This window comes from Bradyrhizobium sp. cf659 (assembly GCF_900113725.1).
Lineage (GTDB): Bacteria > Pseudomonadota > Alphaproteobacteria > Rhizobiales > Xanthobacteraceae > Bradyrhizobium.
The window spans coordinates 173,015-229,601 of record NZ_FOQJ01000013.1; the positions used below are offsets into that span (position 1 = coordinate 173,015).

General features: G+C 64.5%; 52 protein-coding genes (2 of these 52 cut by a window edge). 19 read left to right on the top strand and 33 right to left on the bottom strand.

Annotated elements, in window-relative coordinates:
• A protein-coding gene (locus BM118_RS35070) for a lectin (RefSeq protein ID WP_092191880.1) crosses the window boundary here: on the bottom strand, window positions 1-605 show its 5' portion. Its footprint begins 70 nt before the window's first position; only the first 605 of its 675 coding nucleotides appear in the window; its start codon is at window positions 603-605; the stop codon falls past the left edge of the window.
• A gap of 321 nt (window positions 606-926) precedes the next feature.
• On the opposite strand from BM118_RS35070, the gene BM118_RS35075 reads away from it, so the two are divergent.
• The 4 genes from BM118_RS35075 (at window position 927) to BM118_RS35090 (ending at window position 4,443) form a co-directional block, all read left to right on the top strand.
• Entirely contained in the window at window positions 927-1,928 is a 1,002-nt protein-coding gene (locus BM118_RS35075; RefSeq protein WP_177234970.1) for an NrtA/SsuA/CpmA family ABC transporter substrate-binding protein, read from the top strand.
• Window positions 1,919-2,767 carry an ABC transporter permease gene (locus BM118_RS35080; protein WP_092191884.1) on the top strand — a complete coding sequence of 283 codons (849 nt, stop codon included), beginning with the start codon at window positions 1,919-1,921 and terminating at the stop codon, window positions 2,765-2,767. Before BM118_RS35075 ends, BM118_RS35080 begins: the two co-directional genes overlap by 10 nt.
• On the top strand, window positions 2,767-3,627 hold the full coding sequence (locus BM118_RS35085) for an ABC transporter ATP-binding protein (protein WP_177234971.1): 861 nt from the start codon (window positions 2,767-2,769) through the stop codon (window positions 3,625-3,627). Before BM118_RS35080 ends, BM118_RS35085 begins: the two co-directional genes overlap by 1 nt.
• A 90-nt stretch (window positions 3,628-3,717) precedes the next feature.
• Window positions 3,718-4,443, top strand: coding sequence for a Crp/Fnr family transcriptional regulator (locus BM118_RS35090; protein WP_177234981.1), 726 nt, complete (start codon window positions 3,718-3,720; stop codon window positions 4,441-4,443).
• 10 nt (window positions 4,444-4,453) lie between these two features.
• On the opposite strand, the gene atzF is transcribed toward BM118_RS35090, so the two are convergent.
• The 9 genes from atzF to flgB form a co-directional block, all read right to left on the bottom strand.
• Window positions 4,454-5,839, bottom strand: coding sequence for an allophanate hydrolase (gene atzF / locus BM118_RS35095; protein ID WP_092191890.1), 1,386 nt, complete (start codon window positions 5,837-5,839; stop codon window positions 4,454-4,456).
• 170 nt (window positions 5,840-6,009) lie between these two features.
• Entirely contained in the window at window positions 6,010-7,005 is a 996-nt protein-coding gene (locus BM118_RS35100) for a Tim44 domain-containing protein (RefSeq protein WP_092191892.1), read from the bottom strand.
• Window positions 7,006-7,408: 403 nt separating this feature from the next.
• Window positions 7,409-9,994, bottom strand: coding sequence for a cell cycle histidine kinase CckA (gene cckA, locus BM118_RS35105; protein WP_092191894.1), 2,586 nt, complete (start codon window positions 9,992-9,994; stop codon window positions 7,409-7,411).
• Window positions 9,995-10,148: 154 nt separating this feature from the next.
• Window positions 10,149-11,228 (bottom strand): flagellar biosynthesis protein FlhB, encoded by a 1,080-nt coding sequence (gene flhB / locus BM118_RS35110; protein WP_092191896.1) that lies wholly within the window; start codon window positions 11,226-11,228, stop codon window positions 10,149-10,151.
• Between the two features lie 10 nt (window positions 11,229-11,238).
• Window positions 11,239-12,009, bottom strand: coding sequence for a flagellar biosynthetic protein FliR (gene fliR, locus BM118_RS35115; protein WP_027548528.1), 771 nt, complete (start codon window positions 12,007-12,009; stop codon window positions 11,239-11,241).
• Window positions 12,010-12,026: 17 nt separating this feature from the next.
• Window positions 12,027-12,290: a flagellar biosynthesis protein FliQ gene (gene fliQ / locus BM118_RS35120; protein WP_011088555.1), complete on the bottom strand. Its 264-nt coding sequence runs from the start codon at window positions 12,288-12,290 to the stop codon at window positions 12,027-12,029.
• A 169-nt stretch (window positions 12,291-12,459) separates the two neighbouring features.
• On the bottom strand, window positions 12,460-12,768 hold the full coding sequence (gene fliE / locus BM118_RS35125) for a flagellar hook-basal body complex protein FliE (RefSeq protein ID WP_011088556.1): 309 nt from the start codon (window positions 12,766-12,768) through the stop codon (window positions 12,460-12,462).
• Between the two features lie 16 nt (window positions 12,769-12,784).
• Window positions 12,785-13,210, bottom strand: a complete 426-nt coding sequence (flgC, locus tag BM118_RS35130) for a flagellar basal body rod protein FlgC (RefSeq protein ID WP_092191898.1) — start codon at window positions 13,208-13,210, stop codon at window positions 12,785-12,787.
• A gap of 39 nt (window positions 13,211-13,249) precedes the next feature.
• The gene (gene flgB, locus BM118_RS35135; RefSeq protein WP_092191900.1) at window positions 13,250-13,654 is read right to left on the bottom strand and encodes a flagellar basal body rod protein FlgB; all 405 of its coding nucleotides are present in this window, start codon (window positions 13,652-13,654) and stop codon (window positions 13,250-13,252) included.
• Window positions 13,655-14,005: 351 nt separating this feature from the next.
• Between flgB and BM118_RS35140 the strand changes: the two genes are divergently transcribed.
• Window positions 14,006-14,983, top strand: coding sequence for a flagellar biosynthetic protein FliO (locus BM118_RS35140; protein ID WP_092191902.1), 978 nt, complete (start codon window positions 14,006-14,008; stop codon window positions 14,981-14,983).
• The gene (gene fliP / locus BM118_RS35145) at window positions 14,980-15,732 is read left to right on the top strand and encodes a flagellar type III secretion system pore protein FliP (RefSeq protein WP_092191904.1); all 753 of its coding nucleotides are present in this window, start codon (window positions 14,980-14,982) and stop codon (window positions 15,730-15,732) included. The genes BM118_RS35140 and fliP overlap by 4 nt, the downstream gene beginning before the upstream one ends.
• Before the next feature lie 432 nt (window positions 15,733-16,164).
• Here fliP and BM118_RS35160 read toward each other — a convergent pair whose 3' ends face one another.
• The 4 genes from BM118_RS35160 to BM118_RS35175 all read right to left on the bottom strand — a co-directional run bounded on the left by BM118_RS35160 (window position 16,165) and on the right by BM118_RS35175 (window position 22,036).
• A complete protein-coding gene (locus tag BM118_RS35160; protein WP_177234982.1) occupies window positions 16,165-19,908 on the bottom strand; it encodes a tetratricopeptide repeat protein in 3,744 nt (1,247 codons plus the stop codon).
• Window positions 19,909-20,142: 234 nt separating this feature from the next.
• On the bottom strand, window positions 20,143-20,337 hold the full coding sequence (locus BM118_RS35165; protein ID WP_092191910.1) for a hypothetical protein: 195 nt from the start codon (window positions 20,335-20,337) through the stop codon (window positions 20,143-20,145).
• A gap of 114 nt (window positions 20,338-20,451) precedes the next feature.
• Window positions 20,452-21,327: a tetratricopeptide repeat protein gene (locus tag BM118_RS35170; RefSeq protein ID WP_092191912.1), complete on the bottom strand. Its 876-nt coding sequence runs from the start codon at window positions 21,325-21,327 to the stop codon at window positions 20,452-20,454.
• 52 nt (window positions 21,328-21,379) lie between these two features.
• Complete coding sequence (locus BM118_RS35175) at window positions 21,380-22,036, bottom strand: FecR family protein (RefSeq protein ID WP_092191914.1); 657 nt, start codon at window positions 22,034-22,036, stop codon at window positions 21,380-21,382.
• Window positions 22,037-22,575: 539 nt separating this feature from the next.
• On the opposite strand from BM118_RS35175, the gene BM118_RS35185 reads away from it, so the two are divergent.
• Window positions 22,576-26,271: a VCBS domain-containing protein gene (locus BM118_RS35185; RefSeq protein WP_244550310.1), complete on the top strand. Its 3,696-nt coding sequence runs from the start codon at window positions 22,576-22,578 to the stop codon at window positions 26,269-26,271.
• A gap of 23 nt (window positions 26,272-26,294) precedes the next feature.
• On the opposite strand, the gene BM118_RS40905 is transcribed toward BM118_RS35185, so the two are convergent.
• From BM118_RS40905 to fliL, 5 genes are all read right to left on the bottom strand, one after another.
• Window positions 26,295-26,495: a hypothetical protein gene (locus tag BM118_RS40905; protein WP_143099571.1), complete on the bottom strand. Its 201-nt coding sequence runs from the start codon at window positions 26,493-26,495 to the stop codon at window positions 26,295-26,297.
• Window positions 26,496-27,086: 591 nt separating this feature from the next.
• Complete coding sequence (locus BM118_RS35195; RefSeq protein WP_092191922.1) at window positions 27,087-27,848, bottom strand: MotE family protein; 762 nt, start codon at window positions 27,846-27,848, stop codon at window positions 27,087-27,089.
• A gap of 9 nt (window positions 27,849-27,857) precedes the next feature.
• The gene (locus BM118_RS35200) at window positions 27,858-28,304 is read right to left on the bottom strand and encodes a DUF6468 domain-containing protein (protein ID WP_027548519.1); all 447 of its coding nucleotides are present in this window, start codon (window positions 28,302-28,304) and stop codon (window positions 27,858-27,860) included.
• Entirely contained in the window at window positions 28,301-29,503 is a 1,203-nt protein-coding gene (gene fliM, locus BM118_RS35205) for a flagellar motor switch protein FliM (RefSeq protein WP_027548518.1), read from the bottom strand. Before fliM ends, BM118_RS35200 begins: the two co-directional genes overlap by 4 nt.
• A gap of 29 nt (window positions 29,504-29,532) precedes the next feature.
• Window positions 29,533-30,033: a flagellar basal body-associated protein FliL gene (gene fliL / locus BM118_RS35210; RefSeq protein WP_027548517.1), complete on the bottom strand. Its 501-nt coding sequence runs from the start codon at window positions 30,031-30,033 to the stop codon at window positions 29,533-29,535.
• Between the two features lie 385 nt (window positions 30,034-30,418).
• On the opposite strand from fliL, the gene flgF reads away from it, so the two are divergent.
• The 5 genes from flgF (at window position 30,419) to BM118_RS35235 (ending at window position 35,433) form a co-directional block, all read left to right on the top strand.
• The gene (gene flgF, locus BM118_RS35215; protein WP_092191924.1) at window positions 30,419-31,180 is read left to right on the top strand and encodes a flagellar basal-body rod protein FlgF; all 762 of its coding nucleotides are present in this window, start codon (window positions 30,419-30,421) and stop codon (window positions 31,178-31,180) included.
• 16 nt (window positions 31,181-31,196) lie between these two features.
• Window positions 31,197-31,985, top strand: a complete 789-nt coding sequence (flgG, locus tag BM118_RS35220) for a flagellar basal-body rod protein FlgG (protein ID WP_018642817.1) — start codon at window positions 31,197-31,199, stop codon at window positions 31,983-31,985.
• Window positions 31,986-31,995: 10 nt separating this feature from the next.
• Window positions 31,996-33,135, top strand: coding sequence for a flagellar basal body P-ring formation chaperone FlgA (gene flgA / locus BM118_RS35225; RefSeq protein WP_177234972.1), 1,140 nt, complete (start codon window positions 31,996-31,998; stop codon window positions 33,133-33,135).
• 3 nt (window positions 33,136-33,138) lie between these two features.
• Window positions 33,139-33,903, top strand: coding sequence for a flagellar basal body L-ring protein FlgH (gene flgH, locus BM118_RS35230; RefSeq protein ID WP_092191926.1), 765 nt, complete (start codon window positions 33,139-33,141; stop codon window positions 33,901-33,903).
• A 351-nt stretch (window positions 33,904-34,254) separates the two neighbouring features.
• Window positions 34,255-35,433, top strand: a complete 1,179-nt coding sequence (locus tag BM118_RS35235) for a hypothetical protein (protein ID WP_143099572.1) — start codon at window positions 34,255-34,257, stop codon at window positions 35,431-35,433.
• A gap of 59 nt (window positions 35,434-35,492) precedes the next feature.
• On the opposite strand, the gene BM118_RS35240 is transcribed toward BM118_RS35235, so the two are convergent.
• The 4 genes from BM118_RS35240 to BM118_RS35260 all read right to left on the bottom strand — a co-directional run bounded on the left by BM118_RS35240 (window position 35,493) and on the right by BM118_RS35260 (window position 38,881).
• Entirely contained in the window at window positions 35,493-35,819 is a 327-nt protein-coding gene (locus BM118_RS35240) for a helix-turn-helix domain-containing transcriptional regulator (protein ID WP_092191995.1), read from the bottom strand.
• 4 nt (window positions 35,820-35,823) lie between these two features.
• Window positions 35,824-36,147 carry a type II toxin-antitoxin system RelE/ParE family toxin gene (locus BM118_RS35245; RefSeq protein WP_177234983.1) on the bottom strand — a complete coding sequence of 108 codons (324 nt, stop codon included), beginning with the start codon at window positions 36,145-36,147 and terminating at the stop codon, window positions 35,824-35,826.
• Window positions 36,148-36,988: 841 nt separating this feature from the next.
• Complete coding sequence (locus BM118_RS35255) at window positions 36,989-37,768, bottom strand: 2-keto-4-pentenoate hydratase (RefSeq protein ID WP_092191932.1); 780 nt, start codon at window positions 37,766-37,768, stop codon at window positions 36,989-36,991.
• Between the two features lie 84 nt (window positions 37,769-37,852).
• On the bottom strand, window positions 37,853-38,881 hold the full coding sequence (locus BM118_RS35260; protein ID WP_092191934.1) for an SDR family oxidoreductase: 1,029 nt from the start codon (window positions 38,879-38,881) through the stop codon (window positions 37,853-37,855).
• Window positions 38,882-38,974: 93 nt separating this feature from the next.
• Here BM118_RS35260 and BM118_RS35265 point away from each other — a divergent pair, with 93 nt between their 5' ends.
• Window positions 38,975-39,373 carry a winged helix-turn-helix transcriptional regulator gene (locus BM118_RS35265; RefSeq protein WP_177234973.1) on the top strand — a complete coding sequence of 133 codons (399 nt, stop codon included), beginning with the start codon at window positions 38,975-38,977 and terminating at the stop codon, window positions 39,371-39,373.
• 282 nt (window positions 39,374-39,655) lie between these two features.
• On the opposite strand, the gene dksA is transcribed toward BM118_RS35265, so the two are convergent.
• Window positions 39,656-40,021: an RNA polymerase-binding protein DksA gene (gene dksA / locus BM118_RS35270; protein WP_008554760.1), complete on the bottom strand. Its 366-nt coding sequence runs from the start codon at window positions 40,019-40,021 to the stop codon at window positions 39,656-39,658.
• Between the two features lie 215 nt (window positions 40,022-40,236).
• Window positions 40,237-40,848 carry an NAD(P)-dependent oxidoreductase gene (locus tag BM118_RS35275; protein WP_092191936.1) on the bottom strand — a complete coding sequence of 204 codons (612 nt, stop codon included), beginning with the start codon at window positions 40,846-40,848 and terminating at the stop codon, window positions 40,237-40,239.
• Between the two features lie 149 nt (window positions 40,849-40,997).
• Between BM118_RS35275 and BM118_RS35280 the strand changes: the two genes are divergently transcribed.
• The gene (locus BM118_RS35280; protein WP_092191938.1) at window positions 40,998-41,369 is read left to right on the top strand and encodes a winged helix-turn-helix transcriptional regulator; all 372 of its coding nucleotides are present in this window, start codon (window positions 40,998-41,000) and stop codon (window positions 41,367-41,369) included.
• A 199-nt stretch (window positions 41,370-41,568) separates the two neighbouring features.
• On the opposite strand, the gene BM118_RS35285 is transcribed toward BM118_RS35280, so the two are convergent.
• Window positions 41,569-41,982 (bottom strand): flagellar assembly protein FliX, encoded by a 414-nt coding sequence (locus BM118_RS35285; protein WP_092191940.1) that lies wholly within the window; start codon window positions 41,980-41,982, stop codon window positions 41,569-41,571.
• A gap of 269 nt (window positions 41,983-42,251) precedes the next feature.
• Between BM118_RS35285 and BM118_RS35290 the strand changes: the two genes are divergently transcribed.
• The 4 genes from BM118_RS35290 to BM118_RS35305 all read left to right on the top strand — a co-directional run bounded on the left by BM118_RS35290 (window position 42,252) and on the right by BM118_RS35305 (window position 44,773).
• Complete coding sequence (locus BM118_RS35290; RefSeq protein ID WP_028173283.1) at window positions 42,252-43,376, top strand: flagellar basal body P-ring protein FlgI; 1,125 nt, start codon at window positions 42,252-42,254, stop codon at window positions 43,374-43,376.
• Window positions 43,376-43,744, top strand: a complete 369-nt coding sequence (gene flgJ / locus BM118_RS35295) for a flagellar assembly peptidoglycan hydrolase FlgJ (RefSeq protein ID WP_177234974.1) — start codon at window positions 43,376-43,378, stop codon at window positions 43,742-43,744. Before BM118_RS35290 ends, flgJ begins: the two co-directional genes overlap by 1 nt.
• An 11-nt stretch (window positions 43,745-43,755) precedes the next feature.
• Window positions 43,756-44,253, top strand: a complete 498-nt coding sequence (locus BM118_RS35300) for a hypothetical protein (protein WP_092191944.1) — start codon at window positions 43,756-43,758, stop codon at window positions 44,251-44,253.
• Window positions 44,254-44,413: 160 nt separating this feature from the next.
• A complete protein-coding gene (locus BM118_RS35305; protein ID WP_092191946.1) occupies window positions 44,414-44,773 on the top strand; it encodes a hypothetical protein in 360 nt (119 codons plus the stop codon).
• Between the two features lie 3 nt (window positions 44,774-44,776).
• On the opposite strand, the gene BM118_RS35310 is transcribed toward BM118_RS35305, so the two are convergent.
• The 5 genes from BM118_RS35310 to BM118_RS35330 all read right to left on the bottom strand — a co-directional run bounded on the left by BM118_RS35310 (window position 44,777) and on the right by BM118_RS35330 (window position 53,048).
• Window positions 44,777-44,977: a hypothetical protein gene (locus BM118_RS35310; RefSeq protein WP_092191948.1), complete on the bottom strand. Its 201-nt coding sequence runs from the start codon at window positions 44,975-44,977 to the stop codon at window positions 44,777-44,779.
• A 12-nt stretch (window positions 44,978-44,989) separates the two neighbouring features.
• Window positions 44,990-45,358 carry a flagellar biosynthesis regulator FlaF gene (gene flaF / locus BM118_RS35315; RefSeq protein ID WP_008554779.1) on the bottom strand — a complete coding sequence of 123 codons (369 nt, stop codon included), beginning with the start codon at window positions 45,356-45,358 and terminating at the stop codon, window positions 44,990-44,992.
• 293 nt (window positions 45,359-45,651) lie between these two features.
• On the bottom strand, window positions 45,652-47,934 hold the full coding sequence (locus BM118_RS35320) for a DUF1522 domain-containing protein (RefSeq protein WP_092191950.1): 2,283 nt from the start codon (window positions 47,932-47,934) through the stop codon (window positions 45,652-45,654).
• A gap of 219 nt (window positions 47,935-48,153) precedes the next feature.
• A complete protein-coding gene (locus BM118_RS35325) occupies window positions 48,154-50,442 on the bottom strand; it encodes a DUF1522 domain-containing protein (protein ID WP_092191952.1) in 2,289 nt (762 codons plus the stop codon).
• A gap of 326 nt (window positions 50,443-50,768) precedes the next feature.
• A complete protein-coding gene (locus BM118_RS35330) occupies window positions 50,769-53,048 on the bottom strand; it encodes a DUF1522 domain-containing protein (protein WP_092191954.1) in 2,280 nt (759 codons plus the stop codon).
• A 320-nt stretch (window positions 53,049-53,368) separates the two neighbouring features.
• Here BM118_RS35330 and flbT point away from each other — a divergent pair, with 320 nt between their 5' ends.
• Window positions 53,369-53,809, top strand: coding sequence for a flagellar biosynthesis repressor FlbT (gene flbT, locus BM118_RS35335; RefSeq protein WP_011088588.1), 441 nt, complete (start codon window positions 53,369-53,371; stop codon window positions 53,807-53,809).
• Window positions 53,810-53,900: 91 nt separating this feature from the next.
• Here the strand turns inward: flbT and BM118_RS35340 are convergent, their stop codons facing one another.
• Together BM118_RS35340 and BM118_RS35345 are read right to left on the bottom strand one after the other, a co-directional pair.
• Window positions 53,901-55,400 carry a pyridoxal phosphate-dependent decarboxylase family protein gene (locus BM118_RS35340; protein ID WP_092191956.1) on the bottom strand — a complete coding sequence of 500 codons (1,500 nt, stop codon included), beginning with the start codon at window positions 55,398-55,400 and terminating at the stop codon, window positions 53,901-53,903.
• A protein-coding gene (locus tag BM118_RS35345) for an ATP-grasp domain-containing protein (protein WP_177234975.1) crosses the window boundary here: on the bottom strand, window positions 55,397-56,587 show its 3' portion. The gene runs 63 nt beyond the window's last position; the window shows 1,191 of its 1,254 coding nt (coding positions 64-1,254); its start codon lies beyond the right edge, outside the window; its stop codon occupies window positions 55,397-55,399. The genes BM118_RS35340 and BM118_RS35345 overlap by 4 nt, the downstream gene beginning before the upstream one ends.

Consider the following 56,587-nt stretch of genomic DNA (forward strand, 5'->3'; position numbering starts at 1 on the left):
CCATCGGGACCGCGCGAGGGATGCGAGCTGTTCCACGATTTCGACGGCTCGTCGTCGCGCAGGCCCCGCCGGTCGGCATGGCCGACCACCGCAGTACCTTGTGTGCTCGACGACCAGTTCTTGCAGGTCTTGTCGTCGCCGGCGGCAAATGCGGTGCCGTCGGGTTGCGTCCCCGTGAGGATGTCGTGGCGGTTCGGCGTATCGCCGGCTCCGTTGTTGACCTCGCCCTTCTCGCTGAGCGCCGTCTGCTTGGTCAGGTTGTTGGTGGGGCCATGCAGATCCGCAACGTCCTTGGCGATGACCGCGCCCTTCGCATTCTGCCACGGCCCCTTGCCGATGCGGTCGCGCGCGTTGACGGCCGGCTTGCCGTCGGCGGCCTGGGTCGAGAGATAGGCGCGCCAAGTTTTGGCGCCGGCGCCGGCCGATTGCGCGAGCTTCTGGCAGTGGGCGTCGGCACCGTCGAGACCGCCAAGATCGGCTCCCTTGCCCGGCCCGCTCGAAGTCACAAAAAAGGTCATGTCGGCTGACTGCGCCCGCACCGACGGACTTGCGAAGACCGCGAGCGCAGCGCCTGCTGGCACGATGACCCTGGCAAGAATGCTCATCCTATCCTCCCGATTGGTCCTGCGATTGCTCCCCACTGGCCCGCCGCTGATCTGCTGACATGAACCCGTCACAGCGGACATTATTCCGGCGGCCACCCGCCGCACGCGCGTCACCTCGAGCGGCGGCGCGGGACCGTCGCCCCGAGGGCCGTGTCGATTAATTGCTTCCCGGGACCGTAGCGCCGGGTGAGCATACCAATACGGGACGATCCTCAAGCGATTGCCCAGGGGAGGACGCGGGAGGCCGTTGCGGAGCCGTTCAGGGCGGCATCCGCGATCACATCGGGGCTGCCGCCGGGCGCGGCGCGAGGGGAGATCGTCATGCACTGGAACACCGTCCGCCCAATTGCGGCAATTGCCGGCTATGCCGCGCTTTGCTGCCTTGCCATCGGTCCGGGCTGCGCCTCGGCCGCGGAATTGCTCAAAGCCCGGCTTGCGCAAAACCTCGGACCGATTTCCGGCCTTGCGATCGTCGCCAAATCGAAGGGGATTTTCGAAAAGAACGGACTGGACATCACGGTCTCGAACTTCACGTCCGGCAAGCAGTGCCTGGACACCGTGATCGGGGGCGGCGCCGACATCGCGACGACGGCAGAAGCGCCGGTCACAGCTTCAGCGATGGCAAACCAGCCCATCGCCTTCGTCGCCGGCATGGAATATTCCGACCTCAAGACGGTCGTCGCGGCCAAGGCCGGCGTCAAGACCAAGGCAGACCTGCGCGGCAAGCGAATCGGATTCACGGCCGGCACCGGCAGTGAGGTCTACACGGCGACCTTGCTGAAGTCGGCGGGATTGACTGCCAAGGATGTCACCCTCGTCAATCTGCGGCCGCAGGAAATGCTGCCGGCACTTGCAGCAGGCAGCATCGACGCGATCGACACTTGGGAACCCCACATCGCCAACGCGAAGAAGGCCCTGGGCGAAGCCGTCGCCGAGCTCGATACAACGGGCACTTACTCGGAAACGTTCAACATCGTCGTCATGAGGACCTATCTGGATGCCAACCCTGCGGTGGTCGAGAAGTTCATCGCCGCACTGATCGACGCCGAGGTCTGGATGAAGGCACACCAGGATGAAGCGATCACGGTCGTGGCGGACGCGGTCGGCATGAAGCGGGACGACCTCGCTCCCATCTGGGCCGATTATGTCTACCGGGTGCGTCTCGACGACCGGCTGATCGAGATTCTCAAGACCCACTCCGCATGGCGCCTCGAGAGCGGCAACCATCCTCCGGGAGCGGCGATGCCCGACTTCAGCAAGGTCGTCGTCGCCGAGCCGCTGAAGAAGGTCGACCCCGCACGCGTCACCCTCTCGTGGAAATAGGCACCCGCACAGCCATGCAGGATGGCACTTCAGCACGACCGGAGATTGCTCTCCGCACCGGCGGTCGCGGTCGGCGGCCGGATTCAGCCCGTCTTCGCCGCCTCAATATTCTGGTCGGGGCGCTTTCGCTTCCCCTGTTCGTCGGCCTCTGGGAGCTGGTCTCCCGTTCCGGGGCCGTCAACATGGTGCTGTTTCCGCCGCCGACGGTGGTTGCTGCGGCGGTCCTTGAGTGGATACGAAGCGGACAGTTCCTTGGCGATCTGCTGGCCAGCCTCTTTCGCGTCACCACGGGGTTCATCATAGGCGGCGTGCTCGGCATCCTGCTCGGTATCCTCACCGGCCAATTCCCTGTTATTTCGAGCTTGCTGTCCCCGCTATTCCATATCCTCCGGCCAATTCCGCCGATTGCTTTCGTGCCGATCGTCATCCTCTGGTTCGGCCTGTCGGAGGCGGGAAAGCTGTTCCTCGTCGTATGGGGCGTGTTCTTCACGGTTTGGCTTTCGACCCACATCGGCGTGCAGAAGGTCGACCGTGGCCTGATTCGGGCGGCGTTGATGCTCGGCACGCCCCGGCGGCAGATGCTCCAGGAGATCGTGCTGCTGGGCGCGCTTCCCTACATCGTGGTCGGGTTGCGCACCGCCGTCAGCATCTCCTTTTACACGCTTGTCGCGGCCGAACTCGCGGGCACTTTCGCCGGCATCGTCTACAGGATCGAGATTGCGCAGCAGAATTTGCAAACGGGCCAGGTCATGGGCGGGCTCGCAGCGCTCGGGTTGATTTCGTTCATTGCCGACCGGCTGTTTTCGGCCCTTGCGGAACGTACTGTCTGGTGGCGTTGATGTCGGGACCTCGATCGATCACGAAACTGGCTCTGGCAAGTTCGTCTGCCTCCGTCGAATCGGCGCGGAAACAACCGGCCATTCAAGTCTCAAACCTGAGCATCGTTTTTGACGCCAACCGCGGGCAGACCATCGCGGTGGATCGCGTTTCCTTTGACGTGGCACCTGGCGAGTTCGTTTGCATCGCCGGGCCGTCTGGCTGTGGCAAGTCGACGTTGCTCAATACCATCGCCGGATTGGAAGTGCCGTTTGAAGGCGACATCCTGATAGAAGGCTCGCGTATCTACAGCCCGCGACCCGATGTCGGCATGGTGTTCCAGCAGCCGCATCTTTTCCCCTGGAAGTCTGTCCGCAGGAACATCGCCCACGGCCCCAGGATGCTTGGGAAGTCCACGACGGAAGCGAATGCCATCGCCGACGATCTGATCGCGATGGTCGGTCTCAAGCGTTTCGCCGACGCCTATCCGAACACGCTGTCCGGCGGCATGCAACAGCGCGTGGCGATCGCGCGAGCGTTGGCCAATCAGCCCCGCGTGCTGCTGATGGACGAGCCCTTCGGGGCCCTCGACGCGCAGACCCGGGCGGTGATGCAGGACAATCTGCTGGAGCTGCGCGACCGGATCAAGGCGACGATCGTGTTCGTCACCCATGACATCGATGAAGCCATCGTGCTGGCTGACCGCGTTCTCATCATGAGCGCGGGACCCGGCCGCATCCTGCGCGAAGTCGCGGTCAAGCTGCCGCGCCCGAGGTCGAGTTCTGTCATGGTCGAGCCAACCTATCTTTCCCTCAAGAAGGATTGTCTCGACGTCATCCGCGCTGAAGGGCTGCGCGCGTTCAATCAATCGGACGCAAGCTGATCGCCCAGAACTCGGAAATCGAGAGGCGGCCCGCAGTGCGCTGGCATGGTTCTTGAATAATCGATGCCGGGTCTCACAGTGGAGCCGGCGATGCACAGAGCGAATAGCGCGATAGCGGCAGGCGTGATGCTGGCTGAGTCGGACAATCTCGTGAGGCCGCTGCCCGGCTTGCTGGACGGTCTCAACCGGGCTGATTGCAATCGGTTGCGTGCGATCGGACGCGAGAAGGCCCTGGAAGCCGGCCAACTGGTTTGGTCTCAGGGCGACACACAGGCCGGGATCTACCTGATCAGCGAGGGGCGCATACGCAGCTACTATGCGGCGCCGTCGGGGCGCGAGGTCACGCTCGCCTACTGGTTTCCCGGCAACTTCGTCGGCGGCCCCGATATATTCGGAACGGGCCCGCACATGTGGTCATCGGTTGCGGCCGAACGCAGCCTGTTGACGTTCATGCCCGGACTGGCGCTGCGGCGGCTTGCGCTGGAATCGCCGGCGATCGCCGTCGCCTTGCTGGATGCCCTGGCATTCAAGGCGCGATGCTATTCGGCGATGGCCCAGATGCTCGGGACGCGCTCGGTGACCGAGCGGCTGCATAGCCTGTTGATCTTTCTGTCGCACGTCTACGGCGTGAAGCGCGGCTCCGAGATCGTCGTCGGCATGCCGTTTACCCACGGTGATCTCGCCAATCTCATTGGATCCACCCGCCAATGGGTGACAGTGCAACTCGCGCGGCTCCAGGACGAAGGCGTGATCCGGTACGACAGATCCGTGATTTCGATCCTGGATCTTTCGACGCTCGGACAGCAGGCGGAATAATATCCGCCCTTCAGCCGCCAGACTTCAATTCGAACGCCGCTTGGCCTGCAGTGGCCTCGAACCGCCGCGCCAGTCCGATCAGCGCGCGATCATGCCAGGCCGGCGCCAGCAGGGTCACGCCCATCGGCATGCCGTTCGGCAATGTCGCGTTGGGAACCGCCACGCCGCAGAGATCGAGCAGATTGGCAAAGTACGAGTAGTAGCCGAGGCGATTGTTGAGGGTGATCGGATCGCGATCCATCTCCTCCAGTGTGAACGGCCGCGGTGCGGTCGGGACCACCAGCGCATCGATACAAGCAAAGATCGCCTCGGCGTCGCGGCGAAGTCGGTGCAACCGGTGAATGGCACCAAACGTGTCGATCGCTGAATAGCCGGCGGCTGAGCCCAGCACGGTCCTCGTGACATCAAGCAGGGAGCCGGAATCGATGTCCATAAGCGAAGCGATGGCCGAGTGCCGCTCCGCGACCCAGGGTCCGCTGAACATCAACTCCCCGGCCTGGCGGAACGGGGCGAAGTCCACCTCGATCGCCGTCCCTCCGATCTGCGTGAAACGCTCGCAGGCGCGCTCATAGAGCTCGCCGCATTCCGGCATGCCGAAGCATTCGAGATCGGCGGACGCGATGCGGCCGAACCGGAACGATGGCGCCGTCCCTGTGGTGAAGGAAAAGGCCCTGGGCAAGCGGCTGTAGGGATCTTCGAAATCGAACCCTTCGATGATGTCGATGATCGCCTCGCCGTCGCTGACGGTATTGCAGAACACCGAAACGCAATCGATCGTCGGGCAATTCGGCACCAGCCCGCGCGATGACACCAGCCCCACGGTCGGCTTGATTCCGACGATGTTGTTGAAGCCGGCAGGTATGCGGCCGGACCCGCCGGTATCCGTGCCGAGCGCGAACGCGACGTGCCCGGCCGCCACGGCGACCGCGGACCCGGAACTGGAGCCGCCCGAAATATAGCGCGCATCGGCAACCGACGCGCAGGGGCCATAGGGGGAACGCGCGCCGGACAGGCCTGTGGCGAACTGATCGAGATTGGTCTTTCCGAGGCAAATTGCGCCGGCCGCGGTGAGGCGTTCGACGCTGTGCGCGGAATGCCAGGGCGTGTAGCTGAACGCCGGGCATGCGGCCGTGGTCGGCATTCCCTCGACATCGATATTGTCCTTCACACCGAAGGGAATGCCGAGCAGCGGAAGATTTTCGCCGGTCCGCGCACGTGCCACCAGCTTGCGGCATGCTTCGAGCGCCTCCTCCCGCGGGCGGAGATAGATCCAGCAATTGCGGTCGCGCTCGGCCTCGATCCGGTCATACGCCGATTCGATCGCCTCCAGCGCCGAGGACGAATTCCTGACGATGGTTTCGTGATTGGTCCTGCAGCGCGCGACAGACTGAGTCACCGAATATCTCCTTCTCCAACCGGCAGGCGCGAAATTGCGGGAGCTCTGCATGGGCAACAAGCAATTAAGTGCTTCGCCCAAATGGTCGGCCGTATCAGGAGATACGCGGCTCAAAGAAAAAGGGCGCCGTGCGAGAGGCACGACGCCCTTATTGTTCAATTCGCCTGCGATCAGTTGGTCTGCTGGATCGCCGACAATTCCCAGCCGCTGCCCGGCCGGCGTGCGAAAGTCCAGACTTCAGTGACTTCGCCCGGCTGCTCGCTGCCGGCGACGAGCGCGCCGGTGTTGCGGTCGACCGTTTTGTCGGTGAGGGCGAAGCGCAGCGCCACCGTCGCGTAGTCCGTCTCGCCTTCGCGCCAGGCTTCCGCCAGGTCGCCCTGCAACAGTTTCACGTTGGAAGTCTTGTTGACGACGTTGCGCGCGCGATTCTCGCCAAGGTCCTTCTCGAAATAGGAGACCATCTCCGGCGTCGCGAGCGTGTGCAGCTTTGCCACGTCCTCGTTCGACCAAGCGGACTGGATCTCGCCGAGCAGGCGCTCGAACGCCTCGTAGTCATCAGGCTTGATTTCGAGCGGCGCGTTGTTGGCGCCGAAGCCGAAGCCACCACCGCCGAGACCGCTGCGATAGTTCGTCTGCGGTCCCGGACCGGCACCAGCATCAGCATTGGCGTAAGCCGCCTGCGGCGTGTGGCGGCGCTGCCACCAGGACATCGCCAGCCGAACCACGAGCACCACGAGCGCGATCTGAATGATCAGGCCAATGATCGACGACAGGCCGCCGAGGCCGCCGAACAGGCCGCCGCCGAACAGCATGCCCAGCAGGCCTGCGCCGAGGAAGCCGGCCGCAAGGCCGCCCATGAAGCCGCCGGCACGGCCGAACAGGCCGCCGCGCGCGGGCGCGGCCGCAGCCGAATTCATGCCTGCGCCCGGCTGGGTGTAGGTGCGATTGAACTGCGAGGCCGAGCCCGGCGCGGTCGTGGTTGACGGCGGTGCCGAATAGGTTCGCGAGCCGCGCGAACCCGACGACATGCCGCCACCGACGCGCGCGTCGGCGGACGAGATCGCCAGCGCTGTCGGCAGCGCAAGCGCCAGCACGACGGCGATCGTCTTGAAGAGACTGCGGGATCGTTGCGAGAAATTCATGTTCGTTTCCCAAATCCCCGGCATGGGGACGTGGCCCTAAGATGGGCAGCCGGCGCGAAAAGTGAAGCCGGTTTCGGAACTTGTAGCTGCGGCCCTCAGTCGCGGGGATGTGGCAAAAGCCCATATTTGGCGGGGGTTTGGCCCGGCGCGCGCGGGGCCCTGGTCGCCGGGTACCGGCAGCTTTCAGGGCTAGGACACCGCTTTTTCCTCGTCATTGAACCCTTGCGTCAAAGCAATCCAGTCTGGTTCCGCGGAGACAGTCTGGATTGCTTCGCGGAGCCTGTCATCGGGCCGCGCTTTGCGCGGACCCGTTGGCTCGCAATGATGGTATTGGGACAATTGCGCGATGCCTCCTCAATGTCGTCCTGGCGTTCGCCAGGACGACAGCGGAGATTGCCGCGCGGTGTGTGCACCCCACGCGCAGCCCTCACCCCTGCTTCGTCATCGTCTCCTTCACCGCCGCCACGAGCTGGCTGAGCGTGAACGGCTTTGGCAGGAAGTCGAACTGCTGGCCTTCGGGCAGGCTCTTCTCGAACGCGTCCTCGGCGTAGCCGGAGACGAAGATGAACTTGATGTCGGGGTTCTTCTCGCGCATCGCCTTCAGCAGCGTCGGGCCGTCCATCTCCGGCATCACCACGTCGGAGACGACGAGATCGATCGCGCCGCTCTGCTCCTCCAGCATCTCCATGGCCTCGACGCCGTTCTCGGCCTCGACCACGGTGTAGCCGCGCGAGCGCAGGCCACGCGCGTTGAGCGCGCGCAGGCCCTCTTCGTCCTCGACCAGCAGGATGGTGCCCTGTCCGGTCAGATCAGTGCGCGGCTTCGCTTCCGCCGCCGCGGGCGCGGCTTCCTTCGCCGCGCCATTGGCCGTGCTGACCACTGCCGCGGGCTGCTCGACCTGCACCTCCGGCTCGGCGTGATGGCGCGGCAGGAAGATGTGGAACGAAGTGCCCTGCCCCGGCTCGGAATCGACGTAGATGAAGCCGCCGGTCTGCTTGACGATGCCGTAGACGGTGGAGAGGCCGAGGCCGGTGCCCTTGCCGACTTCCTTGGTCGAGAAGAACGGCTCGAAGATCTTGTCGCGGATGTCGGCGGGGATGCCTGTGCCGGTGTCGGCGACCTCGATGCGTACATAGTCCGCTGCCGGCATGCCCTTGTAGGCGAGCTTGCCCGCATCCTCGGTGGCGACGTTGGCGGTGCGGATGATCAGCTTGCCGCCATCGGGCATGGCGTCGCGCGCGTTCACCGCGAGATTGACGATCACCTGCTCGAACTGGGAGACGTCGACCTTCACCGGCCAGAGGTCGCGGCCGTGGATCAGGTCGAGCTTGACCTTCTCGCCGATCAGCCGGCGCAGCAGCATGGTGAGGTCGGAAAGCGCATCGCCGAGATCGAGCACCTGCGGCCGCAGCGTCTGCCGCCGCGAGAACGCGAGCAACTGCCGCACCAGCGTCGCGGCACGCGTCGCGTTCTGCTTGATCTGCATGATGTCCTGGAACGACGGGTCGGTCGGCTTGTGCGCGTTCAGCAGGAAGTCGTTCGCCATCATGATGGCGGAGAGCACGTTGTTGAAGTCGTGGGCGATGCCGCCGGCGAGCTGGCCGACCGTCTCCATCTTCTGCGACTGGTTGATCTGGTTCTCCAGCGCGCGCCGCTCGGTGGTCTCGAGCATGTGCACGATGGCGGCTTCCGCGTCGTTCTCGGCCGCATCGACCGGCGTGACGAAGAACTGGCCCCAGCGCTCCTTGGTTCCTTCCAGCGCCACCTCGACCGGCGCGATGTCGGCCTTGCCTTCGGCGGCCTGGTTGATGGCCGTGATCACCAGGTGGCGGTCACGTGAATTGATGGCGCGGAAGATCGACTTGCTGGCGCTGTCGAGACCGAGGCCCTGCGCGAGCTTGGCATAGCGCGCGTTTGCGCGCACGACGTTGCCGCCGCGGTCGACGGTGGCGATCGCCATCGGCGTGTGGTCGAAGAAGCGCATGAAACGCACTTCGGCGGCGCGGTCCGGATCGCTGCGCTCGTCGCGGGCGCGGCTGATGACGAGCGTGCGCGACGGCCCCGGCGCGCCGTCGGCGCCGAAGGCAAGCTTGTGATAGAGCCGCACCGGCATGGTCTTGCCGGTGCGCATGCGCAGGTCGATGTCGAAAACCTCGGTCTTCACCTCGCCCGGCACCGCCACGATCGAGCTGAGCAGCGAGGCGCCGTCGCCGGAGACGATGTCGGCGAGCTTCAGCCCGCCCGAGCCGATCTCTGCGAGGTCGTAGTCGAGCCAGTTCGCCAGCGTCGCGTTGACGTAAGCGAGCTCGCCGGCCGGATTGACCGAGAAGAAGCCGCAAGGCGCGTGATCGAGATATTCGATCGCATGCTGGAGTTCCTGGAACACGTCCTCCTGGCGCTCGCGGTCGCGGGTGATGTCGGCAATCGACCACACCGCGTATTTCGCCTCGCGCTTTCCGGTGCCGAGCGGGCGCACCCGCATGCGCAGCCAGCGGCCCTGGCTGCCGTCATGGCCGGAGATGCGCACCTCTTCCTGCTGCCGCTTGCCTTCCCGGGCGGCTTTCAGCAGCCGGAACACGGCTTCGGAGACGTCGGGATTGCCGATGAAGACGCGCTCGACGGGGCGCACGTCCTGCGGGCCGGTGGCACCGGTCAGGGTCAGATAGGCCGCATTGGAATAGACCACATGGCCGCGCGGATCGGTGACCGCCAGGCCGTCGAAGGCGTGATCGGCGATCCGTCCCATCACGGGGTCGTCGAGACTGCGGTCGACGAAGCGGATGATGCCGGCGGCGAAGGCGAACAGGTTGAACAGGCCGACCATCGCCAGCACGGCGAGGATGCCGAGGATATAAGGCTGCGCCTGCGCGCGGCCGAGCGTCATCAGCCCGACGGCGACCGCGACCAGGCCGGCGGCCACCAGCAGCACCAGCGCAATGCTGCCCGAGCGCGGCGAAGGCTCGTGCGCCGCAACGGGCTCGCGTGTGAGGTCGTGGTCGGTCTCAGCAGTCATCTCGAGCTGGCGCAGCCTGTCGGCAGAGAATCAACGCGCTGCGGCGCGCGTGGGGTCCTCCCTGCCTGAATCGGACCCGCAGGCGCAAGGGCAGCAAGGGCGAAAGGTACGCTGATTCCCAGATTACGGCCATTTCCGGTACTTTTCGGGTATTTTATCCCCGCCCGGCGCCGAATCCGCGCTTCAGCCGCATGACGTAGCCGATGACCTCGGCGACCGCGTGGTAGTGCTCGGTCGGGATTTCCTGGTCGATGTCGACGGTGGCGTAGAGCGCGCGGGCCAGCGGCACGTTCTCGACGATGGGGATGTCGTGTGCGCGCGCGATCTCCCTGATCTTGAAGGCGAGATTGTCGACGCCCTTGGCGACGCAGATCGGCGCCTGCATGCCGCGCTCGTAGGACAGCGCCACCGAATAGTGGGTCGGGTTGGTGATGATCACGGAGGCCTTGGGAACCGCCGCCATCATGCGCTTCTTGGCGCGCTGCTGCCGCAGCTGCCTGATCTTGCCCTTGATGTGCGGGTCGCCTTCGGACTGCTTGAACTCTTCCTTGATCTCCTGGAGCGACATCTTCTGCCGTTGGAACCAGCTTCGATACTGGAAGAAGTAGTCGCCTATGGCGATGATCGCGAGCGCCGCGACCACCGCGCCGAGCAGATGAATGGTCAAGCTGGTGGTGGCGCCGAGCATGGCGGCCGGATCGAGCCTGACCATCGCCTCCATGCGATGCCGTTCCGGCCACAGGATCGTGGCCATGACCGCGCCGAGCACGATCAGCTTGCCGAGGCCCTTCAGGAAGTTCGCGGCCGCCTGCTTGCCGAAGATGCGCTTGAAACCGGCCGCGGGCGAGAGCTTGCTGAATTTGGGCTTGAGGGATTCGGCCGACCAGACCAGGCGGTGCTGGAGCATGTTGCCGGCGATGGCTGCCAGCACCAGCATCAGCAAGGGCACGCCGACCGCGGCGAGCACGGCGAATTCGATCTGCTGCATCAGCGCGAGCAGAGCCCTGCCGTCGGTCTTGATCATCCAGGAATTGGCGAGCAGGTTGCGCATCGGCGTCACCAGCCCGCTGCCCACCGAGCCCGAGAAGGTCGAGACCACGAGCGTGCCGCCCGCGATCATGAACCAGGTGTTGATCTCCTGGCTCTTGGCGACGTCGCCGCGTTCGAGCGCCTCGTCGAGGCGTTTTTGCGTCGGGTCTTCTGTTTGACTCTCTGGATCGTTGTCTTCCGCCATCGATCCCCCGTTACCTGAGCGGCATCATCTGGTGCATGACACCGATGAAGTAATCCAGAAATGTGCCCATCATCGCCGTGAGCACCACGGCGAGCACCAGGAAGCCCACGAAGATCGACAGCGGCACGCCGACGAAATAGACCTGCATCTGCGGCATCAGCCGCGCCAGCACCCCTAACCCGATATTGAAGACGAGGCCGAACACCAGGAACGGTCCGGAGAGCTGCAGGCCGAGGCGGAACGCGGCGGCGAAGGCGCGCGTCGCCAGCGAGGCGACATCGCCGCTCGACACGGTCTCGCCCGGCGAGAAGATCGCATAGCTGTCGTTCAGCGCCGCGATCACCAAATGATGGCTGTCGGTGGCGAACAGCAGCGTCACCCCGAGCATGGTCAGGAAGTTGCCGACCAGCACGCCCTGCTGTCCCTGCGTCGGATCGACCGAGGTGACGAAGCCGAGCCCCATCTGCTGCGCGATCACGGAACCCGCGACCTGGAGCGCCGACAGCGTCACGCGCGCCGTTGCCCCCAGCACGATGCCGATCGCGATTTCATGCAGCATCAGCACCAGAAGCGGCGCCAGCGAGCCCATGTCGACCTGATAGGCGCTGCGATGCAGCGGCAGGATGATCAGCGTGAGCAGCAGCGCGATCGACAGCTTTATCCGCGTCGGGATGTTGGTCTCGCCCAGGCCCGGCAGCAGCATCACCATCGCGCCGACCCGGGCGAAGACGAGCATGAAGGCCGCCGCAAGCGCCGGCAGCAGCGAGACGTCGATGCGCATAATCTACGCATCTTGCCTCAGCCGCCGATGATTCGCGACGATATCCGCAGCATGTGGGCATGGAGCGAGTCGGCCATGAACGGCAGCGCCAACAGCATCGTGGCGAAGATGGCCAGAATCTTCGGCACGTAGATCAGCGTCTGCTCCTGGATCTGCGTCAGCGCCTGGAACAGCGACACGATCACGCCGACCACGAGGCCGACCACCATCAGGGGCGACGACACGATCACGATCGTCCAGATCGCATCGCGCGCGACGTCGAGGGTCTCGGGCCCGGTCATTTGCAGAATTCCTTATTCAAGCTTCATCCCCGCCACCGCGACGAGGAACCGATGCCCTCTCCCCCCGTCTTTGCGAGCGTAGCGAAGCAATCCAGACTGCCGCGGCGGAAAGATTCTGGATTGCTTCGCTTCGCTCGCAATGACGATCGGGAGCGAGCGGGGCCGAAAATCAGATCGGCATCTTCATGATGTCTTCATACGCCGAGATCACGCGGTCGCGGACCGAGACCAGCGTGGAGACGGCAACGTCGGTGTCGGCGACCGCCGTCACCACGTCCATCACGTTGGCCTTGCCGGCGGCCATCGCCACGGTCTGCGCGTCGGACTTGCGGCCGGACTCCATGACGCTGCCGACGGCGTCTTTCAGGAGCGATGCGAAGGACTGCCCGCTGGCTTCGCTGCCCTTGCCGGCGCCGCTGTTCTCCAGCACGCGGGCGAGGTTGGCATAGGCGTTGGCTGCGATTGTCGGTGATGCCATGGCTCAAATGTCCTGTTCAGCTCTTGAGGATGTCGAGCGTGCGCTGGATCATCCGGCGCGTCGCACTGATGATGTTGAGATTGGCCTCGTAGGACCGCTGCGCATCGCGCATGTCGGTCATCTCGACCACCGAGTTCACGTTGGGATATTTGACGTTGCCGGTGGCATCCGCCGCCGGATTGTTCGGCTCGTATTTGACGCGGAAGTTGGACTGGTCGGGCTTGATCCTGCCGAGGGTGACGACCTGCGCGTCGAGCGTGCGGTCGAGCGCGGAGGAGAAGGTCGGCACCTTGCGCCGGTAGGGATCGCCGCCTGACGTCTGCGACGTCGAATCCGCGTTCGCGATGTTCTCCGAGATCACCCGCATGCGCCCGGCCTGCGCGCGCAGGCCGGAGGTCGCGATCGCCATCGAGCGGGCAAAGTCGCTGCTGTCATTCGCCATGATGCGCCTCCTCTAGCTCTTCCGTTCCGGGATCATGCTCTAGCCCTTGCCGATCGCGGTCTTGAGCAGATGCAGGCTCTTCGAATAGAGCGAGGTCGCCGCCGCGTAGTCCATCTGGTTGCTGGCGGCCTTCATCATCTCCTCTTCGAGATTGACGGCGTTGCCCGCAGGGCGTGTCTCGAAGCCCGCGTTCTTGTTCTGGTCGAAACCGGAGGCCGCGCCGGACGGCGTCATGTGGGAGCCGCTGGTGCGCGTCAGCGCCAGCGGGCCCATCGCGCCCGTGACCGCGCCTGATTTGTCGAGCTTGGGCTCGACCAGGTCGCGCGGCCGGAATTTGGGGGTGTCGGAATTGGAGACGTTCTCGGACAGGACGCGCTGGCGTTCCTGATGCCACTGCATCTTGGTGCGGAGCGCCGACAGCACCGGGAGGTCGTTGATGGACATCGTCGCGGCTCCTTCCGCCTCCTCCGGATCCAGGGTCCGAAGCTAGGCAGAATTTGCCGCCTGTATGGTTAACAGGTGGTTAAGGATGCCACAGATGCATGTCCCGCGCCGGGACAGGAATTCGTTCCCCCGTGATTCTACGCCTCCAAAAGTGGCGTTAACCCAACCGTTTGGCGGCACATGCACAGGCCAAGAAGTCGTTTTGGATCGGGCGATTCATAGGTTATTAAGAGTTGGGGACGGCAAAACTTGCCGTGGGACATTAAGAGATCGCAGTTTGGGGCATCGTAGGCCGGTGGTTGGCGCGTCTGACCATGGGCACGAGAAGAGCGCCATTTCTCGGGGACAAGTATGCAAGGCAGCCCTATCACCTTCATCATCGCGTTCATCGTCGTTCTGGCGTTGATCGGCGTTGCTGCATGGCTGGTTCGCCGATTCGCCAGCAGCCGGCTCGGCGCCAACACCCAGCGCGGCCGGATGCCCCGGCTCGCCGTGATCGATGCTGCCGCCGTCGACGGCCGGCGCCGCCTGGTGCTGGTCCGGCGCGACAATGTCGAGCATCTCCTGATGATCGGCGGCCCGACCGACATCGTCGTCGAGCCCAACATCGTGCGCGCCGCGCCCGGCCGCGACCAGCTTCCGCAGCGTCCCAACGCCGCCGAACCGCCGCGCCTCGCCCCGATGCCCGATGCCGGCGGCTGGGCCGACGAGACGCCGCGGCCCGAAATGCTCGATCACCCCGAGCCGCAGATGCCCGAGCCGCCGCCGCGGCCCGCGCGCCCGTCCTTCGCCGACGAAGTGCGCCGGCCCGCGCCCGCACTGGCCGAACGCCGCAGCGAGCCGCCGCTGGCCGGCTTCCCGCCCGAACCGATCGCGCCGCGTCCCGAGCGCGAGCCGCGGCCTGAGCCGCTGCCGCTGCCGCCGCGCGTTGCCCGCAGCGAGCCGCCGCTGATGCCGCGTCCGCCGCGCCAGAGCGAGCCGGCGAAGGTGCCGCCGGTGCGCGCCGAGCGCGCGGCGCCGCCGCCTCCGCCCGTGCCGCAGGCTCCGCCCGTTCCGCCGCCGGCCCCCGCTCCTGCTGCGCCCTCGAGCGCCGAGCAGAATCTGGCCGAAATGGCGCAGCGGTTAGAGGCTGCGCTGCGCCGCCCGGCCGGCGAGACGGTCGCGCCTCCGGTTGCGCCGGAGCCGCCGGCCGCTCCCCCGCGCGCGGCACGCAGCGAGCCGCCGGCACCCCCGGCCCCGCCGCCGAAGCCTGCCCCGGAAAAGACCAGCTTTGAGAATCTCGAAGACGAGATGGCCTCGCTGCTCGGCCGTCCGAAGCCGTCTTCGTGAGGCTGCCGGCCCTCCCGCGTAGAGTTCTTTTTCTTTCTGTCCTGTTCAGTGCGGCTTCGCTCGCAGGCCTTGCGCATGCGCAGGACATCAGCATCAATCTCGGCGGTCAGGGTGGCGGCGTCACCGAGCGGGCGATCCAGCTCATCGCGCTGCTCACGGTGCTGTCGATCGCGCCGTCGATCCTGATCATGATGACGTCGTTCACGCGCATCGTGGTCGTGCTGTCGCTCCTGCGCACCGCGATGGGCACGGCGACCGCGCCGCCGAACTCGGTGATCATCGCGCTCGCGATGTTCCTCACCTTCTTCGTGATGGGGCCGGTGCTGCAAAAATCCTACGACGAGGGCATCCGCCCGCTCGTCGCCAACCAGATCGGCGTCGAGGATGCGCTTCAGCGCGCCTCGGTCCCGTTGCGCGGCTTCATGCAGAAGAACGTGCGCGAGAAGGACCTCAAGCTGTTCCTGGATCTCTCCGGCGAGCCGGCACCGGCCACCCCCGACGAGCTCGCGCTCCGTATCCTCGTGCCCGCCTTCATGATCTCCGAGCTGAAGCGCGCCTTCGAGATCGGCTTTCTGCTGTTCCTGCCCTTCCTGATCATCGACCTCGTCGTCGCCTCCGTGCTGATGTCGATGGGCATGATGATGCTGCCGCCGGCAACCATATCGCTGCCGTTCAAGCTGATCTTCTTCGTCCTGGTCGACGGCTGGTCGCTGGTGGCGGGGAGTTTGGTGCAGAGCTACGGGGGATGAGGCCGGCTTGGGGGCGATGTCAGCGCATCCTCTCCGTTCCCAATGACGCCTCCGCTCCATCCCCGTCATTGCGAGGAGCCCTTGCGACGAAGCAATCCAGACTGTCCCCGCGGAAAGATTCTGGATTGCTTCGCTGCGCTCGCAATGACGGCGGATGTGGTAACAGCTCGCTCAACTTGCAGGCCGCAACAGGCGATCGCTCCACAAATCGCCACTCCATCCCCGTCATTGCGAGGAGCTCTTGCGACGAAGCAATCTAGACTGTCTCCGCGGAGAGACTCTGGATTGCTTCGCGGAGCCTGTCATCGGGCCGCGCTTTGCGCGGGACCGCCCTACCCCTTCATGTCATACTGCTTGCTGAGGTGATCGCCGATCTGCACCAGCATGGCGACGCTTTCGGGGAAGCCGGACCTGTCCCGCGTCGCGAGATTCCTACCGCGTCATCTTGATCTGCCGCACGGCGGGGATCTTCGGCAGCGAGCCGGTGTGGTCGGTCTCTTCCTTGGCCTGCGGCCCGGATGGCGCGCGGGCGGTGGCGTCAGGGAAGCGCTGCTTCATCTCGCGCAGGAAGCCGTCGAGCGTGTCGACGCTCGCAGCCAGCTTGGCGATCTCGGCGAATTCGGCACTGGAGGCCGCGGCCGGCTTGCTCGCGATGTTGAAGGCGAGACGGTCGGCGCTCTCGCTCATCAGCGGCGCGTACTTCTCGCGGAAGCGCGACAGGCCGATCGAATCGTCGGCGAGCGCGTAGCCGACGGCGGCGCGGATGATGTCGCTCTTCTCCACCGCATTGAGCGGCTTGAAGTCGCGGAAGCGCTCGCCGTAATAGAGCTCGATCTGCTCGGCCGACTCGCGCCAGCGCCGCGCCGCCCAGAAGATGTCGGAGCGCAGGCGGAGCACCTCGCGCCCGGAGACGTTGGAGACGATGTCGAGCGCGAGATCGTGACGGCCGACGTCGCTCTGCGCCCGGGCCTCGAGCAGCAGGCGCTGCTGCCTGAGCTCGCCGGAGAGATCGCTGATGCGGCTCGCGCGCAGCGCCGTGATCGCCATGTCCGGCCTGCGGTTGGCCAGATAGATCATGGAAAGACGCGCCGCGACCTGGGCACGCGCGGCGCCTTCGAGGCGGTGGTCGACCTGGTATTGCAGGAGCTCGGCGGCCTGGTCGAGCAGGTCGATCGAGGCGAGACGGTCGGCGAGACGGCGGATCAGCTCGTCGCCGCGGCGGCCGATCGGCGTCAGCTCGCGGAACTCGTAGAACATCCCGAGCGCCTCGACCGGCGGCAGCTCGTCACCCTTGGGCCCCAGGAAGATCTGCGTGAACAGGTCGGAGGCGAGATCCTGCGCCTGGCGCGAGGCCTCCGCATTCGGCTGCAGCTTCGTCGCGGTGCGCGCCGCCGTGAGCGCGTCCCGGTAGCGCCCGTTCTCGGCATAGATCTGCGACAGCATCTGGAGCGTCTTGACCTCGATCGCGTCGCCGCGCCAGGTCATCGACAGCGTCTCGAGCTCGCGCAGCGCGTCTTCCTTGCTGATCTCGTCGCGCTTCTGCCGCAACGCGACCTCGAGCTGCTTGGCCTCGGCCGCGGCCGGCCGGTCGCTCGAGCCGACCGCGAACTTGTAGTCGTCGAGCGCATCCTTGTCGTGACCGAGCGCCTCGGCCAGCCTGCCGCGCAGCACGGCGAAGCCGGGCGCAGCCTCGGGCGATACGCCGACGATCTCGAGCTCGCTGCGCCGCTTGGAGGCGCCGGCATAGTCCTTCACTTCGAGCGAGGCGCGCATCGCGTCCATCGTCACGATGCGCTGGATGTCGAGCGGCAGCGAGGCGATCGCGAATTCGACGTTCTTGAACTTCTCGCGCGCGTCCGCCCATTTGCCCTGGCGCGCATAGGCGAGCGCCTTCCAGAGCTGGGAGTCGTGGCTGTTGCCGATCACTGGATTGGCGAGGTCCTTCAGGCCCTGCGCCGGCCGGCCGATCAGGATGCTCGCGATCGCGTGCATGATCAGCGCGCCGCTCTCCTCCTTGTTGAGCGGATCGCTCAGCATCAGTTCGGTCACGGCCTTGGCCTCGTGATACATCGCGCGCGACATGTAGAACTGCGCGAGGTCGAGCCGCGGCAGCGAGCGCAGCGCCGGCTCGACGGCCGAGATCGCCATGATCAGGGCGCTCTGGCGCGTCATGAAGTTTTCCGACTGTCCCTTGCGCCAGCCTTCGGGGCTGAAGATCGGGCGTACCGCGGTCGGGGCGCGCTCGGCGGAGATGTCGACCGGCGACAGCGTCAGCCCGCCCTTCTTGCCGAGAATGACCTTGTCGGATCCGACCTCGACGCCGACCTCGTCGGAGTTCGGCCGGATCGCGATGCCGTGGGCGGATTCCAGCAGCGAGAGATCGACGAGGTCCTGACGCTTGATGAAGCCGCGCACCGGCCGCTGCGCCGTGACGACATAGAGCATGTCGCCGGCATCGGGATCGGTGAACTTGTGCAGCAGTCCCGGATTGGCGAAGGGAATAGCGATGTTGGCGAGCGCGGGATCGGTGATGTTGCGCGACATCATCAGCGGCAGCGGCGTCGCCTGGATCTTGTCGGCGAGCGTCAGCAGCCAGTTGGTCTCCTTGCCGACCTCCTCGCTCGTCAGCGAGTAGACCAACGGCCGGGTGAGACGGATGCGCACCGCCTGCCCCTTGTCGAGGGGGATGCGGCCGACCTCGCCGATCATCGCGCCGCCCTTGGCGCGGATCGCCTCGACGTCGATCGGCTTCGGCGTGTCGAACACCAGCCAGATGGTGTCGCCGCGGCGGAACGCCGCCGCAGGCGTTGCGACCTGAAGCGGGAACGTCACCCGCAAGCCGTCGCTGTCGCGGCGCGCATCGACGCTCGGTGCGGCCGGCTGCGGCGCGGCCGGCGCCTCGGCGGGCGCAGCTTTGGCTGCTTCCCTGACCGGCTCCTTCGCCGCTTCCTTCACGACCTCCTTGGGCGCCTCATCCATTGCGGGCTTGGCAGGCGCGGCCGGAGCCTCGGCAACAGGCGCGGTGGGCTTCGAGACTTCCTTGGACGTTTCTTTGGGCGCTTCCGCAGATTCGGTCGCGGGAGGCTGCGCCGGTTTCGGCGCTTCGGCGGCGGGCATCGCGGCAGGCGCTTCCGGCTTCGCCTCGGGCTTGATATCGATCCTGGCGTCGCGCGCGATCGTCTCGGAGGTCGGCGGCACGATCTCGCGATGAGCGTCCTTCTTCTCGGCCGCCGGCTTTTCCGCAGCCGGTGCCGGTCCAAGGCCCTGGCTGGCGGGCTTGACCTGCGCGATCGCGGCCTCGGGCGTCGCGGCCGTCTTGCCCTTGTCCGGCTGGAAGGAGACGTCGACGACGTAGTTCTTCTCGTCGCGGAAGGAGTGCACGTCGGAATCGCCGATCAGCGCGATCTCGACATTGGTCTGGTCGATGTCGGCCTTCTGCTTGATCGAGGCGACGTTCGGCGGCGCGGCGACGACCGCGTCCGCGAGGTCGAAACTGAGGTTGGCGTTGAAGGCGAGCGTGAGCTTCTGCTCGTTGAGCACGGAGGACACGCCGACGCCGTCGGGCATCTCGAACACGAAGCGCACGAAGGTCGGCTGCACCGAGGCGCGCACACGGATCTGCGGACGCTTCTTGGTCTCGGCCGCGGCGCGCTGCGCACGCAGCGCCCGTTCGGCGACGCGCGCGCGCTCGGCGAGCTCCTTGACCACATCCATGGGCAGGCTCGGCGGCGGCCCCTTCCAGCCTTCCGGCAACAGGTCGATGAAGGTGCGCTCGCCGGCATTCATGGTGTTGACGGTGACGCGTCGCGCCAGCGACAGGCGGATGGCGCCGCCGTCGGGATCGCGGCGGGCGGAGTTGACGTAGTCGGGCGCGCCCTCCGGAACCCGGTCGACGGGAACGTCGACGGGCCGGTCGAAGCGGATGATGAGAATTGAGCCGGCCGTCGTCACCTCGGAGGGAACATCCTCGCCGAGCTTGATCACCAGACGGGCGAAGCCGCCGCCGGTCGAAAAACTGGCCTCGCCCCGGATCGGGTCCGCCCGCGCCGGGCTTGCGGCGATCAGGCCGACCAGGAGGACGGTTGCCAGCGCAGGTGCCTTGCGGACATGGCGCGACAGCCCCCACGCCAGGGCGCGGGCTCGCGACACAAATCCAGCGGCAGCCTTCTGCGCCATTGGCGGCACTTCTTCCGGTTCGACGACCCATACCGGCACATGGCGCCGGCCCATGTCGTCGAATGTAGGTTTTGCCAATTAAGGACTTGTTAATGCTGTAATGACGAATTGATCCCGCGCAGTGCGTCGCGACGCCTTGCGTGCGGGCTGAGGCGTGCGCGCTCTGAATTTGGAGAGCAAGTGGTTAAGGAGACGTTAACGCCCCGTCGTCACCCGCGCCGGGCGGGACTGCAATCACGCCCCGCGATCGGCCCGCAGGGAATTCGCCTCGCCTCGCGCTGCGCGAATTGATTGCAAGCTCAATCGCTCTTCCGAGATGCGACTCTCGATGTATGCACGCTCGAGATCCGTCAGCCGCGTATTCAACAACCGCTGATAGCGGCGAATGCTGTCATCGTGAGCTTGAATGATCGCGAACCTTACCTCCATCTTCACCTCCCGCTCGTCAGCCTCACCAGGCCGCACACGGCCGCGGCGTGCACCGCAGCTGCCATCTCAACAAATTCCTCTGCGATGATCGACGAGCCAGAGCCAGTCGTGAACTCAGTCGTGACCGACGCCATAATGCGCGAACTCGTCGCCGATATTGCCCTGAATTGTCTTTGCAGCCGAAATGTCAGAATCTCCGCCAATCGCGTCGCCTTGCTTCAGCTTGGCAAGCCCGCGGCCAAAAAGCGCGCTCGCCAATTCCGGGGCGGCTCGCAAGGCAGAATTGTAGTCGGCGATCGCCGCACCGAACTCACCCATCTTCAGGTGAATCAGCCCGCGCGAATCGTACACGGCAGCGCTGGTCGATCCGGATTGAAGCGCTCTGTCGCAGTCCTCCAGCGCGGCCTGCCAGGCACCGAGAAGCGCCCGGGTCCAACATCGTCCGCTCCATGCGGCCTGCGAATCGGGTTGAAGACGAACGGCCTCGTCGTAATCATGCGCCGCGCGCTGGTGGTCATTTTTCTTCAGGTAGGCTCCGGCGCGGTTGACGAAGGCAGCACCATAGTCAGGATCGAGCTTGATCGCATCATCAAAGGCTTCGATCGCGCGCTCATATTCGCCTTTCCTCAAGTGAGCTACACCGCGGTTGTTGAAGGCCTTTGCGTATGTCGGCTTGAGCGCGATCGACTGATCGAAATCGCGGATGGCTTTGTCGTAATCGCCCTTTGCGGTGTAGGCATTGCCGCGATTGTTATAAGCGATAGCCAGAGCTGCCGTCGTACCCTGACGCGCCTCTATGAAAGCCGTGCAGGCAGCGATCCGGGCATCAAGCGAGATGGTACCCACCCCGTTGCAGGGTTCAATATGACTGAGATAGCTGTTGTTCACCTTGGAATTCTGGTTGGAATTCTGGGCTGCGACTGGCAAGCCAACCAACAGCAGAACGCCAATCGCCACTCCGCTTTTGACGACGGACGATCTTGGTTCCATGTCAGGCCCCGTCTTCTGAGATCTGGCGATTGCGCGGAGACTAGAACCAGCGTCAGCACCCGCGGCAGATGTTCAGATTGAGCTTGTGCTCGGCCCTTTGCTCGGGTCGCGGTGCCCCCGTTACGCCGGACTTCTTCGAATATTTGTTCTTGCCCTCTTCGATAAGAGTGGAAAACCTGGTTGTTCCGTCGTCCGAGATTTCGACATGAGGTGTGGTGCCTCGAACGCCCATCGTGGCGACCGGCGTTTCGATCTTCATGTCACCGGTCTTCGCAACTTGGCCGGCAACAAAAACGAACGTCCCCTTGGTCAGGTTGAAGGTCGTCGAATTGGACTTCCCGCCGGGTTCGTAGACATATTCGTCCAACGTCATGCGGGCGTTGCTCGACAAGTTGAACGAAGTCCCATCCACGAAGTTGATGCCGACCCGACTGTCGGCACCGGTTCGAACCACATCGCCCAAATAGACCGGATCGCCAACCTTCGTCGGGATGGATTCGCCCGGGACGTTTGCCTGGACAATGACGGCTCCCGCATGCTCGATGATGACCGAGCCATCGGCTGCCACAACTTTCCCGATCGGCTTTGACGACGAGTCCAGAACGGCTCGCCGCGGAGAATCGCTCTGCGCCTGGACTGGGGCGGGTGACGAGCAGGCGAGCGCAAGGACGATACCTGCCACGAGAACAGTCGCTGCATGAGTGCCCATGGCTCATCCCTTTTTTGAAGATCTTGTTTTGAGCATCCGAACGGCTCCGACGGCGTCGGCGGCGTCGGCGAGACCATCGCGCATCATGCCAGACCAGCGGCAACAAGCCACGACAGCCAAGCTGGATATTCCGGGGTAATCCGAATGGCTGATCGCCGTGCCCGAAAGAGCCACTATCCGTGTCAGGCAATTTCAACCAGCTTTTCGCCCGTGCCGTCGGGCGAAACGACAGCAATTCTGCCGTGACTGGCCTGGGCGGAATTCTCGGAAACCACGACCTTCAGCGGGCCTGGCTGAGGTTGCCGGCGCAAAATTGCTCCCGATCGCGTGACGCGGCAAGCCAGCGAAGATACGGCGACGTCTGAGGTCGACCGCTTGTCAATCGAGGTCGAACAATGTCCGTCACGCCCGCTGGAAGGCCCGGGGACGAGTGCGAAGCCGCTGCGGTCAGGCATCACCGTGCGAAGGCGGCCACGAGTGGCTCTCTTGATGGACCCGTTGCGCAGACTCGCGAGCGGGCCTCTGCCGGCCGCTTCGGGATGCTGTCGCTCACGGCATTGTTCTACTCGATGATCAAACAGGTCAAGGCCGCAGACCCGAACGTAACGTTCCTGGATGACGACGCCATCACTTACAAGGACCTCGCGCACGGAGCATTCGAGCTTGTGACCAAGGAGCCGATTCCGCGGCACATCATCGTCGAGGATCCCGGCGAGACAATCGTCCTCAAAAAGGTAGGGTCCACGATCAGTGTGAACCAGGTCACGAACACTCTTGCTCGCATGGAGGAGTTGCAGGCCGCACAACAGGACGCGCTCGCCAATCTTCAAGGACCCCACGGCTCAGGCACGCCTCCCTTCGTCAAATCCCAGCCGCTGCAGCCGATCAACTTCATTCCGCCCGACGCACCCGCGCCGCAAGATTTGCTGCGGCCTTTGGTTTTCACCCCTGAGCCTCTGATCGTACTACCACCGCCGACGCTGATCACCGGAGCCGGGCCGGCCGAACTCGATACCGTGGTGTTTGACACATTCACTGCGACGAGCGGAACGTTCGCCGCGAGCAGCACCAACAGCGGCACGCTGACCTTCGGCGTCGTCGGGGCGAGCGCCGGCAACACGGTCCTGAACGGAGTGACATACGATCTGTCGAAGGCAGGCCCCTACGGGACGCTCTACGTCAACAGCACGAGCGGCGCCTATACGTTCGTGCCCGACAGCGCCGCAATCAACGCGCTGACGGCGCCCACGACCGAGGGCTTCGTTGTGACTGTTTCCGACGGAAACACCTCTGCCAGTCAGACCTTCACGATCACCCTTAACGGCGTCAACGACGCCGCATTCATCTCCGGAACCACGACCGGCTCGGTTGTCGAGGCTGGCGGCACCGCCAACGGAACACCCGGCACGCCGATTGTGAGCGGCACGCTCACCGACACCGACGTCGACAATCCGCCCAATACCTTCACGGCAGTGAGCTCGCCAAGAGCGAGCGCCGGCGGTTACGGCACCTTCACGATGACGACGGCCGGCGTGTGGACCTACACCCTGGACGACACCAACGCCGCGGTGCAGGCGCTCAATGCGGGCGATACGCTGATCGACAACTTTACGGTGGCCGCCATAGACGGCACCCCCCAAGTGGTGACGATCACCATCCATGGGGCCAGCGACGCAGCCATTATCTCCGGCTCGACGACCGGCTCGGTGATCGAGGCCGGCGGCGTTGCCAATGCAAGCCCCGGAACGGCCACTGCAAGCGGCACGCTCACCGACACCGACGTCGACACGACCTCAAATGCCTTCACGGCGGTCGGCCCAACGGCAAGCGTAGGCGGCTACGGCACCTTCACAATGACGGCAGCCGGCGTGTGGACCTATACGCTCGACAATACCAACGGTGCGGTGCAGGCACTCAATGCCGGCGAGGCGCTGACCGACACGTTCACAGTGACCACTCTGGACGGCACCGCCCAAGTGGTCACGATCACCATCCACGGCACCAACGACGCCGCCATTGTTTCCGGCACCACGACCGGTTCGGTGACCGAGGCAGGCGGCGTCGCCAATGCGGCGCCCGGCACGCCGGCCGCGACGGGCACACTCGTCGCTGCCGACGTCGACAATACGTCCAACATCTTCACGGCGGTAAGTTCGCCAAAGACAAGCGCGAACGGCTACGGCACCTTCACGATGACCGCCGCCGGCGTGTGGGCCTACACCCTCGACAACGCCAACGCCGCGGTGCAGGCGCTCAATGTCGGCGACACGCTCGCCGACAGTTTCACCGTAACTGCCATCGACGGCACCCCGCAACTGGTGACGATCGCCATCCACGGCACCAACGACGCCGCCATCATTTCCGGCACCACGACCGGCTCAGTGATCGAGGCAGGCACTGCTGCGCCCGGCATTCCCATCGCGACCGGCACACTCACCGACACCGACGTCGACAATACGCCGAACACTTTCACGACCGTCGCCTCACCAACTGCGAGCGACGGCGGGTACGGCACCTTCACCATGACGGCAGCCGGCGTATGGACCTACACACTCGACAACAACAATAGCGTGGTTCAGGCGCTGGACCCGGGCGATGCGTTAACCGACACTTTCACGGTGACTGCGATCGACGGCACGACGCAATCCGTGACCGTCACCATCCATGGTGCCAGCGACGCAGACCCCAACGATTTTGATAACCTCGCCACGGGATCCGTCGTCATATCCGATCCCCCCAACGTGTTTGGAACGCCGGGGAGCGAAACTATCGCGGGCGGCGGCAATGAGGGTCAGATTATCTACGCAGGAGCGGGCAGTGATACCGTCAACGGCACTGGCAAAGCCGACATTCTCTATAGCGGCTCCGGCAATGACACGATCAAGGGCAACGACGGGGATGACGTGATTTACGGTGGTTCGGGCAACGACACCATCAATGGCAACAACGGCAGCGACACCATCACCGGTGGATTTGGTGCGGACCAACTCACGGGCAGCAATGGGAGCGACCGGTTTGTCTATCTGTTCGCGGCCGATTCCAACGCCGGCCAGTTCGACACCATTACCGATTTCGCGTCGGGGTCCGACAAGATCGACTTGACGGCTCTCGGCGGGCTTGGCTTCGTTCTCCTGGCCTTGAGCTCATCAAGCACGACTGTCCCGGCTCATACGATCGCCTGGCTCTATGACAGCGCGGCCAATGAGACGATCGTGTATGTCAACCCGAGCGACCAGACCCTGCACATTGGCGATTCCAGCCTGATCGAAATTCATTTGCAGGGCATTGCGACCATCGACGCGTCGGATTTCATCCTGACGCCGCAGGCGGCGGCTGTGCTGGCGGCTGACAGCGGGCCGCTCGATCTCAGCGCAACGACACAAGGCGATGCCACCGCCGTGACGATCACCAGCTCGTCCGACGCCACACTCAGCGACGGCACGCTCCTCGCTGACTGGAACGCGACCGACCGATCAACCGACCAGGCCTACAGCGTCCTGGCCAGTTCGGACCAGTTTGAATGGACCGAACAGCCGAGCTTCGCCAGCTCAGACGGGGTGCAGCCGCACGCGACCGAGATGACCAGCAGTGACGCGGTAACGCCCTCACCGACCGGGCCGTCCACGATCTTGCACGATGTGGCCACACCGACGGCGACCAGCTTCGTCTTCGATCATCTAACGGCGCCCGACAGCTCCGATACGACGATCGGAAACAATGACGTGATCGCCGGAAGTGCCCCGATGACTGACCTTGCTTTCGCGGCGCTCCACGATCCGGCCGAACAGCTCGCCCGGCGCGGGCATACGCTGGAGAGCGGCGACGAGCACCACAGCGCATCGGCTCCGGAAAGCGCCCACAATGCTGCTCATGACCACGGCGGCCCCAGTCACTCGCCTTCAAGCGAGGCAGCCGGACAGCACGACGCGCCCGGGCACGGCCCGGTCGGTGTCGATCCGCCCTCTACCGGTCATGCGGCCCCTGGCTCGGCATCTGCCGGTTCGCACCCGTTCGGCGACTCCTTTTACTTCAAGGATGGCGCTTCGCATGGCCAGGGTTTGGAGTTCGGCGCAGAATTGGACGATCCCCCGGACCCGTCCGGTCATCACGAGCACGCTGGGAAAGTCCACGAATCCGCGGCGGCGTCAATGCCTGAACTGTCCCCGCCGCATATTGATCCGGATCACGGGGCAGGCACAACCGGCGCTCATGTGCTGCACGATCTGATCGTGTGACGCCCCGCAAGGCGACTGTGTCTTCAGTGTTGTTTTCCCGCACAATCCGGCGCGGAGGAATTCTCTCGCTCGAGACCCGCGTCATCATCAGCGTCGCCATCTTCCCCTTGCGGCGGCAATGCATGCTGATGGTCTAGTGCGGATGTCCAGGCGAACGTCATCGCCGCGGTGAGCAGCCGATTGACGGCTTCGATTGCGCGTCCTGCTGCGGACGAGTAGTTCATGGCTTCCCTCCCCGCTGCGGATTTACGAATGGCGGAAGCCTAGGACGAACTCCTCGGCGCCACTGTACTCCACTTCACATTTGTACGCGTCAACTCATCGCAGCCTCAGAAGATGCCGCTTGCTTCGGCTGCATCCGCAACGCGAGCCGTGCTTGGTTGCCGGACACGCGCGCACAACCTCAGAGGTGTTGCGGTCCTTCAACGACTCTGAATCAGATGCGTCACGGCGATGCGAATTCGATTGGTCAGCCTTTGGGGGGCAATCAATGAGCGGAGAAGCCAACTGCATTGTATGTAGCCGGGCAAGAGCAGTCGTAGCCGTCTTTCCAATCGCGCGGGGCTATGCACTGAAGGTATACGAGTGCGCCTGCTGCCACAGCACCCTGCATCTCGTGACCCGAATGACGAAGGCTGCGCTGATCAAGCAGCACTGCGAGACCCTCCTTCCCGTCGAGAAACCGTTGAGCTCGGCAGGTCGCAGGGTTCAGCAGCGGATCGCAAGCTAGCCGCGCAAGGCATCTGGCCGCGTGCCGACCGGGCGAGCGCGCAACTGCGCGCAGGTTGTCGCAGCGCGCCGCGGCTCTCGCGCGCTCAATTCGGCTTCTGCGTCGGCTTGCCGTCGATCTTGGGCAGGTCGCCGGCGGAAGCCGATTGATCGCCGCCGCCATTGGCGCGGCGGGCCATCTCGACGGTCAGCCGCTCGGCGGCCTCCGGCGACATCAGTCCCATGATGTCCGACATCTTTCGCGGCGCGATGGCCGAGGCGATCTCGATCAGCACGCCCATCTCGAGCCGGTCGAATACCCGCGCGGCGTCCTTCGGCTTCATGCCTTCATACATGGTGACGAGGCCCTTCATGCGCTGGGCTTCGGCGGCCTTCTGCTCGGCCTGGGTCGTGGAGATGCGGGATTCCACCGCCTTCATCTCCTCGACCTTGTTCTCGATGCGCTTCTCGGCCGATTTCAGCAGGCTCTCGCGGATGTCGATCTCGCGCTGGCGGGCCTCGATCTCCTGGCGGCGCGACTGCAACCGCTCCAGGATCGCGCGCTCGGAGGCCGAGACCTGCGGCTGGGCCTCTTCCACCTTCACCACGGTGCCTTCGGGCTTGGTCTCGGGCGCGGCCGGCTTCGGCGCCTCCTTCGGCGCGCCGTGGGTCGAGCCGGTGATGTCGGGGTCTTCCCGTCCGGTCGGAAAGTTCAGGTTCTCCTGCGCCCAGGACTTCTTGGCCTGTTTCGGCTGGTAGTCGAAGACATAGCCGCCATTGATCGCGAGGCCCGCGACCTTGAGCGTGGCGAGACCTGCGACCGCAACCAGGACGACCGGAATGACGCGGATGTTACGAAAGGATTTCATACCCTCACTTCATGCGGCAAGGCCGTTGGACCGTCGGCGCTCGGAGAAGGCTTCCGCCGCAGCCGCCACCGCCTTCGCCGACGAGGGCTTGGCCGCGGGCACGGCAACCGTTTCCGGATTGGTCACGGGGCGCGCGGCGATCGCGATCTTGGACAGGCGCCGCACCACGTTGTCGGCTTCGCCCAGCTGCTTGTAGAGCTGGTCCGACATCTGGGTCGCCGCCGCGAGCTGGCTGCCGAGGTTCTCGTTGACGTCGCGCACGGCGAGCTTCAGCCCGCCGATCGCGCGCTCGGCGATCTCGGTCGCGGTGATCAGCTCGGCGATGACCGCCTTCAGCGAATGCTCGTCCGCCTTCAGCCGCGTCAGCCGCTTGTTCAGCAGGATGCAGTAGCCGATCGTGAGCATCAGCAAGATAGCCACCAGCGTCTCGATCGCCATTCCAAGGGAGTGGTTCATGGGGCCTCCATCATCTTGTTGTGCTCGTCCACCTTCTCGAACATCGCAAGTGTCGTACTTGGCTTGCGCAAGGGTTTCGTCACCCTGATAGCGACGCGGTCGCCGACCCGGCCCATGCGTCCTTCGGTGATTGTGACGTCGCCGCAGCGCACGGTGACGTTGGCATCCGCGCGCATGTCCAGCGGCAGCGTGTCGCCGACCTTCAGCCGCATCAGCTGCTTGAGCGGAATGTCGGCCTCGTAGAGCACGGCATCGACGGCGATCTCGGCCTGGCCGATCTCGGTGGCGAAATGGCCTTCCCAGACCGGGTCGCGGCCGAACTTTTCGCCCATGAACATCTGGAGCAGGACGCCCCGGATCGGTTCGATGGTCGCGTAAGGCAGCAGGAGCTCGATATTGCCGCCGCGGTCTTCCATGTCGATGCGCAGGCGCACCAGGATGGCGGCGTTGGCGGGACGGCTGATGGCGGCGAAACGCGGGTTGGTCTCGAGCCGGTCGATCGTGAAGGTCACCGGCGACAGCGGCCGGAACGCCTGCTCGGCGTCGGCCAGCACCACCTCGACCAGCCGCTTGACCAGCTCGGTCTCGATCGTGGTGTAGGGCCGGCCCTCGATGCGGAGCTGGCTGGTGCCGCGGCGGCCGCCGAGCAGCACGTCGATCATCGAATAGATCAGGTTGGAATCGACCGTCGCCATGCCGAAATTGTCCCACTCCTCGGCCTTGAACACCGAGAGCACGGCCGGCAGCGGGATCGAGTTCATGTAGTCGCCGAAGCGCACCGAGGTGATGCGGTCGAGCGAGACTTCGACGTTGTCCGAGGTGAAATTGCGCAGGGATGTCGTCAGGAGCCGCACCAGGCGGTCGAAGACGATTTCGAGCATCGGCAGACGCTCGTAGGAGACCATCGCCGAATCGATGATCGCGCGAATGCCGGAATGATCGTCGAGCGTGACGTCGCCGACGGTGAAGCCGAGGAGGTTGTCGATCTCCTCCTGCGACAGCACCCGCTCGCCGGAGTTCTTGCCGGTGCCGAGGTCGCGGCTGCCGTCCTCGACCATGGCCGCCCATTGCAGGGCCATGGTCTCGGAGAGTTCGTTTTCGGCAGCGGCCTTCGCGGCCTCTGCGGGATCCTCGGAATCGAGCGAAGCCTCCCATTGGGCGGCAATCGCATCCTGGTCCATCTGCTCGTTGCCGGCCATGACGCTAGCCCATTACCTTCCCTGCGCCGTCACTGGATCACGACTTCCTTGAACAGCACCGCGCTGACCTGGACCGGCGCGACCGCCGCGTTGACGCGCTTGGTCAGCTCTTCCTTGAGGCGGAAGATGCCGGCGGAGCCGTTGAGGTCGGAGGAGCGCAGCTCGCGCACATAGGTCTGGAAGATGTCGGTGACGCGCGGCATCGCCGGCTTGATCGCCTCGATCTGCTTCTCTTCCTTCAGCTCCAGCACGATCTTCAGCTTCAGATATTGCACGCGCTCGCCCGGAGCACCGGCGAGGTTGACCATCATGTCGGGCACCTCGACGAAGGCCGGCGGCTTCGGCGGGGGCGCTGCCTCGGCATGATGCTCGTCGTCGCCGTGCCGGAAGAAGAAGAACCAGGTCGCCGCACCGCCACCGAGGACGGCGAGCAGGCCGACGGCCATGATGATGAGCTTGAGCTTGTTCTTCGGGGGAGCGGCTTCCGCGCCTTCGGCGGCTGCGCCGCCTTCCGCTTCATTCTCTGCCATGGTCGCCGGGCTCGCTCATCTCTCATAGGAATCGAAAGAGCAAAGCCCCCTGGCAGACAATGACGCGATACAAATGCCCCAGCGCAATGCGCTCCTCTTGCACGCAAACGCTACGGTAATAATGGTTAACGGAATCTTTCGATTGGGCCTCCACTAGGAAAAATCTGCCGGGCAAACATGGCTAACAGAACCTTTCTGCCGCCCTCCCGCGCCCTCGAAAAATCGACAAGATATTGATATTTAACAATTTTCGACGTTGGCACGGCTTTCGCTGAGAGAGGACCGAGACCGAACGGTTTGGGAGAACCTGACGGTCTCGTTCACGGGGTCCGCCAACGCGCTTGGGAGAGCGAGGAGGCAGATCTCACTCAGGGGAGATCTTCCGATGCAGAACGCGCTTCTGATCGGCTTGTCACGGCAGATGACGTTGGAACGGCAGATGGATGTCATCGCCAACAACGTCGCCAATGCCAACACCAACGGCTTCAAGGCCGACCATTCGCTGTTCGAGGAGTTTCTCAACTCGAACGCGCGTGAGGACAATTTCGTCGGTTCCGACCGCCGGGTCTCCTATGTGCAGGACCGCGGCACCTTCCGCGACGTCGGCCAGGGGCCGATGGAGGCGACCAACAACCCGCTCGACATGGCGATCGACGGCAACGCCTTCTTCGCGGTGCAGGCCAACGGCGCCGAGCGCTACACCCGCGACGGCAAGTTCGCGCTCAGCAGCACCGGCCAGCTCGTCACCTCCGACGGCAACCTCGTGCTCGGCACCGGCGGCCCGATCACCTTCCAGCCGACCGACCACGACATCAATATCGCCCCCGACGGCACCGTCACGGTGCTCGAGGGCACGGCCAAGACCGACTCGATCCGCGGCAAGATCCGCATGACCTCGTTCGACGATCCGGCCCGGCTGACCAAGCTCGGCGCCAACCTCTACAGCGCCGGCTCCGCGACCCAGCAGGCCGACACCAAGTCCACCGTGCGCCAGGGCTACATCGAGAAGTCGAACGTGAACTCGGTCGGCGAGATGAGCCGCATGGTCGAAGTCATGCGCAGCTACACGGCCATCGCCAACCTGCTCCAGCAGCAGAGCGACCTCCACAAATCGGCGATCGAGAAGCTCGCCGACGTTCCGGCCTGATTAGGGGACCACTGACATGCAAGCGCTCCACACCGCTGCGACCGGAATGGCGGCCCAGGAACTCAACGTCCAGGTCATCTCCAACAACATCGCGAACCTGCGCACCACCGGCTTCAAGAAGCAGACCGCGGCGTTCCAGGACCTGATCTACGAGCACGTCCGCCGCGTCGGCGCGCAGGCCTCGGACCAGGGCACCATCCTGCCCGTCGGCGTCGACATCGGCGGCGGCGTCAAGACCGTCGGCACGCCGCGCAGCATGACGCAGGGCACGCTGTCGCAGACCGGCAACGATCTCGACCTCGCGATGTCGGGTGAAGGCTTCTTCAAGATCCTGATGCCCGACGGCACCTACCAGTACACCCGCGACGGCACCTTCCAGATGGACAATCAGGGCCGCGTCGTCACCGCGCAGGGCAACCCGGTGCAGCCGACCATCACCATCCCGAACAACGCCTCCGGCATCTCCGTCAGCGAGCAGGGCCAGGTCTCGGTGACGCTGCCGGGCTCGTCGACCTCCTCGATCATCGGCCAGATCGGCGTGACCCGGTTCATCAACAAGGCCGGTTTGCAGCCCGTCGGAAGCAACCAGTTCACCGAAACGCCCTCCTCCGGCCCGCCGCAGGACGGCACCGCGAATGCCGAAGGCTACGGCAAGATCACGCAGGGCAGCCTGGAGCAGGCCAATGTCGACGTCGTCTCGGAGATGAGCGACCTGATCGCCGCCCAGCGCGCCTACGAGATGAACGCCAAGGTCATCAGCGCCGCCGACCAGATGATGCAATCGACCACGGCGCTGTTCCGCTGAGGTAATGACGATGATCCGCACCACCCTCGCCACGATCTCCGCTCTCCTGCTGCTGGCGCTGCCGGCGCAGGCCGCCGACGACGTCATCGCGGCGCCGACGCTGCGCGCGAGCGTCACCGTGACCTCCGACGTGGTGCGGGTCGGCGATCTCATCGACAATGCCGGCTCGGCCGCGCTGATTCCGGTCTATCGCTCGCCCGATCTCGGCACCACCGGCGCGCTGCCGGTCGCGCAAGTCCTGTCGGTGTTGCGCGCAAAGCAGGTGATCGGCGTGATGACCGGCGACATCAGGGAAGTCCAGGTCACCCGCCTCGCCCGCACCCTCGCCAACAAGGACCTCGAAAACGCGGTGGCCTCGGCGCTCGAGCGCCGCTTCGGCCTTGGCGATGCCGCCAACATCACGGTCACCTTCGACCGCGGCGTCGCCGACATGCGGCTGGACGCCTCCAACACCGGCGCGCTGCAGCCGGTCGCAACCCGCTACGACGCCCGCAGCGGCCGTTTCGACATCGCCTTCGAGATCAACAACGACAACAACCCGGCGCCGACCAAGCTGCGCTTCACCGGCACCGCGATCGAGACGGTGGAAGTGGCCGTGCTGACGCGCGACATCGACCGCGCCGATCTCCTGAAATCCTCCGACGTCACGCTGGAGCGCCGGCCCAAGGCCGAGGTCACCGGCGAGGCCGCCTCGCGCGACCGCACCATCGGCATGCAGCTGCGCCGGCCGATGCGGGCGGGCGCGCCGATCCGGGTCGCCGACATCGTCAAGCCCGACTTCGTGCAGCGCGACCAGAACGTCACCATCATCTACCAGGTGCCCGGCCTCTACCTCACCACCCGCGGCAAGGCGATCGAGAACGGCGCCGAGGGCGACACCGTCAGCGTGCTCAACCTGCAATCCAAGCGCACGCTGACCGGCGTCGTCACCGGCCGCGGCCAGATCACGGTCCAGGGCGCGAGCCAGTCCGCGCCGATGCCGCCCGCGGTCGAGCAGACCTCCTCGCTCAAGCGCGACGAAGCACCCGCACCCGTCGACACTGCAGCTCTCGTCCGGAACCTGGTCCAGGCCCCCGAGTCGCCGGCCCAGATCGCCCAAGCCCAGATCCCGCAAGCCCGCATCTCGCAAGCTCCAGCCAAGTCAGAGTAAGTCATGTCCACGTTCAGTTCGGCTTTCCGTCCTCGTCGCATCGCGATTTCTGCCCTGCTACTGGCAATTGGCGCGCTGGCAAGCGGCTGCTCCTCGATCGACCGCCTGTCGCAGATCGGCGAGCAACCGAAATTGTCCGCGATCGACAATCCGACGACGCAGCCCGGCTACAAGCCGGTGCAGATGCCGATGCCGAAGCCGGAAGTCGCCTCCTACAATCCGAACTCGCTGTGGCGCAGCGGCAGCCGCGCCTTCTTCAAGGACCAGCGCGCCCACCAGATCGGCGATCTCCTCACCGTGACCGTGAACATCACCGACAAGGCCAACATCGCCAACGAGACCCAGCGCAGCCGCACCAATTCGGAAGACTCCGGCATTACCGACTTCATCGGGTCCAAGACCATCACCCAGGCCAACAAGATCCTGCCCGGCCGCATCCTGACCGCCGACTCCACCGCCTCCAGCGACGGCAAGGGCTCGGTCAACCGCACGGAAGCGTTGCAGACCAACGTCGCCGCGGTGGTCACGCAAGTGCTGCCGAACGGCAACCTCGTGGTCGAAGGCAAGCAGGAAATCCGCGTCAACTACGAGATCCGCGAGCTCGTGGTCGCCGGCATCGTCCGCCCCGAAGACATCCAGAGCGACAACACCATCGATTCCACCAAGATCGCGCAGGCCCGCATCGCTTATGGCGGCCGCGGCCAGATCATGGACGTGCAGCAGCCGCGCTACGGCCAGCAGGTCATGGACGTGCTGCTGCCCTTCTAAGTCTCTCCCGAGCTCCCACATCGTGTTCGCGAACCTAGGCGCGAACGACGATGTACTACGCGGCCTCCGGTAGCTCCCCTGCCGGAGGCCGCATGTATTTTGGCGCAAGATTGCGAGCCGCCGCCTAGGCACTCAGTTGGCGCACTCAAACGTCGCCCTAGCTTCCGTCATTGCGAGCGGGGCGAAGCAATACAGACGGCCACCGCGAATCCATTACCGATGATTCCATCATCACGGCGGTCGAATGAAATTGGCAGCGCGGCAGTGGAGATACACCAAGCTTCAAGATGCTGCACAAGAATGATATCTCCATCGGGTTCCGGAATTGCCTAGCCACGGAGTCTTGATAGCTTGGCCTCGTCGTCTGGTTTTATTATCTTCATGCCATGGCTGACCATTCCTGCCCAGATGCGGGTAGGCCGATTTCGATTCAGCCCCATTCGTCTGGCTGATGTCGGCGCGATAATTGATCCCTCTATGGTCTCGACGGTTCAAAACGCTCTAAGATGTTACGTACAAAAAAACGGGCACCCCATCCAAAGCTGCACCATCCTCTTGCGGGTGAGCGATCGTGAACCGTGGAACATTCCGCGATCACATTGGGATTATGCCAGTGAAGCAGCCAAGACGCTTGCAATTGCTTGCCTTTCGGAACAGCGCTTCCTTGAAGGGCATTTTAGTCCTCACCTTAACGCAACGATGTTTCACATAATTGGTCAGGGCGTTTCTGTCGGGTCCGACCAGATCGCTCCCTTTTTCGCTCGTCGCGGCGGCGGCCTGCAAATTGGGGGGATGCGCTTTAAAGACATCGTATTTCAGCGGCCTCCTCAGATCGAGGGCACCGATTGCAGTTTGATTAATGCTGCCCTGATCAAGTCCATCGGAAAGGCTCGCCGCCTCAAGCTTCCAGTGGCCGACGCCATCGATTCATCTCTTGAGTTGTTTCTTCTCGGACACTCGGAGACACCCGAGCTAGATTGGGACCGGTGCGTGATGCTTTCGGCTATGGCCTTTGAAAGACTGCTAACACCTACGCAAAGCTCAGCTCAGGCAATGGCAGCCACTTTCGCGTCGCATTGGTCGCCATTCGTAAGCGTGAAAATCTCCGATGCGAAGCGTGTGAAACCCGATGCAAAATACGCAACTGAGCAAGCAGATTGGCCGCTGCACCGAAAATGGATCAAGGAATTGTATGAGGCACGAAGTGCTACCGCTCACAGAGGAGTTCAAATCGCCTTCAGTCGGAACTGGCTCGCGTGGCAGCACCTGATTGTGGCCGCTTTTGCATACCCGCTAACGATCAAATTGATGCTATCCGAAAACAATCTTTATACACTGAGCGATCACGAACTCGGCGCGTGCGACGCCTTGGATGATTTGCTCGACAGCAGTTGGGGCAAGGGGTGGAGAAAGCCTCCTGAATGGTCCGAGATACTATCGAAATCCGAAGCGTATAGGGCCATTCGCGCGATCATTGACCGCGCCATCGTCAAATCTCCGTCCGGGCAGCGAAGAAAAATTAAAAAGTAGCTTGCAACAGATTCATCGCCGTTCGCGCGTTCGAGATCCCATGGTTCGCTTCGCGCTCGTCACGCCGCATCCGCGACTGCGCGTATCTCGAGATGCACACCGGTCTCCTTCTGAAGCGCGTGGATCACGGCCATCAGGTTACCCATTGTTGGATTCCCACCCGGCCCGAACATCCGCATCAGGCTCTTCTGCGGACGGTCCAGCACCTCACCGAGCCGCTCGAAGCCAATGGTCGCATTGATATAGGTCCGAAGCGCTGTGCGGCCGTAGTCGACGTCCCCCTGCAACAGGCCCTGCATCGCCTCCAGGAACAATGCCTCGCGAAAGGCGGGATCGCGCTCTGCCCGCGCGCGAATGGTCTCTTGAAAACTATGGGTCAATGGCATCGGCTCATCCCTCATTGCGCTTTCGCGCCTTGTAGTCACGCCACCGGCGAAGCGCGACGCTGATATCGCTCTGCTGCCTCTGTTTGGTGCCGCCACCCAGCAGGATCACGAGCACGCTGCCGTCCCACCCGAAATAGACCCGGTAGCCGGGGCCGCGATTGATCTTCAGTTCGGCCGCGCCCTCGCCGATGGATTTCACGTTCGAGGTATTTCCATCGGCAAGCCGTCCAATGGCAACGGAGACAGTTGCGGCCGCCCGCGCATCGAGCCCGTCATGCCATTCCCGAAACGGGCTACGACCGTCGATGCTGTATTCCGCGATTTCGATCCTTGGTACCATATTCGTTACCAATTTTCCATTTCAGAATTTTCGGATTTTAGAAATTCTTGTTGACACGATCCGCCCCCATCATTATGTTCCCTTTTTGTTCTATCCCACAAGAGGGCGTGTCGCGATCGTCACGAAACGCGGGATGGAATGCGGTGGCCGCGACGGCGTCGGCGCGCGAGGTTGGCTGCAGGGCGGGAAACCGTGAGCAGCAGCACGCGCGATACGACACGGCGCTGACAGCGTCTTACGCTTGGTCTCGACGGTGAGCGCACGCCAACCGTCGAGGATGCGGGCGAAGATGTGCGCGGACGGAGAAGTCGTGTGGTCCTGACGCCCGGGGTCTGTGCGTCAAGTCTTGCGGTGATGTGAGCTGCCCGACCGGGCGCGCGCATCAGCCATCCGCATGGCGACGGGGGCAATAGTGCATCGCTCCCCGGGGAGAGCACGAAGGACACCGTTAAAACCATTCGCGCAGGGAAGGCCGGGATGTCCCGGCGTCACCTGTGGTCCACCCGTGCGCGTTTGATCCGCACACGGGATTGCGGGTGCCAGCCGGCGCCCGGCCTTCCCTGCGCCTTCTTGATCTTCAGGAGGGCGGACGATTGCAGAACTCGGGCGGAAGATGCCGCGAGGATGCGAGGGCGTGTCTGCGATTGCGGTGCAGGTTGAAGGAGAAAAGCTATTGCCCACACTCCGTCATTGCGAGCGCAGCGAAGCAATCCAGAAATGCGTCCGCGGAAAGAATCTGGATTGCTTCGTCGCATCAGCGCAAAATTGCTTCGCAATTTTGTCGCGAACTCCTCGCAATGACGGAGAATGTTGGAGCGCTATGCGCCCCTCACGTAAACTTCGCCTCCACCACGCCCAGCCCGTCCAGCTCCATCCGCACCTTGTCGCCGGCCTTCAGCCACAGCGTCTTCACCAGGCTTCCCGTCAGCACGAGCTGTCCCGCATGCAAACTCTTGCCGTCGGCGGCGAGATGGTTGGCGAGCCAGGCGAGCGCGTTGTGGGGATGGCCGAGCACGTCGGCACCGGTGCCGTGGCCGACCTCCTCGCCGTTGACGATGGCGCGACCCTTGACCGCGTTCAGGTCCGGCACCGACGAGCGTGGAACCGACGGCCCCAGCACGCAGCCGGCGGCGAAGAAATCGTCGGCGATCAGCGTCGGCGCGCCCATCGTCTCCCACTTCACGTAGCGGTCGTCGACGATCTCGATCGCGGGATGATAGGCCTCGACGGCTTCGCCGACCCATTCGGCCGTGAACGGCGCCTCGCCGGCGGCAAGGTCACGCTGCAGCCGCACCGCGATCTCGCATTCGACGCCGACACGGACATATTTGGAGGCCGCGAGCTTCACCCCGCTGTTGTGCACGCCCTTCTGGAACACGCCGCCGCCGCAGGGATGCGGGATGCCGATATAGTCCTGCATCACCTGGCTGGTGCAGCCGATCTTGTAGCCGACGAGCGGCCCGAGATGCGGCAGCAGGAGATCGTGCAGCGCGCGCTGGACCTGGTAACCCTCGGCCTCGTCGGCAGGTGGAACCTCGAGCGCTGCAAGCGGCGCATGGTTGCGGCGCGCCAGTGCGATCGCCTTTGCGGCTTCGAGAATGTTGTCCATCGGCGCCGCCTCCCACGCTACGCAATCGAGGAGAACACTTCAGCACCCCCGCTCCGGCCTGACAAGCGCGGGCGGCCGGCGGCTTCACGCCTTGACGAGGCCAAGCCGGATCAGGCTCTCGGCCGTCGCGAGGATCGCCGCATCATTCGAACGCGCCTGCCAGCCGAGCAGCGACCGCGCCTTGGCGCTGGTGGAATGCCGCACCTTTCCGAGCATCGGCACGACCGCACGCAGCAGCGGAATCCGGTTTGCAGCCAGGCGCACCAGCCAGTCCGGCGCCTGGAGCCGCGGAACCCGGCGCGCCCTCGGTCCGAGTTCCCGCCGCAGCACCCTGGCGATGTCCAGGATCGACATCGCCTCGCCGGAGACCGCGATGAAACGCTCGCCTTTCGCCTCCGGCGCCGTCATCGCCCGCAAATGCAGGTCGGCCACGTCGCGCACGTCGACCACGCCGAAATAGACCCGCGGCACCGCCGGCATGGCGCCGTCGAGCAGCGATTTGACGATCTCGATCGACCCGGAGAAGTCCGGCCCGAGCACGGGACCGAAAATGGCGGCGGGGTTCACGACCGAGAGCTCGAGCCCGCCGCCTTCGCGCGCGACGAAATCCCAGGCCGCCCGCTCGGCCAGCGTCTTGGATTTGATGTAGGGCTGCACGTCGGCGCCTTCGAGATTGGTCCAGTCGGTCTCGTCGAACGGTTTTTCCCGCGGCTTGTGGCCATACCCGATCGCACCCAGCGACGAGGTGATCACCACGCGCCTCACGCCGGCCTCGCGCGCGGCCCGGAGCACCCGAAGGGTGCCGTCGCGGGCCGGGATGATCATCTCATTCTCATCCTTGGGAACACTGGTCGAGAGCGGCGAGGCAACATGGAGAACGTAGTCGCAGCCCGCGACGGCCTCACGCCACCCCTCGTCCCGAACGAGGTCGGCGGTGAAGAAGGACAGGCTCTCCGGCGACGCGGCCCCGCCCTCGCGCAGCATGGCCAGCACGTCGGCCTGGCGGTCCGGCCGGCGCACCGTGGTCCGCACCATGTGGCCGGCGGCCAGAAGTTGCAGGATGACGTGGATGCCGACGAAGCCCGACCCGCCAGTGACCAGAACAGTGCTCATTGCCAAATTCCCCTCGTTGCACCGGCCGGCGAATTGGTTCCGCCGCCCTGCTCAAGGCGGCATCTGGTCACTATCTCCCGGGGAGCAAGTAGAATGGATTTCGAGACCCGTATGGAAAACCTGACCAGCGTTTGCGACGGCGACTGCGATTGCAGCCCCGACCCTGCCCTGCTCGCCGACTTCAAGCGGGCCATCCATGCCCTCGGCGGCAAGTGGAAGCTGGAGATCCTGTTCGCGCTGATGAACGGCGCGGTTCGGTTCGGCGCGTTGCGGCGATCGATCGGCGGCATCACCCAGCACATGCTGACCATGCAACTGCGCGAGCTCGAGCAGGACGGCCTGGTGTCGCGGACCGTCTTCGCGGAGAAACCCCTAAGGGTCGAGTACGAGCTGACGGATGCGGCCTACGGCCTGTTGCCGGCGTTTAAGGAAATATTGAGCTGGTCCAGGCTTTATGGGGATGCGCGCCTCGTGGCGTCGCAGCAGGCCTGATTGCAGCGATGCTTGATGCAGCTGGATCGGTGTCTCAGCATTCGAGTCGATCGCGTTGATGCGACTCGCAAAATCTCCCGCACCTGAAGTGAAGGCTGTTTCTCATCCGAACTCACGTGAGCTCGGAGGAATCGACTCTAGCCCCTTGATCACGATTCACTTTTCGCGATTGCGCTCGCGCGTCGAAGCGCGCGGCGGCAAGCGACGGACAATATGCTGACCACGGCGCGAAATGGCGCCTTGCGTCCAAAAACAAAGAGCCGCATCGCTGCGGCTCTGACTCTATTCGTCGCGATAGACCTTCTCGCGTTTCTCGTGGCGCTCCTGCGCTTCCACCGAGAGCGTCGCGATCGGCCGGGCCTCGAGCCGCTTCAACGAGATCGGCTCCCCGGTGTCCTCGCAATAGCCATAGGTGTTGTCCTCGATACGCTGGAGCGCGGCGTCGATCTTGGCGATCAACTTGCGCTGGCGGTCGCGGGCGCGGAGTTCGATGGCGCGGTCGGTTTCGGACGATGCCCGATCGGCGAGATCGGGGTGGTTCACGTTCTCCTCCTGCAGGGCTTGCAGGGTGAGCTTGGACTCTTTGAGGATCTCATCCTTCCAGGCAAGGAGCTTCAACCGGAAGTACTCCTTCTGCCGGTCGTTCATGAAAGGCTCTTTTTCGGTCGGTCGGTAGTTTTTCAACTTTTCCAAGGGCGGCCTATCTGTCTAAGCAACGACTCGCAAACGGAACGGGGTCCGTTGAGCGGGGCGTTATATAGCGGCCTCCTGTGACAGACAATATTTCCCTGCTCGCCCAGCCGGCGCGCCCAAGCCCTTGCACAGGAAGGTTTATCCGCAAGAGCCCGGGGGCGGCCGAAAGCCTAGTAACCGACCGTGAAACGCTGCCTCAAATGGGCCGGCCGCTCGATCTCGTCAGCCAGCGCAATGGCGTAGTCGGCGAAGCTGATCCAGCTCTTGCCGTTCGCATCTGCGAGAAGCTGATCGGTCCCGAGCCGGAACTTGGCGGTGCGCTCCCCCTCGACGAACAGCGCCGACGGCGAGATGAAGGTCCAGTTCAGGTCCTTTTCCTGGCGCAGCAGATCGAGAAAGGCAGAGCCTGCCTCGGCCTCGGCCTTGTACTGGGCCGGAAAACCGGGGGTTGTGACCAGCTTTACGCCAGGAGCAACCTCCAGGCTGCCAGCCCCGCCGACGACGAGATAACGGCCCACCTTGGAGTCCTTGGCTGCCCCGATCAGCTTGAGCGCATCGCTCGCCAGGAAGTGCACGGAACTCACGGCGACGTCGTGCCCGGCCCACAGCTTGGCGAGGCCCGGCTGGTCGAGCACATCTCCCTTGGTGGGGGTGACGTTCGGCAGGGCCGCGATCTTCTCGGGGTTCCGGGCGATGGCCGTGACGCTATGGCCGCGGCGGGACAGTTCCTTGGTGATCTCCGACCCGGCCCGGCCCGAGGCGCCGGCGACTGCGATTTTCATGGAAGGCTCCTTTGCTTCTCTGGTAACTAACGGTGACTAGATATCGCAAAGAATGCTGGTGTTAAGAGAGCACTTTGTGCTTACCTGCTTACGCCGGAGTAACCGGCAAGCGAGCCGGCAAGCGACTTCAATGGATCGAGGACCCGACGATGAAGCCTGACGTCTATGCAGCGAACTGCCCCACGCGCCAGATCCTCGATCGCGTCGGCGACAAATGGGCGGTGCTGATCCTCCTGCTGCTGCGCGGGGAGCCGATGCGCTTCAATCAGTTGCGCCGCACGATCGAAGGCATTTCGCAGAAGATGCTGAGCCAGGTTCTCAAATCGCTCGAACGCGACGGCCTGATCAAGCGCCGCGCCATCGCGACCGTACCGGTGACGGTGGAATATTCGATCACGCAGCTCGGGCTGACACTCGCCGCCGCCGTCGATCCGCTGCGCGATTGGGCCGAGGAGAATCTGAAGGACGTGCTCGCCGCCCAGCGCCGCTACGACGCGCAGAAGCAGGAGGAAGCGGCCTGAGATGCAAACCGAGCAAACAGACGACCCGTCATCCTGATGTGCGAGCAGCGCGGTGCGCAGCACCGTGCAGTGAGCCTCGCAGGATGTACGGCCGAGACGCTTGAGCCGGGCCGTCGCCCTGCGAGACTTGCCCTGCGTTGCGGGGCGCGCACCTCCAGCGACAACGGCTTCGCCGTTGCGCGGGGGTGACGGATAACGATCAGGCCTGTCCGGCCTTGGCGAGCTCGACCTCGACGCGCAGCTCGATCTCGGACAGCACGGAATCGAGACCGGGATCGCCCGAGGACGATTTCAGGTTCGCCGCAGCATCGCGCAGCCGCATCACGGTGGACGCGTCGAGATTGCCGGACAGCAGCCCCATCTTGAGATCGTCGAGCACGTCGAGCGCGGTCTTGCCGCGGGCGACCGAGCGCTTGCGGCGCTCGACCGGATCCTCCTCGATGCCTTGCAACGCGAGCAGCGCATCGATGTTGGCGGCCGCTTTCGGCGCCGCAGCGGCCCGCGTCTCCTGCGCCGACGAGGTGTCGGGCAAGACGAAGGTGCCGGAGCCCGTCCGCCTGGCCTGGCTGGCCGGCGTTCCAAGCGTGGTGCCGTTCGGTCCGTAGATGCGCATCGCAGCAATCCGGGTGATCGATGCCTCACCTTCGCTGTTTTATGGTTAACGGCGCGTAAACAGCCCGGCAAAATCTGCCGACAGGCGGCAGTTTCGCTCCTCAGGGACAACGCCCGCCGACACCGGTCGAAACAGATTTATTGAACCTATTCAGTGACCTACCCCCACTGCCCCGCGTTGGCACAGCCCTCGCAAGGAAAGCGTCGGACCAGCTCGTCATGGGAGTGTCGAGGATGGTCCGGGATTTGAGGAGCCTCGGGGAGCAGAGGATGCCAGGCGTTCGTTGGGTGAGGATTGTTGGGGTGGCCTGCGCCGCGCTGTCAGCGCTGGCGCTGTCGGTCACGTCCGCAAGCGCGACCTCGCGCATCAAGGACCTCGCCAATATCGAAGGCGTGCGGCAGAACCAGCTCATCGGCTACGGCCTCGTCGTCGGCCTCAACGGCACCGGCGACACGCTCAACAACATCCCCTTCACCAAGCAGTCGCTGCAAGCGATGCTCGAGCGCATGGGCGTCAACATCCGCGGCGCCACCATCCGCACCGGCAACGTCGCCGCCGTGATGGTGACGGGCAATCTGCCGGCCTTCGCCACCCAGGGCACGCGCATGGACGTCACCGTCTCCGCGCTCGGCGACGCCAAGAACCTCCAGGGCGGCACCCTGCTCGTCACGCCCCTCCTCGGCGCCGACGGCAACGTCTATGCGGTCGCGCAGGGCTCGCTCGCCATCTCCGGCTTCCAGGCCGAGGGCGAAGCGGCGAAGATCGTGCGCGGCGTTCCCACGGTGGGGCGCATCGCCAACGGCGCCATCATCGAGCGCGAGATCGAGTTCGCGCTCAACCGGCTGCCGAACGTGCGGCTCGCGCTGCGCAACGCCGACTTCACCACCGCCAAGCGCATCGCGGCGGCCGTCAACGACTATCTCGGCGTCAAGACCGCCGAGCCGATCGATCCCTCCACGGTGCAGCTTTCGATCCCGCCGGAGTTCAAGGGCAACGTCGTCGCCTTCCTCACCGAGATCGAGCAGCTCCAGGTCGATCCCGATCTCGCCGCCAAGATCGTCATCGACGAGCGCAGCGGCATCATCGTGATGGGCCGCGACGTTCGCGTCGCCACCGTCGCGGTGGCGCAAGGCAACCTCACCGTCACAATCTCCGAAAGCCCGCAGGTGAGCCAACCCAATCCGCTGTCCCGAGGGCGGACCGTGGTCGCGCCGCGCAGCAGCGTCAGCGTCACCGAGGACGGCAGGAAGCTGGCCCTCGTCAAGGACGGCGTCTCGCTCCAGCAGCTCGTCGACGGCCTCAACGGCCTCGGCATCGGCCCCCGCGACATGATCAGCATCCTCCAGGCGATCAAGGCCGCCGGCGCGATCGAAGCCGACATCGAGGTGATGTGATGCAGACGAGCATGATCAACACCCCGCGCGCCGCCACCTCCTCGGCCTTCTCGGTGGAGAGCCGCAACGGCCGGCCCGATTTCGAGCTCGCCGCCGCGCTGCAGAAGGTCCCGCCGCAGCAGCAGGCCAAGGCGCAGAAGACCGCCACCGATTTCGAGGCGATGTTCCTCAACAGCATGTTCTCGCAGATGACCTCGGGCCTGAAGGGCGAAGGCCCGTTCGGCGACACACCGGGCACCGGCGTATGGCGCTCGATGCTGACCGAGCAGTATTCCAAGAACTTCGCCAAGGCCGGCGGCGTCGGCGTCGCCACCGAGGTCTACCGCACTCTCATCATGCAGCAGGCGAAAACCGTCCGCACGGCATAAGGTCAAACGAGATGAACCAGTTCACCGCCTCACGTCGGCCGATGCAAGCGCAGCGCCCGAACACGGCGCCCGGCAGCGCCGAGGCGCGCAAGCTCGCTGAAGACCTGATGGATGCGATGAACGCCCTGCTCGGCCTGATCGAGCGCGAGACCGAGCTCGTGCGCGCCGGCAACGTCCGCGAGGCGATGACCCTCGAGAGCAGGAAGCAGGAGCTGTCGCGCAACTATGTCGGCGCCGTCAGCCAGTTGAAGGCCAACCAGGCCCAGCTCGCGAAATCGGCGCCCGAGCTGCTCTCGACGCTGCATCGGCATCACGATGCGTTCCGCGCGATGCTCCAGGTCAATCTCACCGTGCTGGCGACCGCGCACGCGGTCTCCGAGAGCGTGGTGCGCGGCGTCAACGCCGAGATCCAGAAGCGCAACGTGCCGAACACCTATACGGCCGCGGGACGCCGCGCCACTCCGGGCCCGCGCCACATCACCCCGCTCACGGTCAGCCGCTCGCTCTGAGCGCGCGCAGAAAACAAGCGACAATTTTACGAAAAAACGCGCGGCGATATCGTCGCGCGATTAGGCACGTTTCCTTACCGGGTCTTCAATCCTGGTGTTCCATGGTTGCGCATTGAGAGGGGTTGGGATTTGACTCGGACGAGGCAACCAGGAGGCTGCCATGAGTACAGATTTCAGCATCAGGCCGGTGGGGATACCGGCCCCCGCGCAGATCATAACGACGTCGAATGCGGCGGCGAACGAGGCCGTGCAGACCGATTTGCCGGTGAGCCAGACGGTCGCCGCGGGCGATACGAGCGCGCCCGTGCGCAATGATTTGCCGAACAACGAGAACATCTCGCGGCAGGTCGTGTTCGACCAGGCTGCCGCATCCTTCGTGTTCCAGGTCGTCAACGACAGGACCGACGCCGTGGTCAATCAGTTCCCCGACGAAGCGATGCTGCGCCGGCGAGCTTATTTCCATGCAGAGGATCTGAAGTCCAAACCCTCGCGTCCGCTCAATACGGATGTCAGCGCCTGACGATCAGGCGTCGAGCGTGGCAACCGCTGTATCGAGATAGGTCGCGCCGGTCGCAGGATCGGTGACGACGTTCTTGATCTGGGCCTTGCGCGCGTCAGTCAGCGTGAACTTGGTATTCCCGAAGCGGAACGAGCCCGTCCTCCGACGTGCTGGAAGAACGTTCGACTTATGCGCGGTCGACACAATGCTCACGATGTCGGCCACGACGCGCCTCCATCACGGCCGTCCGGACAGACCGGCAGCGATATTGCGATTGATCTCGATCAGCGGGCGGAAGTGATCGAACTGCGGGCTCATCTGCAGCGCCGCGGTCTGGCTCAGCACGAACACACTGATGTTGGCGATCTTCTGGCGGACGTCGATCGGCTGCGGATTGTTGTCGCGCATCGCCTCGCTCAGGAAGATCGTCCAGAGCTTGCGGTTGAACATCAGCGCCTGCATGGTCTGCTCGCTGAGCGGATCAGCGTTGTTCACCGCATCCTGGAGCTTGTTGGCGGCCTTGAGCAAGGTCTGCGCCTCGATGTCGCGAGGAGAAGCAGTGGTCGTCGCAACACGCGCGTAAGCCGAGGCAGCGGAATTCGACATCAATCACACCCTGGAGGTTACCTAGCCCGTTGAACGCGCTTAAGGATTTCTTTCCCAACCCTAGGCAGCACCGCTTAAGATTTGCTTACGTGTGCGCTTGGAAGCACTCCGGATAATTACGGGTCGCGGAGTTCTTCGTCAGTGCAACGCTAGATGCACGCACACACGCTGTAAACTTGCTTCGCGTGATGGGCATCAATCTCAGCTAATCCTGCCTTAGCGATCTCCGTAAAAAGAACGGCGGAGCGTTAGCCCCGCCGCGATATTTCAAGTAGCGATCTTGCGCTGCGAAACTAGCGGAGCAGCTGGAGCACGCTCTGCTGCGACTGGTTGGCCAGCGACAGCGCGGACACCGCGATCGACTGGCGGGTCGACAGCGCCTGGCTGTTGGCCGCTTCCTCGTTGGTGTCGGCCAGCGTGAGGTTCGACGAGCCGGTCTGCAGCACGTTGATCAGGTTCTTGGAGAAGTCCTGGCGCACCTGCACGATCGAGAGGTTCGAACCGAGCGCCGAACCTTCCGAGCGCAGCGTGCTCGAGGCCGCGTTCAGGCTGGTCAGCACCTTGTTGGTGGCGCCGTTGTCGATGAAGTCGACGCCGTTGACGAGATTGCTGAGGCCGAGGCCGGCCGCATTGAACACCACGCCGTTGATGCCGAGCGTGGAGCTGCCGGTCTCGTTGAAGACGAGCTTCAGCGTGTCGCCGTTGAGCAGGTTGACGCCGTTGAAGGAGGAATCCTGCGACGTCGTGTCGATCTGCGCCAGAATGTTGTTGAACTGGTTGACCAGGTTCGAGCGCGCCGTCTGCGCGACGGGATCCTGCACCGGCGGCTGCGCGGTGGTGAAGGCCAGAACACCGGTGATCGTGCCGCCGACCGTGCCGCCCGCGGTCGTCGAACCGAGCGTCGAGGACGCGTATTCATTGACGGTGGTCACCGTCAGCACGCCATTGGCGTCGATCGTCGCCGTCAGGTGGTTCGCCTGAAGCTGTGCGTTGAGCTGGTCCAGCGTCTTGACGGTGCCGTTGGTGCCGTCACCGAAGGTGACGTTCACCGGCGTTCCGCCGTTGAAGGAAGTGAAGGTCAGCGTCTTGCCGCTGACCCCGCCGACACCGGAGGTGCGCGCCGCGGTGAAGGCGGTCGCTGTTCCCGTGTTGCCGCTGAGTCCGAACGCGCCGAGCGCGTTGCCGGTGCCGGTGATCGAGAGATCGGCGTTGACGCCGGTGGAGAGTGCAAGCTGGCCGCTGCTGTTGACCGACGACGGGATCTGACCCGACGTGGTCGAGAGGGTCGCAGCACCGTTGAAGATGCTGGCCGTCTTCACGCCGGTTGCCAGGTCGATCGAGTTGAGCAGGTCGGTGAGCGTCGCGCTCTGGATATAGACAGTCGAGTTACCGTTGCCGTCGGTGACGACGTTGCCGCTGACGCCGCCCGACGTCACGCTCGCCGCCGATTGCGGCGTCTGGGCGTTCTTGAACGTGATGGTGTGGCCATCGATGTTCAGCGTCGAGCCGTCCTGCACCAGCGTGCCGAGCGAGCCTGCGGTCGTCGACCGGTTCGCGTTGACGGTGGCGAGGCCTGCGCCGGTTGACGAGGTCAGGCCGAGAGCCTTGAGGAAGTCGGCCTTGCCCGTCACGCTCAGATCGGCGCCGGTCGAGCTCTTCAGCGTGATTGCGCCCGCCGTGATGGAGGATGGCGTCTGGACCGTACCGACGGTCGCACCGCTCGTCGCGATGGTCGCCGCGCCTGCACTGATTGTCGCGGTCTTGACGCCGCTGGCGAGATCGATCGCGCTGAGGACGTCGTTGACTGTCGCCCCGGGCGCAGTCGCCGTTCCCTCATAGACGATCGAATTGCCGTTGCCGTCGGTGGCGATGTGTCCGCTGGCGTTGAGGCCCCAGCCGGTCGGTTGCGTGGTCGGAGCGATGCCGGTGCGGAAGGTGATCGTCTTGCCGTTCACCGTGATGGTGTCGCCATCCGCGGGCGGCGTGCCGAAGGTGGTGGATGCGGTGGTGCCGAGCAGCGTGGCGGTGCCGGACAGTGCAGTGGTGCCGTCGAGGGCGGTCACCGCGGTACCGGCCAAGGTGCCGGCGTTCGAGCCCAGCGAGGCGCCGAGTGCGGCGGTCCCGGTGACCGGGGTCACGCCACCGGCTGCGCCGGTATAGAGCACGTTGCTGTTGGCGGTCGCGCTTGCGTAGGAGGTCGTGCCGCGCAGGTCCGCGGGCGTCGCACCGGGAATCGTGGTGGAGACGTTCGACTTGGTGGAGTAACCGACCGTGGTCTGCAGCGCCTGGTTGGCGATCGACTTCGCGCTGTCGATCAGCTTCTGCAGCGAGGTGATGCCGGTGTTGGCGGCCTGGAGCACCTGCACACCGTTGTTGATGCCGTCGAGCAGGTTGCTGATGTCGCTCGCCCGGTTGTCCAACCCCTGCGCGGTGAAGAAGTTGGTGGGATTGTCGAGCGCCGTGTTGACCTTCTTGCCGGTTGACAGCCGCTCCTGCGTCGTGGCCAGCAAGTCGGCCGTCGACTGCAGCGACAACAGGTTCTGGCGAACTGACGCCGAGAGAACGATGTTGGACATTGGCGAGTCTTCCTCTTGAACCGGATACGAATCGGCCGCGCGGTCTCGAAAGCGGGCTTTTGTCCAGTTTTAGGAGGTGTCCTTTAAAGTATGGTTAACGCCGGTTTAAGCGATAGGGTTAATGGCGAATGAACGCCCCTGCCCGCCTCCGGACGCAAAAAAGAGCGGCGGGGAAAATGGCCCCGCCGCTCGGTTTTATTCAGTTATTTCAGCTACTTGTTATCGGAGCAGCTGGAGCACGCTCTGCTGCGACTGGTTGGCCAGCGACAGTGCGGAGACCGCGATCGACTGGCGGGTCGAGAGCGCCTGGCTGTTCGCCGCCTCGACGTTGGTGTCGGCCAGCGTCAGGTTGGACGAGCCGGTCTGCAGCACGTTGATCAGGTTCTTGTTGAAGTCCTGACGGATCTGCACCACCGAGAGGTTCGAGCCGAGGCTCGAGGCCTCCGAGCGCAGCGTGCTCGACGCCGCGTTCAGGTTGGTCAGCACCTTGTTGGCGGCGGCGTTGTCGATAAAGTCGACGCCGACGGTCAGCGCGGCAAGGCCCAGACCCTTGGAATTGTAGGTCACGCCGGTGATGTTCAGGCTCGACTTGCCGGTCTCGTCGAACACCAGCTTGAGCTGGTCGCCGTTCAAGAGGTTGACACCGTTGAACGAAGAGTCCTGCGAGGTCGTGTCGATCTGGTTCAGGATGTTGTTGTACTGGGACACCAGATTGGCACGCGCCGTCTGGGCCACCGCATCCTGGACGGGGTTGGAAGCCGTCGAGAAGGTCAGCGCCGAAGTGAGCGTACCGCCGATCGCACCGCCCGCCGTCGTCGAACCCAGCGTCGATGACGCATAGTCGTTGGACGCGGTGATCGTCAGCAAGCCGTTGGCATCGATCGTTGCGGACAGGTTGTTGGCCTGAAGCTTCGTGTTGAGCTGATCGAGCGTCTTGATCGTGCCGTTGGTGCCGTCGCCGAAGGTGACGTTGACCGCCGTGCCGCCGTTGAAGGAGGAGAAGGTCAAGGTCTTGCCGGCGATGCCGCCGATGCCCGAGGTGCGTGCCGCGGTGAACGCGGTTGCGCTGCCGGTATTGCCGGCCAAGCCGAACACGTTCAGCGCGTTGCCGGTGCCGGTGATCGACAGATCGGCGTTGATGCCGGTCGAGAGCTTGAGCTGACCGGACGTATTGATCGTCGAGTTCGACTGGCCTGTGGCGGTCGCAAGCGTCGCGGTGCCATTGGCGTTGACCGTCGCGGTCTGCACGCCGGTGGCAAGGTCGATCGCCTTCAGCACGTCGGCAACCGTGCCGGCCTGCAGATAGACGGTCGAGTTGCCGTTGCCGTCGGTGAGGACGTTACCGCTCGCACCGTAACCGCTCGGAACGCTCGGAGCACCGGTCGAACCCGGGATCGGCGCATTCTTGAAGGTGATGACGTGGCCGTCGACGTTCAGCGTCGAACCGTCCGCAATCGTCGCCCCCAGCGAGCTCGCGCTCGTGGTCCGGTTGACGTCGATGGTGGCATTGCCGGCACCCGTAGACGTCGTCAGCCCGAGCGCCTTGAGCAGGTCGGCCTTGCCGGTGACGCTCAGATCCGCACCCGTCGAGCTCTTCAGCGTGACGGCGCCGCCAGCAGCGGTCGAGACCGCAGCACCTGGCTGGCTGGCGCTCACGGCGATCGTCGCAGCGCCGGAACTGATGGATACCGTCTTCACGCCGCTGGCCAGATCGATCGCGGACAAGAGATCGTTGACGGTCGCCGCCGGGGTACCCGCGGTGCCGAGATAGACGGTCGTGTTGCCGTTGCCGTCGGTGACGAGGTTGCCGCTGACGCCCGAGCCGGACGGAACCGCAGTCGACGCCGGAGCGGAGCCCGAGCGGAAGGTAATGGTCTTGCCGTTCACGGTCAGCGTATCGCCGTCGGCCGGCTGGGCGTTGCCGAGCAGGCCGGTCGCAGTCGTGCCGTTGGTGGCGATCAGGGTGATGGTGCCGGTCAGGGCCGTGGTGCCGTCACCGGCCGTTGCGCCAGTGCTTGCAAAGGAGCCGATGGTAGCGCCGAGCGTGGTGGTGCCGGTCGCCGCCGTGGTGCCGCCGGCCGCGCCCGTATAGAGCACGTTGCTGGACGCGGTGGCGCTGGCAAAGGACGTCGTGCCGCGCAAGTCGGCGGCTGTCGCACCGGCGATCGTGGTGGAGACGTTGGACTTGGTGGAGTAACCGACGGTGGTCTGCAGCGCCTGGTTGGCGATCGACTTGGCGCTGTCGATCAGCTTCTGCAGCGAGGTCAGGCCGGTGTTGGCGGCCTGCAGCACCTGCACGCCGTTGGCAATGCTATCGAGCAGGTTGTTGATGTCGCTGGCGCGGTTGTCGAGCGACTGTGCGGTGAAGAAGTTGGTGGGATTGTCCAGGGCCGAGTTGACGCTCTTGCCGGTCGACAGACGATTCTGTGTGGTGGCGAGGAGATCGGCGGTGGACTGGAGAGAGAGCAGGTTCTGACGAACCGATGCGGAGAGGACGATACCTGACATGACTCTTACCCTTCTGGCTTACGCGTCTTCGTTCGATCGCTTCGGATCGAGTGACGGGGCCAGCGTGCCGCGACATGGCTAACAAAGGGTGAAACGAACCTCGCCTGCATAAGCGCCGGTTCACCATGAAGGACTGGAAGCGCTTGCGGGGTCAGGCAATCGCTCTGAAATCATTGGCAATTCTCAGCGCTTACGCTCCATTAACCATAACCGCTGGTTACTTTTCAGAGTGTCGCCTGCCCTCTCGAAACCTCGAGTGACGAACGAAAAAAAGCGGCGGGGCCGAAGCCCCGCCGCCGTAGCCGTCTTGCGATGTCGTCCGCTTGTTAGCGGAGCAGCTGGAGCACGCTCTGCTGCGACTGGTTGGCCAGCGACAGCGCGGAGACCGCGATCGACTGGCGGGTCGACAGCGCCTGGCTGTTGGCCGCCTCGACGTTGGTGTCGGCCAGCGTCAGGTTGGACGAGCCGGTCTGCAGCACGTTGATCAGGTTCTTGTTGAAGTCCTGACGCACCTGCACGATCGTCAGGTTCGAACCGAGGCTCGAAGCTTCCGAGCGCAGCGTGCTCGATGCGGAGTTCAGGTTGGTCAGCACCTTGTTGGTGGCGGCGTTGTCGATGAAGTCAACGCCACCGGTCAGCGCGGCGAGGCCCAGACCCTTGGAGTTGTAGGTCACGCCGGTGATGCTGAGGTTCGACTTGCCGGTCTCGTCGAACACCAGCTTGAGCTGGTCGCCGTTCAAGAGGTTGACGCCGTTGAACGAGGAGTCCTGCGACGTCGAGTCGATCTGGTTCAGGATGTTGTTGTACTGAGACACCAGGTTCGCACGCGAAGTCTGAGCAACCGTATCCTGGACGGGGCTGGAAGCCGTCGAGAACGTCAGCGACGACGTCAGCGTGCCGCCGATCGCACCACCCGCCGCCCTCGAACCGATCGTCGAGGACGCGTAGTCGTTGGTGGTCGAAACCGTCAACAGGCCGTTGGCGTCGATCGTCGCGGTCAGGTTGTTGGCCTGAAGCTTCGTGTTGAGCTGATCGAGCGTCTTGACCGTGCCGTTGGTGCCGTCGCCGAAGGTGACGTTGACCGCCGTGCCGCCATTGAAGGCGGAGAAGGTCAAGGTCTTGCCGGTGAGGCCGCCAACGCCGGAGGTGCGGGCCGCGGTGAAGGCAGTCGAGGTCCCGGTGTTGCCGGCGAAGCCCAGCGCATTCAGCGCATTGCCGGTGCCGGTGATCGACAGGTCGGCATTGACGCCGGTCGAGAGCTTGAGTTGGCCCGAGGCGTTGATCGACGAGTTGGTCTGGCCTGTGGCGGTCACAAGCGTCGCGGTGCCGTTGGCGTTGACCGTCGCGGTCTGCACGCCGGTGGCAAGGTCGATCGCCTTCAGCACGTCGGCAACCGTGCCGGCCTGCAGATAGACCGTCGAGTTGCCGTTGCCGTCGGTGAGGACGTTACCGCTCGCACCATACCCGCTCGGAACGCTCGGAGCACCGGTCGAGCCCGGGATCGGCGCATTCTTGAAGGTGATGACGTGACCGTCGACGTTCAGCGTCGAGCCGTCCGCGATGGTCGCACCCAGCGAGCCCGCGCTCGTGGTCCGGTTGACGTTCACGGTGGCGTTGCCGCCGCCCACGGCCGTCGTCAGGGCGAGAGCCTTGAGCAGGTCGGCCTTGCCGGTGACGCTCAGATCCGCACCTGTCGAGCTCTTCAGCGTGACGGCGCCGCCAGCAGCGCTCGAGGCGGTCTGGCCGACGCTCGTGGCGATCGTCGCAGCACCCGCGCTGATGGATACCGTCTTCACGCCGCTGGCGAGATCGATCGCAGTCAAGAGATCGTTGACGTTCGCAGCCGGGGTGCCCGCAGTGCCGAGATAGACGGTGGTGTTGCCGCTGCCATCGGTGACGAGATTGCCGCTGACGCCCGAACCGGACGCAACCGCCGTCGAGGCCGGAGCGGAGCCCGAGCGGAAGGTGATGGTCTTGCCGTTCACGGTCAGCGTATCGCCGTCGGCGGGCTGAGCGTTGCCGGCCAGGCCGCTGGCGGTCGTGCCGTTGGTGGCGATCAGGGTGATGGTGCCGGTCAGGGCGGTGGTGCCGTCGCCGGCCGTTGCGCCGGTGCTTGCAAAGGAGCCGATGCTGGCGCCGAGCGTCGTGGCGCCGCTCGCCGCCGTGGTGCCGCCGGCCGCGCCGCTAAACACCACGTTGCTGCTCGCGGTCGCGCTGGCGTAGGAGGTCGTGCCGCGCAGGTCGGCCGCCGTCGCACCGGAGATCGTGGCGGAGACGTTCGACTTCGTGGAGTAACCGACCGTGGTCTGCAGCGCCTGGTTGGCGATCGACTTCGCGCAGTCGATCAGCTTCTGCAACGAGGTGATGCCGGTGTTGGCAGCCTGCAGCACCTGCACGCCGTTGGCGATGCCATCGAGCAGATTGTTGATGTCGCTGGCGCGGTTGTCGAGCGACTGGGCGGTGAAGAAGTTGGTGGGATTGTCCAGGGCCGAGTTGACGCTCTTGCCGGTCGACAGACGGTTCTGCGTGGTGGCGAGGAGGTCAGCGGTGGACTGGAGGGAGAGCAGGTTCTGGCGAACCGATGCGGAGAGAACGATACCGGACATGACTCTGTTACCTTTCTGGTAAACGACGCTACTGTTACGCGTCTGCTTGGATCGAGATTGACCCAGCGACCGGCGGACCCTGGCGTCGAGACTTCTAACGAAACATGAAATGAAACTCGTGCTTTTGCCGGGGCGCACGTGATTCGGTCGGGGAAGCCCCGCACATCGCCGCGACGCCGCACGGATATGACGTTGGGAAGATTGAGTTTTTTCGCGCGAACGCGGGGGATTTACAGCTCGTTAACTAATTCCGAGCGAGAATCACGCCCTGATAAGCCGCAACGAGCGCTCGGTTACGAAAGCGTTGATGGAGAACAGGCATGGCTCTCAAGGTCGAGCTCAAACCGCACGAACGCATCATCGTCGGCAACTCGGTGATCACCAACACGGACCAGCGCGCACGCCTCCTGATCGACGGCGAGAACGTGCCGATCCTGCGCGAGCGCGACATCCTCACGCCGGAGACCGCAAACACGCCCGCCAAGCTCGTCTATCTGGCGGTCCAGCTCATGTATATCTCGCCGGATCCGCAGACCCAGCACGGCACCTATTTCAACCTCGTGCGGGACATCGTCACAGCGGTGCCGAGCTCCTGGCCGATCATCGAAGCCATCAACAACAACATCCTGAACGGCGACCTCTACCGGGCGCTGAAGGATGCCCGCAAGCTGATCGCCTATGAGGAGAAGCTGCGGGGCCAGTACGAGGCCACGCATCCCAAGGCGGAAGCGGACAAGGACGACGTCAGCACCGCCGCCTGACCACGCGCTTTCGCGCGAACGACAACGCCGACCAACGACAACGGCCCCGGATCGCCTCCGGGGCCGTTGTCGTTTCAGCCATGCATCGATGCTACTGCGCCGCGAGCGGCGGCGCCTCGATCTCGACCACTCCGTCGCCAACCCGCCGCGCGCCAAATTCAAGTATGGCCGCAATCAGCGCATCGATGTCCGTCTCGCCGGTGCGGTGATTGACGATGGCGGCGCGGATCGCGAACTTGCCGTCCAGCGTGGTGCCTGATGGCGCAGCAATGCCGGACTCCTGGACATCAGCGACGATCTCGCGATTGACCGCATCATTGGCGCGGTAACGGAAGCAGACGATGTTGAGGTTCACCGGCGCCAGCAATTCCAGCCGCGGCTCGGCCAGCACGCGCGCTTCCAGATATTTCGCCAGCGCGCAGCTTCGCGCGATCACGGTGCCCAGCCGGTCGGTGCCGAACGTCTTCAGCGTGAACCAGGTCTTCAGCGCGCGGAAGCCGCGCGACAGATCGGGGCCGAGATCGCAGGGCCAGACCGCGCCCGCAGCAAGCCCCCTCGCCTCGCGGCTCAGATAGGCCGCCGGCTGCGCAAAGGCCTGCCGGTGCTGCTCGCCGTCGCGCACCAGCAGGAAGCCCGCGTCGTAGGGCACCTGTCCCCATTTGTGGAAATCGAGCGCAATGGAATCCGCAAGCTCGATGCCGCCGAGCAGCGGCGCGAGCTCGGGCGCCAGGATCGCGAGCGCACCGAACGCGCCGTCGACGTGAAACCAGATTCCCTCCTCGCGGCACAGCTCCGCCACGGCCTTGAGATCGTCGATCGCGCCGATATCGACCGTCCCTGCGGAGGCGACGACGAGGAACGGCTTGAAGCCGACCTCGCGGTCGACCGCGATCTGCGCGCGCAGCGCAGCGACGTCGATGCGATGATCGGCATCGACGTCGATCTTGCGCAGCGCATCGGTGCCGAGCCCGGCAATGTCCATTGCCCGCGAGACGCAGCCATGCGCGGCACGTGACGTGTAGGCGGTGAGCAGCGCGCCGTCGTTGCCGATGCCGTATTGTCGCGCCAGCGTGCCGAGCGCGCTGGTACGCGCCACCAGCACCGCCATCAGATTGGCCATCGACGTGCCCGTGACGAAGATGCCGCTCGCACTCTCCGGGAAGGCGAAAAGGCGGCGCATCCAGTCGACGATCTGGCGCTCGACCTCGATGGGCATGTGGTCGCGGCCGCCGAGATTGGCGTTGAGGCCGGCGGCGAGCATTTCCGCGAGCATGCCGACCGCAGTGCCGCCGCCATGCACCCAGCCCATGAAGCCGGGATGGACGTTGCCGGTCGCATAGGGCGCGACATGCTCGGCGAATTCGCGATAGACATCGGCGAGATCGCTCGCCTCGCGCGGCACGTCGGCCTTGAATGCGGCGCGGACGTCATCGGGGATCGGCTGCCACACCGGACGCGCACGAATGTTGGCGATGCCGTCGATCGTCTCGTCGAGCATGCGATGGGCGAGCGCGCGAAACGCGTTCCAGTCCTGCGGATCGAGCGAGGTGTCGGTGGCGACGGCTTGCGTCTTGCGGACGATCTCGTTCATGCTGCACTCTCCTCGCCGGCCTTTGCATGCCGCGACAGCATCGACGTGAACGCGGCAAAGATCTTGCGCATCTGCGGCGGCTTGTATGGAAACACGGCCGGCGGATCCATGTTGTGCACGACGGCGGTGTTGTCGGCCTCGAAGACCAGCAGCTCGCCGTCCTGGTTCTCGGCGCAATCGACGATGAAATAGTCGAGGCCGACGCGCTTGCTCATCTCGTCGAGCGCGTTACGATGACGCGCGGCGAAGGCGTGATCGAAGTCGAGCATGAAGACGGCTTCCTCGGCGCGCTTCTCCTCGCTGAACGCCATGTAGGCGTTGAGATACCAGATGTCCCAGCGGTCGGCGATCGCCATGTGGCAGGCGTAAGGCTTGCCGTCGACCATGGCGAGACGGTATTTGCGGTAAAGCCCGTCGGGGCTCGCATAGTTGACGAAGCGCGCGACGAAGAAGTCCTGCTCTTTCCGTTCGGCAAGGTAGGCCGCGAGTGCCGGCGCATCGTCGATCTTGGCGAGCCCGACACCCGCATGCGTGCCGCGCGGCCGCACGATCATCGGAAAGCGCAGTTCGCCCGTGACGTCCTGGCAGGCGATCTTCCCTTCCGAAAGATCCGACAATTGTGCACGCGTCGCATGGACGGTCGCTGGAATGTCGAGACCGGGAATGCCCGCCAGCAGCCGGTAGAGCTTGTCGCGATCGAGGTTGCCGATGAGATGGGGGCGATTGAGCAACGGCCGCGGCCAGTGCGGCGCGGCCTGTTCGATGACGGCAAGCGCCTGCCGGCATTCCTCCGAATCGGACGCGACCACGATCGCGATGTCGTGCTCGGGCAGCGTCGCCGGCAGACCGACGCCCTTGACCACATAGAGCGTCAGCAATTCGATGTCGGAGCCTTCGAGCAGGAATTCGATTGGAGTATTGCCGCCCATATCAATATCGGCCGCCAGCGCCAGCACGCGCAGGCCGGGTGTCGGAGCCGCGCAAGGCGTGCGAAACAATTGGTGGAAGGCGAGCACCTCGGTCTGGATCACGAGCCCGGCCTCCTTCTCGCCGAGAAGCTGGGCAATCAGCGACAGATCCAGGCCTTCGCCGGCCTCAGCCGTCCCCTCCTCGATCCGCGCCAGGAGCTTCTCGCGTAGCGGATGCAGATTGCCGCCCTCGAAGGCCCGGCGCGTCAGTTGCGCAAA

What these genes read in the sequence shown, in the direction of transcription:
- BM118_RS35075 (WP_177234970.1), top strand. Translation starts at nt 927, where the DNA reads ATGCACTGGAACACCGTCCGCCCAATTGCGGCAATTGCCGGCTATGCC.
- BM118_RS35325 (WP_092191952.1), bottom strand. Translation starts at nt 50,442, where the DNA reads ATGTCAGGTATCGTCCTCTCCGCATCGGTTCGTCAGAACCTGCTCTCT.
- flgA (WP_177234972.1), top strand. Translation starts at nt 31,996, where the DNA reads ATGATCCGCACCACCCTCGCCACGATCTCCGCTCTCCTGCTGCTGGCG.
- flgJ (WP_177234974.1), top strand. Translation starts at nt 43,376, where the DNA reads ATGCAGACGAGCATGATCAACACCCCGCGCGCCGCCACCTCCTCGGCC.
- BM118_RS35090 (WP_177234981.1), top strand. Translation starts at nt 3,718, where the DNA reads ATGCACAGAGCGAATAGCGCGATAGCGGCAGGCGTGATGCTGGCTGAG.
- fliQ (WP_011088555.1), bottom strand. Translation starts at nt 12,290, where the DNA reads ATGACCGGGCCCGAGACCCTCGACGTCGCGCGCGATGCGATCTGGACG.
- BM118_RS35300 (WP_092191944.1), top strand. Translation starts at nt 43,756, where the DNA reads ATGAACCAGTTCACCGCCTCACGTCGGCCGATGCAAGCGCAGCGCCCG.
- flaF (WP_008554779.1), bottom strand. Translation starts at nt 45,358, where the DNA reads ATGTCGAATTCCGCTGCCTCGGCTTACGCGCGTGTTGCGACGACCACT.
- BM118_RS35175 (WP_092191914.1), bottom strand. Translation starts at nt 22,036, where the DNA reads ATGGGCACTCATGCAGCGACTGTTCTCGTGGCAGGTATCGTCCTTGCG.
- flhB (WP_092191896.1), bottom strand. Translation starts at nt 11,228, where the DNA reads ATGGCGGAAGACAACGATCCAGAGAGTCAAACAGAAGACCCGACGCAA.
- BM118_RS40905 (WP_143099571.1), bottom strand. Translation starts at nt 26,495, where the DNA reads ATGAACTACTCGTCCGCAGCAGGACGCGCAATCGAAGCCGTCAATCGG.
- flgG (WP_018642817.1), top strand. Translation starts at nt 31,197, where the DNA reads ATGCAAGCGCTCCACACCGCTGCGACCGGAATGGCGGCCCAGGAACTC.
- BM118_RS35305 (WP_092191946.1), top strand. Translation starts at nt 44,414, where the DNA reads ATGAGTACAGATTTCAGCATCAGGCCGGTGGGGATACCGGCCCCCGCG.
- BM118_RS35290 (WP_028173283.1), top strand. Translation starts at nt 42,252, where the DNA reads ATGCCAGGCGTTCGTTGGGTGAGGATTGTTGGGGTGGCCTGCGCCGCG.
- BM118_RS35160 (WP_177234982.1), bottom strand. Translation starts at nt 19,908, where the DNA reads ATGGCGCAGAAGGCTGCCGCTGGATTTGTGTCGCGAGCCCGCGCCCTG.
- BM118_RS35195 (WP_092191922.1), bottom strand. Translation starts at nt 27,848, where the DNA reads ATGAAATCCTTTCGTAACATCCGCGTCATTCCGGTCGTCCTGGTTGCG.
- BM118_RS35085 (WP_177234971.1), top strand. Translation starts at nt 2,767, where the DNA reads ATGTCGGGACCTCGATCGATCACGAAACTGGCTCTGGCAAGTTCGTCT.
- BM118_RS35100 (WP_092191892.1), bottom strand. Translation starts at nt 7,005, where the DNA reads ATGCCGGGGATTTGGGAAACGAACATGAATTTCTCGCAACGATCCCGC.
- flgH (WP_092191926.1), top strand. Translation starts at nt 33,139, where the DNA reads ATGTCCACGTTCAGTTCGGCTTTCCGTCCTCGTCGCATCGCGATTTCT.
- BM118_RS35320 (WP_092191950.1), bottom strand. Translation starts at nt 47,934, where the DNA reads ATGTCCAACATCGTTCTCTCGGCGTCAGTTCGCCAGAACCTGTTGTCG.
- BM118_RS35165 (WP_092191910.1), bottom strand. Translation starts at nt 20,337, where the DNA reads ATGGAGGTAAGGTTCGCGATCATTCAAGCTCACGATGACAGCATTCGC.
- BM118_RS35265 (WP_177234973.1), top strand. Translation starts at nt 38,975, where the DNA reads ATGGATTTCGAGACCCGTATGGAAAACCTGACCAGCGTTTGCGACGGC.
- BM118_RS35275 (WP_092191936.1), bottom strand. Translation starts at nt 40,848, where the DNA reads ATGAAAATCGCAGTCGCCGGCGCCTCGGGCCGGGCCGGGTCGGAGATC.
- dksA (WP_008554760.1), bottom strand. Translation starts at nt 40,021, where the DNA reads ATGAACGACCGGCAGAAGGAGTACTTCCGGTTGAAGCTCCTTGCCTGG.
- BM118_RS35170 (WP_092191912.1), bottom strand. Translation starts at nt 21,327, where the DNA reads ATGGAACCAAGATCGTCCGTCGTCAAAAGCGGAGTGGCGATTGGCGTT.
- fliM (WP_027548518.1), bottom strand. Translation starts at nt 29,503, where the DNA reads ATGGCCGGCAACGAGCAGATGGACCAGGATGCGATTGCCGCCCAATGG.
- flgC (WP_092191898.1), bottom strand. Translation starts at nt 13,210, where the DNA reads ATGGCGAATGACAGCAGCGACTTTGCCCGCTCGATGGCGATCGCGACC.
- fliE (WP_011088556.1), bottom strand. Translation starts at nt 12,768, where the DNA reads ATGGCATCACCGACAATCGCAGCCAACGCCTATGCCAACCTCGCCCGC.
- BM118_RS35285 (WP_092191940.1), bottom strand. Translation starts at nt 41,982, where the DNA reads ATGCGCATCTACGGACCGAACGGCACCACGCTTGGAACGCCGGCCAGC.
- BM118_RS35140 (WP_092191902.1), top strand. Translation starts at nt 14,006, where the DNA reads ATGCAAGGCAGCCCTATCACCTTCATCATCGCGTTCATCGTCGTTCTG.
- BM118_RS35330 (WP_092191954.1), bottom strand. Translation starts at nt 53,048, where the DNA reads ATGTCCGGTATCGTTCTCTCCGCATCGGTTCGCCAGAACCTGCTCTCC.
- fliL (WP_027548517.1), bottom strand. Translation starts at nt 30,033, where the DNA reads ATGGCAGAGAATGAAGCGGAAGGCGGCGCAGCCGCCGAAGGCGCGGAA.
- flgF (WP_092191924.1), top strand. Translation starts at nt 30,419, where the DNA reads ATGCAGAACGCGCTTCTGATCGGCTTGTCACGGCAGATGACGTTGGAA.
- BM118_RS35240 (WP_092191995.1), bottom strand. Translation starts at nt 35,819, where the DNA reads ATGCCATTGACCCATAGTTTTCAAGAGACCATTCGCGCGCGGGCAGAG.
- BM118_RS35280 (WP_092191938.1), top strand. Translation starts at nt 40,998, where the DNA reads ATGAAGCCTGACGTCTATGCAGCGAACTGCCCCACGCGCCAGATCCTC.
- BM118_RS35255 (WP_092191932.1), bottom strand. Translation starts at nt 37,768, where the DNA reads ATGGACAACATTCTCGAAGCCGCAAAGGCGATCGCACTGGCGCGCCGC.
- BM118_RS35200 (WP_027548519.1), bottom strand. Translation starts at nt 28,304, where the DNA reads ATGAACCACTCCCTTGGAATGGCGATCGAGACGCTGGTGGCTATCTTG.
- cckA (WP_092191894.1), bottom strand. Translation starts at nt 9,994, where the DNA reads ATGACTGCTGAGACCGACCACGACCTCACACGCGAGCCCGTTGCGGCG.
- BM118_RS35260 (WP_092191934.1), bottom strand. Translation starts at nt 38,881, where the DNA reads ATGAGCACTGTTCTGGTCACTGGCGGGTCGGGCTTCGTCGGCATCCAC.
- BM118_RS35185 (WP_244550310.1), top strand. Translation starts at nt 22,576, where the DNA reads ATGCTGTCGCTCACGGCATTGTTCTACTCGATGATCAAACAGGTCAAG.
- fliR (WP_027548528.1), bottom strand. Translation starts at nt 12,009, where the DNA reads ATGCGCATCGACGTCTCGCTGCTGCCGGCGCTTGCGGCGGCCTTCATG.
- flgB (WP_092191900.1), bottom strand. Translation starts at nt 13,654, where the DNA reads ATGTCCATCAACGACCTCCCGGTGCTGTCGGCGCTCCGCACCAAGATG.
- flbT (WP_011088588.1), top strand. Translation starts at nt 53,369, where the DNA reads ATGGCTCTCAAGGTCGAGCTCAAACCGCACGAACGCATCATCGTCGGC.
- BM118_RS35340 (WP_092191956.1), bottom strand. Translation starts at nt 55,400, where the DNA reads ATGAACGAGATCGTCCGCAAGACGCAAGCCGTCGCCACCGACACCTCG.